Genomic DNA, 57,671 nt, shown 5'->3' with positions numbered 1-57,671 from the left:
TCCAACGGGTGCTGAAAGTTACTACCAAACAGTTCCCGCTGCATACATGAATGAAAAATACGGGGAAAGCCTGCCTGACTCGGAAAACATCTGGGCGTTTATCGAAGGCTCGGAAAAGCCTGCGGAAATTGTTGTGGTCTCTGCCCACTACGATCACGTCGGCGTTAAAAACGGAAAAGTCTATAATGGTGCCGATGATGATGGCTCTGGAACGGTCGGGTTGATGGAGATTGCGCAGGCTTTCGAGAAAGCTAAAAAAGACGGTCATGGCCCCAAGCGGTCGGTATTAATATTACACGTTACCGGCGAAGAACATGGCCTTCATGGCTCCAGGTATTACTCAGAACATCCTTTGTTTCCGCTAGCGAATACCGTTGCAGATGTCAATATTGACATGATCGGAAGACGTGATGAATTTCACAAAACTACCAATAATTATATCTACCTGATTGGCTCGGATTACCTTTCCACAGACCTTTACAACATTTGCGAAGAGGCAAATAGCCTCGTAAACCTTGAGCTGGACTACAAATACAATAGCCGCAAAGACCCAAATCGATTTTACTACCGCTCGGACCACTATAATTTTGCTAAGAATGGCATCCCATCGGTATTCCTTTTTAACGGGACGCATGCAGACTATCACAAGGATACCGATGAAGTAGATAAAATTGAATTCGATGCACTGGAAAAAAGAACAAAACTTGCGTTCGCAATTGCGTGGGAATTGGCAAACCGCGTAGAACGTATCGTGGTGGACAAAGACGGAAAATAATATGTCATAAATATGAAGAAAATTATCCTATTGCTATTTATTGTTTTTGCGGCAAACGCATCCGCGCAAGAACTTTTTGTGAAAACCTATGGGTCTGAAACAGCAAAACCAGTCCTATTTCTGCACGGTGGGCCCGGCTACAATAGCGTTAATTTTGAATCAACCACGGCTCAAAAACTTGCAGATGAAGGATATTTTGTAATTCTTTATGACCGTCGCGGTGAAGGCCGCTCGACAGATGCCAATGCAAAGTTCACTTTTGAAGAAACTTTTTCAGACATCAATTCCATTCTAACCAAATACAAAATCGGCAAGATCAATTTAATGGGCCACAGTTTTGGCGGGGTAATCGCCACGCTTTATGCCGAAAAATTCGCGGAAAAAGTAAATGCGGTTATTTTAGTGGGTGCACCAATATCACTGCAGGAGTCGTTTACAAATATCATTGCGCGCTGTAGAAAAATCTACACCGATAAAAATGACTCCTCTAGTCTCGGATATATGGATATGCTTGAAAAAATGGATAAAAGCAGCCTGGAATACAGTAGTTATTGTTTCATGTACGCTATGCAGAATGGATTCTACAAACCTAAAAATATCAGTCCGGAAGCCCAGAAAATATATGACGACCTGAGAAAAAGCCCCGATTTCAAATTGGCTACACAAATGACGCAGCAAGGCCCAACAGGATTCTGGAAAAATGAAAAATACACTGCGCTGAACCTTTCCGGCAGTATTGAAAAATTATCGAAAAAAATAAAGGTCATCGCCCTTTATGGTAAAGACGACGGCCTATATGCATCAGCACAGATTGAAGATTTAAGCAAACTGATCGGTACCGATAAGGTTTTTTATCTCGAGAACTGCTCGCATAACGTTTTTATCGATCAGCAAAATGAATTCTTAAGAATTATTAAAAGCCAGATTTAATTATAGATACGATTGCTCGTTCTTTACAATTTGCAGCTTACCAACCGGCACGGCATCGGTTGGATCCTGGAGAATGTTTACCCCCAGCAGGTTGAATGGAATATCAGGGATGCCTTCGCCTGAACTTTTTATTTCATGAACCAATTCCTGAAAATCCTGGGAGCTTACCACGAGAGAGTCCCCGGCATTTAGCGTATGTGTAATGATAAAGTCCCTCAATGAGGGTACGGTGATGCGGTGTCCAATGGAGATAAATGCTGACATAGTTTCTTTTTTACCTAAATTTAAAGATTAACGTCCAGCCATAAAACCATTTTAGGTTTTTATTGGCAATAATCCACAAAAAAAGCCCTGAGTTTCCTCAAGGCTTAAATTCTGGGTGGATGACCGGGTTCGAACCGGCGACCCTCGGCACCACAAACCGATGCTCTAACCAGCTGAGCTACAACCACCGTGTTTTGTGAGCGCAAATATATTGCAAAAAGGTTGATTCGGCAAAGAAAAAAACGAAAAAATTATACCAAATCCTCTAAACTATTGACGGCCAAATATCTTTCTGTCGTAAAACCTTCTGCGTAATCTCTGCCAATAAGCCTTCCCAGATCCTGAGCCCTATAGTGGATGCTTTCCAGGAAATTCTTCGTAGCGATCGGTGTAATCGGTTCTGTGCTGCCAGGTTTGTAAAACTGGGAATCATAAGCCAGGATCGCGGCGGTCTTGTGTTCGATAAAATCAGAGATGTCCACGACAAAATCAGGTTCCAGGTTTTTCCATTGTATGTAGTGATAAACCACTTTCGGACGCCATGCTTCCTGCACCAAACCGTCCAGCGATGTTTCCACTTTTATCAATCCCGAAAGAAAACAGGCGTCAGACACCAATTTACTTCCCTTGCCATGGTCAACATGACGGTCTTCAATGGCATTGCAGATCACAATCTCCGGTTTGTATTTCCGAATCATTTTAATCACTTCCAGCTGGTGTTTTTCATCATTGACAAAAAATCCATCGCGCATATTCAAGTTTTCTCTAACAGTGATTCCCAGCGCCTTCGCTCCGGCAATGGCTTCCCGATCACGGATTTCAGCAGAGCCGCGTGTGCCGAGCTCTCCGCGGGTAAGATCTACAATGCCTACCATCCTGCCATTAGCCACTTCTTTGGCCAACGTGCCGCCACATCCGAGTTCCACATCATCGGGGTGCGCTCCAAACGCTAAAATATCAAGTTTCATATTGCTCATTTAGATAATATTTTTTTCATTGTTTCAGATTTATTGACAGTCTCCTGCCATTCCATTTCAGGGTTGCTGTCTTTGGTAATGCCGCCGCCCACATAAATCCCGGCTGTTTTTTTTACCGAATCGACTTCCATGCAGCGCAGGTTGACAAACAAGTCCGTTTGGGCGTTTCCATTCAGGAAATCCTTATTAAGTTCTCCATGGAACCCCGAATAATAACGCCTGTCGTAATTTTCATTTGCCATGATAAAGTCAAGCGCTTCATTTTTGGGCAACCCACAAACCGCGGGCGTCGGGTGCAGTGATTCAATAATATCCCTCAGACGCGTACCCTGATGTAGTGAAGCTGTGATATCCGTCTTAATGTGTGCCAACGTACCTGCTTTCAGGTTGTAGGGCGCACTGATATCAACAGAAACAGCATATTTCCCCAATTCGCCCGCGATAAAATCGGTAACAAATTGCTGCTCTTCCCGTTCTTTTGGCTGCCAATTCAACTCGGGCTTCCACTTTTGTGTTCCCGCCACAGCCATCGTATACAGTGTGTTTCCGCTAACCTTCAAAAGCTGTTCTGAAAATGCGCCGAACCAAAAGCCCGTTGTGGGATGAAACCAGCAATACACGTACGCTTCCGGATAATTCACCAACATTTTCTTCAACGTTGGGATACAATCGAAAATAGATAAATCGAAGGCCTCCCTTCGTGACAGTACCACTTTTCTGAAACGACCCTGCTGGATCGCATCAATCCCCTTATTCACCAAACCGATGTGTGAATCCCTGTCTTCCTGTGTTGTATCCGGCAGATTTAACGGTGCTGTTTCCTCAACTTCAATCGCATCGCGCGAGCACAAAAAATCTGACTCTTGTTCCGGGATCAGCAATGTTGTTTTTCCGGAAAAAGGTGCAAATACATATCCGGTTTCCATAAATGTATCCGTGGTGAATTCCCGGCTGTCTTTCTGGAATAAACCGCTGAGGGTAGAAGAGCCTGGCTTTCTGTAGAGTACAAAAGGAAAACCGTTGTCAGCGTTGTCTGCCGCCTTTGAAAAAAGTGAGTCAAGTGACACTGTTGCCTGTTTCATTGTTCTTTTGGCAGTATAATATTGGTCAATTTACAAAGGCATACCAATTTATCATCCTCATCAGTAATCCTTATTTCCCAAAGATGTATCGTCTTGCCTTTGTGGATAATACGTGCTGTAGCCGTAACTAGTCCTTCGCGTTTACTCCGCAAGTGGTTCGCTGAAATTTCGATGCCCCTCACCTCTTCCTTCTCGTGATTCGCATACAACATCGACGCCGCGCTCCCAACGCTTTCCGCTAACGCGACACTGGCACCTCCATGCAGCAGGCCCATGGGTTGATGCACGCTTGGATTCACAGGCATCGTTGCGGTTAGGAAATCTTCTCCGGCATCGACATACCGGATATTGAGGGTTTGCATTAGGGTATTTTCGGAAAATGCATTGCAAAGCGCAAGCACCTTTTCTTTGTCAAAAGCCATCGTTCAAAATTTGTTGCAAAATTACGCTTTTACTGTTTATAAAGCGTAAAGAATAATATTTGGTTTTTGGCGTTTGGTTACAGACTGGGCTAACCAAATTTTATTATTTTTACCAAAATTAACAACCTCATGCGCAAAACTGCTCTGGCACTTTTCATCATCGCCCTCATTTCACTCGCTTCCTGCCGTACCGATTTTGACTTCCAGCCGAGCGTTGGCCAACTTGCGTTTTCGAAAGATACCGTTTACCTCGATACCGTTTTTACCGACATCGGTTCCAGCACTTACACGTTAAAAGTCTACAATAAAAGCAACGACAACATCTCAATCCCGACGATCCAGCTGGCAAAAGGGCAGGCATCGAAGTACCGCATGACGGTGGACGGCATGACAGGCGATAATGGAAAGATATTCAGTAATGTCGAGCTGCTGGCAAAAGACAGCCTTTACATCTTTATTGAAACCACCGCAAATATTGCCGATGCCAATCCCACGGATTTTCTGTATACCGACCAAATTCAGTTTGGAAATGGCACAAACTTCCAGAAGGTGGAGCTTGTGACGCTGATCCAGGATGCTGTTTTCCTATACCCGCAAAAGTTTGAAGATGGCACTACTGAAACACTGACGCTGGGTTCCGGGGAAAATGCACAGGAAATATACGGTTTCTTCCTGGATGAAAATGACCATGGCAATGAATATGAGCTGACCAATGAAAAACCTTATGTCATCTACGGTTACGCCGCCGTGGCCAATGGAAAGACGCTTAACGTCCATCCCGGCGCCCGACTGCATTTCCACGCCGATTCGGGGATTATTGTTGCGGGCGGCGGTACCATCAATATCAACGGTGGCGTTTCGACGACGGAAGCGCTCGAAAATGAAGTGATTTTTGAAGGCGACAGGCTCGAGCCCGACTTCGCAGAAGTTCCGGGACAATGGGGTACCATCTGGTTAACCTCGGGAAGCCTTGGAGGGAATATCAATCACCTGACGCTAAAGAATGCCGTCGCTGGCTTGCTGGTCGAAAATAATGCGGCTGTGCTGAACATCAGAAATACCCAGATTTATAACCAATCGGTGGCGGGAATACTCGGAAGAAACGGAAATATCACGGGCGAAAATGTGGTCATTAACAATTGTGGGCAAGCTTGTTTCGCCGGGACTTATGGTGGAAAATACAATTTCACCCATTGTACATTCAACAACGACTGGCCAAGTTCTACGCAATATGCGGTGTTGTTGGACAATTATATTACCGGCGCAGACCCTGAATCCAACCCTTTAGTGGAAGCAAATTTTACCAATTCTATTTTCTATGGCTCCAACCAGATCGAGTTAAAACTCAATAAACACAATTCCGACACCGCGTTTAATTACAAGTTTACGAACTGCCTGATCAAGTTCAATAACATCAGCAACCAATATACCGATGATCCGCTGTATGATTTTGACAACGGCGCGTTGTTTAGCGAGTGCCTGATTGCTAAAAACAGCGTTGACCTCAACCCGAAGTTTTTCAATCCGAATGCCAATAAACTAAACATCGAACCCGAATCCCCAGCGGCAGGAAAAGGTGATGCCTCGGTTATTGTTCCCGTTGACGTGTTGGGTAATCCGCGTACTTCCACCCCACCGGACCTTGGAGCATACCAAAGTGCGGTATTCCCGGAAGAAAATTAATCTCCTGACAATTAGATGGGTAAAGTTTTTTTTCTTAATTTTAAGATATAACCAAAAATCTTAGATTTATGAAAAAATCCTGTACTTACCTCGCAGCGTTGCTTATTACGGTGACAGCCTGCAAAAAAGAGGACGTGAAAAACGAATCTGCAACTACCGATTCCACGACAGTTGCCACAGAAAAGACGGCCACCGAACCTGCAAAACCAATGGATTCTGTCGCGATGATGGAAGCATGGAAAGCCTATGCCACTCCAGGTGACATGCAGAAACTGCTCGCAGAGGAAAGCGGCAATTGGTCAGGCGAAAGCAAGATGTGGATGGATCCCACGAAAGCGCCTGAAGTAACCACTATGAAAGGAGAACTTAAGATGGTTTTGGGAGGACGCTATCAGGAAGGTAAATATACCGGAACAGCTATGGGTGCGCCGTTCGAAGGAAAGGGACTTGTTGCATACAACAACGCGACGGGTAAATTCGAGCAAACCTGGACGGATAATATGGGAACAGGAATTATGTTCATGACCGGAACATACGATAGCGCTGCCAAAACCATAACCTATAGCGGAGAATGCGTTGATCCGGCGACCAAGCAACCTAAGAAAATCAAACAGATCTATCAAATAGTTGATGCAAATACCCGCAAGCTCGAAGGATTTGACACGGGTCCGGATGGGAAGGAATATAAAACCATGGAAATCACGATGCTTAGAAAATAGTATTGTTGATAACCCAATATAAAAGCCGGCAACCTGTCGGCTTTTTTTTTGCGTATAACACTTTTAACACTTAAATTTGCACCACACAACACCACTAAAATACTTACAATGATTCATTTCTTCGGAAACGAAAGCGGTACTGTTTTTGCTGTCCAGACACAGGGTACGCTTTCGGCAGAAAACATCTCAAAATTAAACTGGCTTTTTGGCGACGCTCATAAAATTGAAAAATCCGTGCTTACGGATTTTTTTGTTGGTCCACGTGCCGCTATGGTGACGCCCTGGAGTACCAATGCTGTTGAGATTACCCAGAACATGGGTATTGAAGGCATCATCCGTATCGAAGAATTCCATAAGGCCAGCAGCGATTTTACAGCCTTTGACCCGATGCTTTCGCAGAAATTTGATGCGCTAAGCCAGGACATTTTCACGATTAACATCCAACCGGAACCTATTCTGGAGATTGACGATATTGCCGCTTACAACAAATCTGAAGGGCTGGCCTTAAGCGACGAGGAAGTAGATTACCTGAACAACCTCTCCATTAGGATTGACAGGAAGCTGACCGACTCTGAAGTGTTTGGGTTTTCGCAAGTCAATTCCGAGCATTGCCGCCATAAGATCTTCAATGGAAGTTTTGTCATCGATGGTAAGGAACAACCATCTTCGTTGTTTAAACTGATTAAGAAGACGTCTGCTGAAAACCCTAATGATATCGTTTCGGCATATAAAGACAACGTCGCTTTCATCAAAGGCCCACGTGTACAGCAGTTCGCGCCCAAATCAGGTGACAAACCCGACTATTACGAAACAAAGGATTTTGATTCGGTGATTTCACTGAAAGCAGAAACCCATAATTTCCCTACCACCGTGGAGCCCTTTAACGGTGCGGCTACGGGTTCGGGTGGCGAAATCCGCGACAGGCTGGCTGGCGGCCAGGGTTCATTGCCGCTCGCAGGTACCGCTGTATACATGACGGCCTATTCCCGACTCGAAAGCACACGCGAGTGGGAAAATGATATGCCGGAACGGAAATGGCTTTACCAGACCCCCATCGATATTTTAATAAAAGCGTCGAATGGCGCTTCCGATTTTGGAAATAAATTCGGGCAGCCGTTAATTACCGGCTCTGTGCTGACATTCGAACATGATGAGGCAAACCGCAGGCTCGGTTACGATAAAGTGATTATGCAGGCCGGCGGAATCGGATATGGCAAGGCCAGTCAAGCGATTAAGAAAAAACCTGTTGCCGGTGATAAAATCGTGATCCTCGGCGGTGAAAACTATCGGATCGGAATGGGCGGCGCGGCCGTATCCTCAGCAGATACCGGCGCATTTAGTTCGGGCATCGAGCTGAATGCGATCCAACGTTCGAATCCGGAAATGCAAAAGCGCGCAGCGAACGCGATCCGTGCTTTTGTGGAAAGCGACAACAATCCGATTATCTCAATACACGACCATGGCGCAGGTGGACATTTAAACTGCCTTTCCGAATTGGTAGAAGAAACCGGCGGACATATCAATCTCGATCAATTGCCGGTAGGCGATCCAACACTTTCGGCGAAAGAAATCATCGGGAATGAATCGCAGGAAAGAATGGGGCTTGTCATCGGGCAGGACGATATTGAAATGCTGGAGCGCGTAGCCGAACGCGAACGCTCCCCAATGTACCAGGTAGGTGACGTCACCGGAAACCACCGGTTTACATTTGAATCAGAAAAAACGGGTGCCAAGCCCATGGACCTGGCGCTAAGTGACATGTTCGGAAGTTCGCCTAAAGTGGTGATGAATGACAAAAAAATCGAACGGAATTACCAGGAGTTGCATTACGACATCAGCCACATGCATACCTATCTCGACAATGTACTTCAACTTGAGGCCGTAGCCTGTAAAGACTGGCTTACGAACAAAGTCGATCGCTGTGTGGGCGGGAAAGTCGCAAAGCAGCAATGTGCGGGTCCGCTGCAGTTGCCGTTGAACAACGTGGGTGTGATGGCTTTGGATTATCTCGGAAAAGAAGGAATTGCAACGTCAATTGGCCATGCTCCTATTGCGGCATTGATCGATCCGGCCGCAGGAAGCCGCAATGCGATTGCAGAAGCAATGTCGAATATCATATGGGCACCGATGAAAGATGGCTTGCAAAGCGTTTCACTTTCCGCGAACTGGATGTGGCCGTGTAAAAATGAAGGCGAAGATGCGCGTTTGTATGCGGCGGTTCAGGCCTGCTCCGACTTTGCGATTGAACTCGGCATCAACATTCCGACCGGTAAGGATTCGCTTTCGATGAAACAGAAATATCCCGATGGCGATGTGATTGCGCCCGGAACGGTCATCATTTCTGCTGCCGGGAACTGCAATGACATCACTGCGGTCGTGGAGCCAGTCCTAAAGAAACATGGCGGAAATATCTATTATGTAAACCTTTCCAACGATATGCCTAAGCTCGGCGGTTCGTCGTTTGCACAAACGCTCAATAAAATAGGTACAGAAACGCCTACGATCAATGATGCGAAGGCTTTTAAAACGGCTTTCAACCTGGTACAGCAATTGATCCGCGACGGAAAAATCCAGGCGGGGCATGACATCGGCAGTGGCGGACTGATTACGACGCTGCTCGAAATGTGTTTCGCGGATGTCAATCTTGGTGCCAATCTGGACCTAAGTAGCATTGGTGAAAATGATACCGTTAAGTTGCTTTTCTCAGAGAACATCGGAATCGTGTTCCAGGCTGATGAAGATATCGAACGTAGTTTCGAACAAGAAAATGTAACGATTTACCGTATTGGCAAGGCCACGGAAAGCAATACAATGAACCTGAAAAACGGCGACGACGCCTTGTCATTTAATATTGCAGAGACCAGGGACACCTGGTACAAAACCTCTTATTTGCTAGACCAGAAGCAATCCGGTGCCAAGAAAGCGGCGGAGCGTTTTGACAATTATAAAAAGCAACCGCTGCAATTCGTTTTCCCAACACATTTCGACGGTAAAAAGCCGGTGATCGATTCCTCCAAACCACGCCCGAAAGCAGCCATCATCCGTGAAAAAGGAAGCAACTCCGAGCGCGAAATGGCCAATGCGATGTATCTGGCCGGTTTCGATGTGAAAGACGTGCACATGACCGATTTAATTTCGGGACGTGAGACCTTGGAAGACATTCAGTTCATTGGCGCCGTCGGTGGATTCTCCAATTCAGACGTATTGGGCTCTGCTAAAGGATGGGCCGGTGCGTTTTTATACAATGAGAAAGCGAAAACCGCTTTGGATAATTTCTTTAAACGCGAGGACACCTTGTCTGTCGGTATTTGCAATGGCTGCCAGCTGTTCATCGAATTGGGATTGATTAACCCGACGCATGAGCAGAAACCAAAAATGAAACACAATGATTCCCATAAGCACGAGAGCGGCTTTACTTCGGTGACCATACAGCAGAACAATTCCGTGATGCTGTCGTCACTCGCAGGAAGCACTTTGGGCGTGTGGATTTCGCATGGCGAAGGAAAGTTTGAGCTTCCGTACAGTGAGGATCAATACGACGTCGTTGCCAAATACGCTTACGAAGGTTATCCTGCAAATCCGAATGGCTCGCATTTCGATATTGCGATGATGGCCAGCAATGACGGCCGCCATCTGGTCATGATGCCACACATCGAGCGGTCTACGTTCCAATGGAACTGGGCACATTATCCGGATGGGCGCCGCGATGAAGTATCGCCGTGGCATGAGGCGTTTGTGAACGCAAGGCTTTGGCTGGAAAATAAATAATATCAAAAGGCTTTCGGTTATGAAAGCCTTTTTTTCTATTTTTAGTGCTGTCAAAAACAACCCAGCCATGAATCCCCATCACTGCCTGAACTGCGACGAACCTGTGCACCAAAATTTTTGTCCGATTTGCGGGCAGCGTACCGATACGCACCGCATCGTCCTGAAGCATTTTATCCTGCATGATATGCTGCACGGCGTATGGCACCTTGACCGTGGCATCCTGTTTACAATCAGGGAAACATTTGTGAGGCCCGGACAGGCGGCGCTGGATTATGTCTCCGGAAAACGGATCCGGTATTACAATGTGTTTTATTTGTGCCTGCTTGTCATCGGTTTTAACCTGCTGCTGAAGCACTATTTCGAGGGTTTCTTACCGCCTGAAGAAGAACGGGTGATTGAAAAGGGATCGGTCAATGGCACGGAATTTTTCGCAAAAAACATCAAATTCATTTTGTTGGGAATTGTCCCGATTTTAGGCTTGTGCGGATTAATCGTATTTAGGCGGTTGAAGTTAAACCTCGCGGAACACTTTATCCTCGGCGGCATTTGCCTGTTAGGAGAATTGCTGATTGCGATTGCCATTTTCACCACCGTTTTCATCACTAAAATGGGTTGGTTGCCTGATTTTTCCGATTATTTGGTGCTTATTGTACTGTTATTGATGGTATTATATCCCGCCTGGGTATATCAAAATGCGGTTAGGGGAAAATACACCTGGATCGGGTTCACCTGGCGGATGCTGTTGTTTTATGTGTTGCTGTTTGTGATGATGATGGTTGTCCTTACGGTCATCGTGATCATCCTCTCCGGTGGTAAAGGAACGGTGACCTTTTAGTGAATGGGCAATTGGCGCATTTGATTTAATCGGTTAAAAGCTTCAGCAATTACGTCGATTTATCTATTTTTAGGCCACCAAAACAATTTTTATCATGACTGGTTCCCACTGCCTGAACTGTAATGCCACGGTACACAGCCGTTTTTGTCCGGATTGCGGGCAGAAGAGCGACACCCACCGCATAGTCCTAAAGCATTTTGTGATGCATGACCTGTTGCACGGCGTGTGGCACATCGAGCGTGGGATCCTATTTACTATCAAGGAAGCGTTGGTGCGGCCGGGTCAGGCGGCGATGGACTACATTTCCGGAAAGCGCATCCGGTATTACAATGTGTTTTACCTGTGTTTGCTACTGATTGGATTTACCGTGTTGTTAAGCCATTTTTACGAAAGTTTTGAAACAACACATGCTACCAAATCGAATGCACAGTCAGAACACATTAAGAATTTCTTCAAAGACAACCTGAAGTTTATTGTGCTCAGTATCGTCCCGATGCTTGCCATCTGTGGTTATCTGATTTTCCGGCGGCTGAAACTCAACCTCGCCGAGCATTTCATCATTGCCGGTATTGCACTTTTAGGAAAGATTTTCATTACGATGGTCGGGATCTCCATCAACTTCGCAGACCGCTGGCTACCTGATTTTATGGGCTATGTTGAAGCGGTTTTTCCTTTCCTCATTTTGCTTTGGCCTGTTTGGGTGTATACGAATGCTTCTAAGGGACGTTACCGATTTGGCGGACTGCTGTGGCGGTTCATTGTGTTCTACCTGTTGTTCCTGTTCCTGATGCTTGTTGCGTTGATTGCGGTTTTGTTTGTGCTGACAGGTGGCGAGGATATCAATTTCAAATAGATAAAGCCAACACGCTGTAGCCCAAGATTTATTTAGGATTATACTTACCAGCCTTTTTGTCACATTAACGCAAAAGGTTTCCAGACAACTTAATGGACCTAAATGACGCTGAGCTACTTCACCATTGTTTCTTCACCAAAGTTATGGGTTGACTTGGCTTCGTTGTATAGTTTATTAGAAACATAGGTAATCAACAGCACGTTAGTATAAAACAAATAGAAGCCGAATTTGATTTGAGATAAATCCTCTATCGCTCCATCATGAAAAGCTGCTGCGAATGGGAAAAGCGATAAGACCGCGTTGCAGCATCCGGTAATAAAGACCCACTTGTATCGTCCTGTGAATGACATAAATAGTTGACAAACACACAATATCAATACGATCGTGAAAGCGAACATAATATTAAATTCCCAGCTGAAATCGTTGACGGCCAAAAGTCCCAATTGGTATCCACTCAAGGTCGCTTTAGCCTTTCCGTCGATAAACCTCTGAATTGCCAGAACCTTCTTCTGCTTTAGCTCATCATAAGTAAGGTGAAATTCTTTCGCATCTGCAGCACCCACTGTTTCGTCATGCAAGGAATCCGTTACTGGCTCCGCTTCGCGAAGCGGGCTGTTTTTAGACCAGTTGCTGTTGATGATTGCGTCATCTGAACAAGTCTGAAAGAAAGGTAAAAACAACAATGAAAAACTGATTACCGTTAGCCTTTTAAGCAGATTATTCATTCGTGAGATTTAAGTGTTTTCTGCGTTAAATATACCAAAACTTATAAGGGTGTAATCATAAACACCTATTTCCTTGTCTCCCCACCCAGCTTCTTATCAATCACGCGTTCCATATAATCCTGGATAAAAGCCTGGCAGCGGCGTTCGAGCGCGTCCATTGCGGCGTTGCGTTTCGAAATCAGGTTGTGTTCCATCCCTTTGTCGGCTTTGGCGTAAAAGCCCACCGCCTTTTTCCCGTCAAAGGTACAAATGTAATCCCCTGACATGAATTGGTACAGGTTTGCGGAGTACTTCACAACAAATGGCGGTTCATCGGAATCCCCTATTAAACTGCGCCCCCAGCTCCTGAACGGTTTTTGATATCCGATCATGTCCAGTATCGTCGGGTAGAGGTCGATCTGCTGTGCATAATCGCGGTTCACACCGGCATATTTCCCGTCGGGACGGTAAATCATCATGGCCACTGCATTCCTGTTGAATTCTTTTTTGTATTCGTCGTAGAAGACGGTGTTGCCATGATCGCCTACCAATACGAATATCGTATTTTTAAACCATGGCTGCGATTTAGCCTTGGCAAAGAACTGCTTCAGCGCATAGTCTGTGTAACCTATGCATTGGTGGATGTTCACGTCGCCTTTTGGAAACTTGCCTTCATATTTTGCGGGAACCTTATAGGGTTCATGCGACGACACTGAAAATAGCGTGGCCAGGAAAGGCTGCTGCTGTTTGCCGAGTTCGCGGTTGAAATACTGGAAGAAAGGCTCATCCCAAATTCCCCAGACGCCATCAAAGTCGGCATCGTTATTGTATTCGGTTTTCCCGAAATAGCGGTCGGTACCGAGGATGTTCGCATATCCGAGAAAACCCATCGAACCATTTGGCGCGCCATGGAAAAAAGAAGTGTGGTATCCGATGCTTTCCAAAGTCGATACCAACGATTCGGTGGGCTGCTTTGGATAAGGCGACGAGGTGAAAGCGTCCTTAAATGAAGGGATGCCGGCCAATACCGACGATACGGCGTGTATGGACTTGTGACCGTTGGAATAGGCATTGGTGAAAATCAGGCTGTGCTGTGCCAATGAATCGACAAATGGCGTGTATCCCTTATAATTGGGTATGTTGAATTCCTTGTTAAAACTGCCAAAATATTCGCGCGCGTTGCTTTCAAGGATGAAAATCACGACGTTGGGTTTTGTGGGTGGATTGTTATGGTATTGCTTTACCGGAACGATCAGCGAGTCGATCGTTCCCTGCGACACCAGGTTTACTTTTTGGAAGCTGTTGCTGAACATGGTACGGATGATGGCGAACGGCGTGTTCAGCACCACATCCGCCTGGCTGATTTCCTTCACGTAACGGTTTGCATCGATCAGGTTGATTGGGCGGGTGCTTTTCTTAAAGTCCCCACGCATGCCGCCGACGCACAGCACCAATATCGCGACGAAGCTCAATGTCGAGTAGATGAAGTAACGGCCCATGAACAGTACGCGGTCTTCCTTCACCTTTACTTTTTTGTACAGGTAAATCCATAGGCAGGCCGATCCGAAGAACAACAGGAACACATGCCAGTAATTGATCAGGAAATTCCAGAACAGCAGCGCCTTGTTTGATTCGTGTGCCACTGAATCGGTGATGGTGATCGTGGAGCGTCCGAAATTGAACCGGTAGTAGATAAAGTCGATGAAATTGGTCGCGTAGGCAATCAGGTTGGTGATGAAATACAGGTAAAATAAGAAGGTTTGGTATCCCTTTCGGGTGTTGTAGAGCACCGGCAATATGGAAAATACGATAAACAGTGCGTTGACATACAGAATAGCGGTGGTGTCAAAGGCTAGCCCATGGTAATACAGGGTTAGGAATTCCCATACAGAGTGTACCTTAATAAGGTTGGAATTGTAGCACAAAAACAATATCCTTGCGAGCAGGTAAAAGACATATGCTAAAAATATCCGGTAAAATAAAGCCTTATATTCCTGGGACCTTGGAAATCTTGACATGGCAACGCTTTTGTATTTGGGAAGCAAAAATACGTATTTTTCGTATCATTTTATAGCTACCGTTTCTGTAGTGTTTATCTGCCGGTGTACTGCCCCGATGCCTTTCTCCAATGGTTTCCAATACGGCTGTCACGTTGCAAGTGCCTCTTACACGCTTTCATACGCGTCTTCACGGGTTGTAAGCGTGTCTGCGGAGGCTGCATGCATGTCTGCGGAGGTTGAAACGCCGCTTACACGCCTGTATGCGTTGCTTCAGAGGCTGCATGCATGTCTGCGGAGATTGAAACGCCGCTTACACGCCTGTATGCGTTGCTTACACGGCTGTATGCATTGCTTCAGGGGTTGCATTCGCCGCTTACACGCCTGTATGCGTTGCTTACACGGCTGTATGCGTTGCTTCAGGGGTTGCATTCGTCGCTTACACGGCTGCATTCGTCGCTTACACGGCTGTATGCGTCGCTTACATGGCTGTATGCGTTGCTTCAGCGGTTGCAAATAGTTCTTACAGTGCCTGATAGCGGTCTGCGCAAAGGCTGGCGGCATCCCGTTTTACGATCTGGTGGCAATTCATTTGTTGATGTGGACGACATTTACGAACTTGCGGTGGCCAATTGCAACTGTCGAACGCAAAACTAAGATTTTATGGAAGTTACAACACAAATCCGTGCGCACATTTCGCAACTGCCGGAACCGAAGCGCGGCGCCATGCAGGCGTTGCACGAATCCATGCTGCTGTGGCTGCCGGGTACCCGATTGTGGTTTGACGATGGAAAAAACGAGCACGGCAAGGTGGTCGCTAACCCGACGATTGGCTATGGCCTGCAGACGCTGACCTATGCCAATGGCAGCACTAAGCCGTTTTTTCAGGTGGGCATCAGCGGGAACACGACGGGCATCTCCGTGTATATCCTGGGCATTAAAGACAAGACGTACCTGCCGCAAACGTATGGCAAAACGATTGGCAAAGCGAGTGTGACGGGATACTGCATTAAGTTTAAAGCGTTGGCGGACATCCATCTGGACGTGCTGGGCGAAGCGGTGCTGGATGGGGTTAGGATGACGGCAGTTTTTTAAGGGTGCATTTCTGGCTTCCACGATTGGCGTTTGCCTAAATTATACTGACTGTTCTCAAATCGGCTTACTTCTCTATAAACCCATTTTGTTTTGCTTAATTCATTGATTATATAAAAAGACACTTATGCATTCCAGAAGAAAATTTATCAAACAGTCCGGTTTGGGATTGGGCTTCATGGCCCTTCCCTCGCCTTTTCAGCTTTTTGCCGCAAATGAATTCATTTCGCGCCGCCCCGACGTTTCGAAGCGGAATTTTGTTTCTGTCGCCGTCGAGAACAAGATCAGGAGGGTAAAGCAATCCATCGGTGATCAGGAGCTTGCATGGATGTTTGAAAATTGTTTCCCAAATACTTTAGACACGACAGTTCATTATTACCATAAAAGCAATAAGCCCTACACTTACATCATTACCGGCGACATTGACGCGATGTGGCTGCGCGATTCGGCGGCACAGGTATTTCCGTATCTCGCTTTGGCCAATGAGGATGACAAACTGAAAAATCTTTTGAAAGGCGTGATCAACAAGCAGGTCGAATTTGTGCTGTTGGACCCTTATGCCAATGCCTTTTATGACGACCCGGCAAAAGTCAGCGACTGGAAAGACGATGCAACGCTGATGAAGCCCGGCGTCCATGAGCGAAAATGGGAAGTCGATTCATTGTGTTATGTTGCCCGATTGTCCTACCATTATTGGAAAGCCACCGGCGATGCGAGCGTTTTCGACATCGATTGGAAGAGCGCCATGCAATTGATTGTACAAACATTTAAAGAACAGCAAAGGAAGGTGGACAAAGGCCCTTACCGATTCCAGCGCGGCAATGGGAATCCGCTGGACACGCAGTTTGGCGGCGGCTATGGCAATCCCACCCATAAAAACGGCCTGATCCATTCGATGTTTCGCCCGTCAGACGATGCCACATTTTATCCGTACCTGATCTCTTCGAATATGTTCGCTGTGGTGTCGCTGCGGCAAATGGCTGAAATCAGCGCTGCCGTCCATCATGATCCCGACTTTGAAAACCAATGTAAAACGCTGGCCGACGAAGTTGATGCCGCGATCGAGGCGCACGCTGTTTTTACGCGCGAGGGCTACGGCAAAATCTACGCGCTCGAAATTGACGGCTTCGGGAATGCGTTGTTTATGGATGATGCGAATGTCCCGAACCTGTTGTCGATTCCGTACCTGGGTTACCGGACACGAGAGGACGGCATTTATAAAAACACGCGGCGTTTTTCCCTGGGCCATGACAATCCATGGTTTAACGAGGGACGTTATGCTAAGGGAATTGGCGGGCCGCACGTAGGCGAAAATAAGATCTGGCCGCTTGGGTTGATTATGCAGGCTTTGACTACCGATGACGAGGCAGAAATCGTGTACTGCCTGAAAACGCTAAAAAGCACCCATGCCGGCACCGGCTTTATCCATGAGTCGTTTGATGTGAACAATCCAAAGGACTTTTCGAGGAGCTGGTTTGCGTGGGCCAATACGCTGTTCGGCGAATTAATCGTACATTTGTACGATACGAAGCCGGACATCTTAAAGCGGTTTTCGTGAATCCGTTTTGCCTCATTTGGCGGCTATTGGATTTTAATCACGAATACCCCGCAATGATTTTTCTTGTCCCAGTTCAATGTTTTTCATTTTCGATTGGCGGAACTTTGTCCTGTAATTAAATGCATATACTATGAACACAACAGCAAACATCATTTTACACAAAGCCAATACCCGCGGTTATGCAAACCACGGTTGGCTTGAATCATACCATACGTTTAGTTTTGCAGGATACCAGAATCCGGAGCGCACGCATTTTGGCGTACTGCGCGTACTCAACGATGACCGTGTGAGCGGCGGCATGGGTTTTGGCAACCATCCACACGACAATATGGAAATCATCTCGATTCCGCTTGAAGGCGATTTACAGCACCAGGACAGTATGGGCAACACGGCCGTGATCCGCAAAGGTGACATCCAGATTATGAGTGCCGGTACCGGAATCTCGCATTCGGAATACAACAAGAACAAGGACGAGCTCGCCAAATTCCTGCAAATCTGGATTTTCCCGAACAAAAGGAACGTTGACCCACGCTATGATCAGCTTACGCTGAACCTCGAAGACCGCCACAACAGGCTGCAACAGGTATTGTCTCCGAACGCTGATGATGAAGGCGTTTGGATCCACCAGGACGCGTGGTTTCACCTGGGAACGTTTGACCAGGATTTCGGTACTACTTACTCACTGAAAAAAGAAGGCAACGGCGTTTACGCTTTTGTGTTAAAAGGAAGCTTCCAAATCGGTGAAACGACACTCGATACCAGAGATGGCCTTGGTATTACGGGCGCTGACAGCATCTCTATCAAGGCATTGACAGAAGGCGCCGAAATCCTGCTGATGGAAGTACCGATGCAACTCCCCAGAATCTAATTAACTCGTAATTCATAATTCATAATTTTAATACCATGTCAACAACAAAATGGGTCCTCGACCCTACCCACTCAGAAATCGGCTTTAAAGTAAAACACATGATGTTTACCAATGTATCCGGAAAATTCGATACGTTCGAAGCCAATATTGAAACCGAAGGCGATCACTTCGAAAATGCCAAAGTACATTTCACCGGCCAAACCGCTTCCATCAACACCGGGAACGCTGACCGTGACACGCACCTCCGCAGCGCAGATTTCTTTGATGCAGAACAATACCCGGAACTGAAATTCGAGGCTACGGCTTTCACAAAAATCAACGAAGGTGACTACGAGCTGCACGGCGACCTGTCGCTGCACGGAGAAACCAAACCGGTGCGTCTTGCTGTTGAATTTGGCGGGTTGATGAAAGATCCATGGGGCAACACCAAGGCCGGCTTTTCAATAACGGGAAAACTCAACCGTAAGGATTTTGGGCTCACCTGGAATGCAGCATTGGAAACAGGCGGCGTTTTGGTTAGTGAAGAAGTTAAATTGGCTATCGAGTTGCAGTTTATCAAACAATAATTTTGGTTTTCAGGAGCTGATCCGGCTTTCGCTGTATTCCCGATTAACAAAAACCACGGCAGAAGCCTTGCTTTTTTAAATCGGGAGATGCCGCTTATCCCGAAATTTCGGGACCCGCCAGGGCCACATCATATCATGCCGTTTCGCTGTTCCGGGGAAGTTAACCCAAAGCAGCCGAACGGCATTTTTATTTTCCCGTTGGTGAGAACCCAGAAATGGATTTATATTTACACATGGAAAAAACCTACGGCCGCTCGAACTTTCACAAGCATACTTTCTGCGTATTCGACGAAAGGCCATTGCAGGATGTGGCTGGTACCGTACCCCAATACAAAAGCCAGTCCGGCAGCAGTTACTTCTTCAGGGACAATGGCGTATACCGGCTGTCAGACCATTGGGGACGCGCTGCAAACTGCAAGTGGCGTCTGCAATCTGACTCAGCCGACAAATCGCGGGGGATGCGTCTGGGTTTTGCGCTTTGGACTTCTTTTCATCCGGACAACGACACCGAAAAATTGTATTACATCGATGTGGATACGCAGGGCCAGGCGCATTACCAACACAAAGGCCATGCTGATTTCAGTGCGGCAAAAGCCCTTTTCACTGCCGCTGAGGTAACGAAAAGGATTCGGGAAATCCGCAGCATTCTTTATTCTGATGCCTGGTCAAGGCACTACGATGGCGATCCGGAAAGCCTCCGGACACAGCTGATCCACAGCATCACGGTAGTTGGCATGACGCTGCAGGAAGCCCGGATTCGGTTATTAAAATAATAACCCTATCTTTGCGCGCTGTTTTGCCACAATAAAGTGGCGGTACATGATTTTATGAAATTCGAAGACTTACATTTATCCAACAATATACAACACGCTGTCGCTGATCTCGGCTACACTGAACCTACCCCGATACAACAGCAGGCGATTCCGATCGTACTGGAAGGGCGCGACCTGATTGGCTGCGCACAGACCGGTACCGGAAAAACCGCCGCGTTTGCGATTCCTATTATCCACCACCTGCACCGCCTTGTCGGCTCAGGCGGCAAGTTAAAACACATCCGTACGCTCGTGGTCACGCCAACGCGTGAGCTCGCCGTGCAGATTGGACAGAACTTCGATGATTACGGAAAGTATACGAACCTGCGCCATCTGACGATTTTCGGTGGTGTTTCGCAGATCCCGCAGGTCGAAAGGCTGCGCAGCGGCATCGATATCCTCGTTGCTACGCCGGGTCGTTTGCTGGATTTGCACAAGCAGGGATTCATCAACCTCGATCATTTGCATACGCTCGTGCTTGATGAAGCCGACCAGATGCTGGACATGGGTTTCATCAATGACGTGAAAAAGATTGTAAAGCTGACACCGAACAACCGCCAGACGTTGTTGTTCTCTGCGACCATGCCGATTGCGATACGGGAATTGGCCGAAATGTTCCTGAGGGATCCGGCGACCGTTTCTGTAACGCCTGTTTCTTCTACAGCGGAAAAGGTAGACCAAAAAGTGTATTTTGTGGAGAAGGCTGAAAAGCGCAACCTGTTGTATCACCTGATCCGCAATGAAAACCTAAAGGATGTACTTGTTTTTTCGAGGACGAAGCACGGTGCAGATAATGTCGTGAAAGCACTGCGAAAAAAAGGGGTCGCTGCTGAAGCCATTCACGGTGACAAGTCACAAAACGCCCGTCAGCGCGTACTTGATGCGTTTAAAAACAAAGAAGTGGGTGTGCTTGTGGCCACCGATATTGCGGCGCGCGGTATTGATATCGACCACCTGCCTTATGTGATAAACTTTGACCTGCCGAATATCCCTGAAACCTACGTACACCGCATTGGGCGTACCGGAAGGGCCGGAAATGCCGGAGAGGCGATTTCGTTTTGCAGTAAAGATGAACACGGATACTGGAAAGACATTATAAAATTGATTAAGGTAGACGTAAAAACCATATCCGACCATCCTTATCCATGGCATGCCGGCGCTCCTGAAGAAATGGAGGCCAAACCGGCAGCCAATTCAAACCGCGGCGGGGAACGAAACAAGAACTCAAGAAAATCGGCGGGCTCCAAGCAGAATAAAAAACGCTGGTACTAAGCGCTAATATTTGAACCTGATGCGAATCAGTTTATCCTTTCCAGCAGCAAATGCTGTAGAATCGTTTTGAAACCGTATCGTAAACAGCCCTTTGTCTTTTAACAATTGGGTCCAGTGCACTCCCGAATCTGAGGAGTATAGCAGGCCTGAAGCACCCACACAGACCAGCTGTTTTGCCAAGCTGTTGGGGACATATTGCACACAGGACGCATAGCCGAAACCACTGTTTTCAGCGACCAGTTTCCAGGTGCGGCCGCCATCGGAAGTAATGGCCTTGTTACCCCTATTCAGTGAGGGTTTTTCGTAATCGCCGCCGGCAATGAAACCATTTTTGCTATCATAAAAATCTGCGGTGAAAATTCCGGTCATCGCACTTCCCTGAACGATCGGGGTATCGAATGCGGACCATTTCTTTCCGTGGTCTGCAGAATAGAATACCCTCGCTTTTTTTCCACCGGACACCATCCAAACCCCGTTGCCGTGAACGATGAGGTTGCTGTTGCTTGCGGCGAACGCAGCTTCTCCGATAGCCACTTTTGGCAGGCCGTCACAGGAATGTTTTTGCCAGGTTTCGCCGCCATCGACTGTGGTGATGACGGAAAGGCATGTGCTGGTCGGATCGCCCATGGCAATCCCTTCGTTATCATTAAGGAACTGCATGCTGTCGTAAAATGCTCTGGCACCTGTTTCCTTGTACACGAGCCGGACCTGCTTTCCGTCTTTCGATATTTTGTAAAGCAGTGCCGGACTTCCCGCGTTCAGGATAAAAACATGATCCTTTGTTTTGGCAATGCTTCGGAATTCCGGCTGCAGCGTGTCAAACGCGACGTGGCCGCTGAATATTTTCTCGTTTTCGAGATCGTAAAAGCCGTATTTTCCATTGTTTGCTGCATACCATACCTTTCTGGCATCAATTACTATTCCGCGGATTGAGATGCTGTCGGTCAGTATGGAATCTACCACGGCGTTTTTAAAAGTCTTTGGTTGTATTGCCGATTCCGTGCTAACGCCTATTGGATCATTTTTGCAGGAAATTAAAAATGAGATACTTACGACTGCAATTAAATATTTTTTCATAGCATTAAAAATAACGAGCTCTAAATTTACGGCATTTAGCTTTGTGATGGTGTAGAAACAACCCCGTAAAATGTTGGGATACATAAAAAATAGTTAATTTTGTACCTTTAAATTCTATTTATGAGCTCACATAAAAGCCACCTCAATAAACTAACGTTGGGTGGATTATTGATCACTTTAGGTATCATTTACGGTGATATCGGAACCTCTCCCCTTTATGTAATGAAAGCGATTGTCGGTGATGACCCCATTGCTGCCGATGTCGTACTGGGAGGTATTTCGTGTATTTTCTGGACATTGACGCTGCAGACGACGATAAAATATGTTATCATCACACTGAACGCGGATAATAACGGTGAAGGAGGAATCTTTGCATTGTATGCGCTTGTAAAACGAACGAAAGTCAAGTGGCTGATTGTGCCCGCGGTGATTGGGGGAAGTGCATTGCTCGCGGATGGAATCATTACCCCGCCAATCTCGGTTTCTTCCGCGGTGGAAGGTTTGCGGACGTTTTACCCCGGGCTGGATACCGTTCCATACGTTATTGCCATATTAATCGTGTTGTTTTCCATTCAACAGTTTGGAACCAATCTCGTGGGTAAGTTTTTTGCTCCATTGATGTTGGTTTGGTTTTCAATGCTTGCAGTTTTGGGTATTTCCCAGATTTATGGCCATATTGAGATCTTTCGCGCGCTGAATCCTTATTATGCTTATGAGCTGCTGGTAGAACATCCGAGCGGAATCTTTCTGCTTGGCGCGGTTTTCCTTTGTACCACGGGAGCCGAAGCACTGTATTCGGATATGGGGCATTGTGGACGAAAAAACATACGTGTCAGCTGGATTTTTGTAAAAACGACATTGGTATTAAACTATTTCGGGCAGGCCGCTTACCTGATGGGACATCAGGGTGAGAAACTGGAAAATCTGGGCCGTGGAAACAACGGTAATCCATTTTATCTTGTGATGCCGGATTGGTTCCAGCCGTTTGGGATCACCATTGCTACACTCGCTGCGGTTATTGCCTCGCAGGCCTTGATCAGTGGATCGTTTACTTTGATTAATGAAGCGATGCGATTGAGCTTCTGGCCTAAAGTACGTATCAAGTACCCGAGTGAGCACAAAGGTCAAATTTATATTCCTTCGATAAACTGGTTGTTGCTTGGCGGATGTATTATGGTGGTTTGGCATTTCCAGGAATCCAGTCGTATGGAGGCTGCTTATGGGCTTTCTATTGTGCTTTGTATGATCATGACCACGGTGCTACTTAATTATTTCATGATCATGAAGCGGATCAAATGGTATTTCATTGGCGCAATTGTAACGCTTTACCTCGCTATAGAGTTTGCCTTTCTTTTCGCTAACATCCAAAAATTCCGCGAAGGCGGTTACGTCACGGTTTTCATTGCTTTGGCGCTTATCGGTGTTATGGCTACATGGTATCGTGCTAAGAAGATTAGTAAGAATTACACCAAGATGGTCAAAATTGACAATTATAAGAAGGTTCTCAATGAATTGAGTTCCGATTTGACCATACCAAAATACGCAACGCATCTTGTTTATATGACGAACTCGGCCCGAACAGATGAAATCGAAGAAAAAGTACTTTATTCAATTTTGCAGAAGCGTCCAAAACGCGCCGACCTGTATTGGTTTATCCATGTGAATATTCTGAATGAACCGTATAAAACAGAATATAAGGTTACTGAGATTATCAAAGACGACCTTATCCGTATTGATTTTAACCTCGGTTTCAGGGAACCTACCAAAATCAATATCATGTTTAAAGAAGTTGTTAAAGACCTCGTTAAAAATGGCGAAGTGGATATCACCAGCCGTTACGAATCATTAAACAGAAATAACATTATCGGTGACTTCAAATTTGTATTGTCTGAAAAGTTCCTTTCAAACGATAGTGAAATGCGCTGGGATGAAAAGATTATCATGAATACTTACTTCTTCTTCAAAAAGCTCAGTTTGTCGGAAGAGAAGGCATTTGGTCTTGACAGCAGTTCCGTGAAGATTGAAAAATTCCCGATGGTACTGCATCCACCAGAACGTATTTGCATGAAACGTATTGATAATCAATAGTTTGTTTAGGTTTTAAAAGTTTGGTATAGTTAAATATATATTAAATGTACTATTTTCAATAAACATTTATGGAGATTTATCGTCTTAGTGTTAAAGAACACTTTTATTAAAACAAAATTTCCAAATTATGAAAACAAAAACATTATTACTAATGATTGTCGCCCTCATGGTCAACCTGAGCAGGGCGCAGGATGTGACCACGGTCAACGCGAAAAACAGTGACATCAGTGATAACCTTGACCTTCGTGCAGTAGCGTCTCTTTTTGGAGAGTCTGCTAATCTGGAAGAATTTGAGCAAAAGCTGAACGATCCTAAAGAACAAATTTCGAATCTTGACTTAAACAACGATGGCAAGGTGGATTACCTCCGGGTCGTAGAATCTACAGAATCAAATACGCATGTCATCATCATCCAGTCGGTATTGGCCAAAGACGTTTTCCAGGACATTGCGACTGTGGAAGTTGAAAAAGATGCAAACAACAATGTTCAGGTTCAGGTTGTTGGCGATGTATATATGTATGGCTCCAACTATATTTATGAACCCGTCTATGTGACCCGTCCTGTAATTTACAGCGTGTTCTGGACAGATTACTACAGGCCATATTATTCACCTTGGTATTGGAACTACTACCCTACTTACTATTACACATGGGAACCATATCCTGTATTTCGTTACAGAAGAGACATTGACCGTCACATTAACGTGCACAACCATTATAATTACGTGAATGTGAGGAGAAGCGATCGCGCTGTTGCGATACACAACAACAGAAGGGCAAATGGTTATGAAACCATACAACCCAACCGTTCATTTTCTCAAAGAAACAACAATGTCTCTAACCGTTACGAGCTTGATAAGACAAGAGAAAAAGCGGTTTCGGGCAGGTTAAACGGCGCTGATTCAAGAGGTAATAGTACTTCCACACGTGGAAACGAGTCGGTAAGAAACAGTTCAACTTCGGTAAAAACTGCTGCACCGGTAAGAAGCAATACCTCAGTAAGGACGAGTGCTCCGGTGAGAAGCAATTCAGAAACCGCTGTGCGTTCAAATTCATCTACGAGAGCCGTTGCCCCCGTGAAAAGCGAGAATACTGTCAGGACAAACACTCCTCAAAGATCGGTAAGCACTCGCTCTAACGATAACGTCGTCCGAACAAAGTCCCAGACTGCAACCCCAGCGCAAACGACTCCAGTTCGCATTGAGACCAGGCAGAACACTCCGACCAGGACTGAGACGCAGACAAGGACCGTACAACCTGCGAGATCAAGCAATCCCCCTGCAAGAACGCAAAATTCTGAAAGTGGTGCTAAAAGAACAAACGGAAGAGGATAATTTCCTGATAAAAAAAACCAAGCCTGAATGTGAATTCAGGCTTTTTTTATGGAAATTTGCAGCCTAATTTATTTGACCGAAAAATAAAAACACGTGAACGCATTTCTAAAACTAATCCGATTCAAGAATCTTTTGATGATTGTCGCGCTGCAATTGATCATTAAATACTGTTCTCTCGATATGCAGCATATCCCTACTGCATTGAATGACATTCAATACCTTTTGCTAGTGTTGTCCACGGTCTGTATCGCTGCCGGAGGTTATATCATTAACAATATCATCGACCAGGGTACGGACTTCTTAAATAAGCCCGCTGATGTAATAGCAGGTAAGGCCATTTCGGAAAGTATGGCTTATAATTTTTATGCAGGATTCAATATACTCGGCGTAGGAATTGGTTTTTACCTGTCCAACATTATAGGTAAGCCTGGCTTCGCAATGATTTTTATCGCAATTTCGGCCACGTTATATTTGTATGCGACCAGTTACAAGAAGACGTTTCTCATTGGAAACATTCTGGTTGCTGCGATTACATCGATGTGTATCATCATTGTCGGGATTTACGAGTTGTATCCAATTCTGACCGAAGAAAATCATATCCAACTTGGCGGCGTTTTTGAGATTTTCCTTGACTACGCGTTGTTTAGTTTTATATTAAATTTAATTCGGGAAATCACAAAAGACGCTGAAGATATTAAGGGTGACACTGCCTACGGTATGAATACGCTGCCTATCGTACTGGGCATTGGAAAAACAAAAAAGATCCTGCTTGGATTGGGGATTTTAACCATCCTTGGACTGTTATACTATATCAATACGTATTATATCAACAACGAACTTTATTATGTGGCTGGATTCATGCTATTATTCGTTGTAGGCCCATTGCTGTATTTTGTTATAAATATCCTTTCAGTTGCTGATAAAACAGCATTTAAAAAACTGAGTACCGTATTAAAATTGGTGATTTTATCCGGAATTATTTCGATTTTGGTTCTCGCACTTAACATCCAGGCTAATGCTTAAAGAAAAACTCAAAGACTTCAATATTATCCTGGCCTCCGGCTCGCCCCGCAGGCAGCAGTTCCTCCGAGATTTAGATATTGATTTCGAAATACGGCTTAACGAAGTGGATGAAATTTATCCCGATCATCTTCGGGAAAACGAAATCACCGAACACCTTTCAGTATTAAAAAGCGATGCTTTCGAAGGTACTTTAGAGCCTAATGACATCCTGATCACCAGCGATACCATCGTTTGGTTTGAGGGTAAGGCGTTAGGAAAACCGAAGCATTTCGACGATGCGTTCCAGATGCTTACCTCACTATCCGGCGAAACGCATACCGTAATTACCTCCGTTACCTTTCGTACCCATAACACTACTCACACACTATCAGAAGTTACCCATGTGACTTTCAATACGCTTACGGAAGAAGCCATTCAATATTACCTGGACGTCTATAGACCGTTTGACAAAGCCGGATCGTATGGGATACAGGAATGGATCGGGTTCGTCGGCGTGTCGAAAATTGAAGGATCTTATGCAAATGTAATGGGGCTTCCTGTAGACAAAGTGTACCAATATTTGCTAAATCTTGTATCATAGCTGTAGCTTTAAATTATATAACTTATAAAGTATTTTCTGTAATCGATATTTACTGAATTAGGTCCAATTTTGTTTCTCTATTATTAAGAAAAGTTGTGCAAGCCAACTGCCTTAACATTATTGATGACAAACATGGGCGAAACATTAAAATTTCCTTTTTACGCTAGAATCACACTGATCTTATTGGGCTTAATTTCAGTGTTTTATATCTTTTATATCAGCCAGGACATTCTTGTTCCGGTGGTTTTCGCATTTCTATTTGCTATCCTGCTTCGTCCAGTGATGCTTTTTTTCAAGCGCACGCTCCATTTTCCTCATGTATTGGCAGTTATCTTCACCGTACTGAGTTTTGTTATCGTAGTGGTCGGAATTGTTATTTTCCTATCTGTACAGATTAGTGATTTTACGGAGGACTGGGGAATGATACAGAAGAATTTTGCGATACATGTCTCCCATTTGCAGGACTACGTCCGGCAGCATTTTGACATCAGCAAAAGGGAACAACAGCAATATATTAATGATGCTACCAAAGACACAATGAAAACCGGCAAACAAATCCTCGGAAGCACGTTGCTTAGTTTTACAGATACGCTGGTCAACCTGATTCTTGTCCCCATTTATTTGTTCCTGATGCTTTTGTACCGTACACACTTCATGAAATTTTTGTGCAAGCTGATTAAGCCTGAACATCACGGCAAACTTGAGGAAATAATTTTTGAAGTGAAGAATGCGGTTAAAGGTTATATCAACGGGCTGATCATTGAAATGATCATCGTATCTGTGCTGACGACGGTTGGTTTTATGATTATCGGCGTAAAGTATGCTGTACTCCTGGGCTTATTGACCGGACTGTTGAACCTTATTCCGTATATAGGAATTCTTGTGGCGGGATTACTCAGTATTGTCGCGTCGCTTTCAGGCTCTCCGGAACTTTCTATCATTATCGGTGTGGTTGTCGTGAACCTTGTTGTACAATTCATCGACAACAATATTCTCGTCCCAATGATTGTGAGCTCGAAAGTGCAAATTAATGCATTTATCTCAATACTCGGGATCATTATAGGTGGCGCCATCGCGGGTATTCCAGGCATGTTTCTGGCTATTCCACTCATTGCTATCATGAAAGTAATCTGTGACCGCATCGATTTTCTGGAGCCGTGGGGATACCTTGTTGGTGATGACCTGCCCAAAACCTATCAATGGAAAAAAATGAAGTTTCCTTTATACAACTACGAGAACAATGCTACCGGACACGTGGATGCAGAAATCAAAAAACCGTTATTTACAGGGACAACAACTGCTGTAGCTCCTACTCTACCCTCCGACGATAATAACAAAACTAACCCTGGAACTGAAATATCATGAGCAAAATCATCCCCATAAAAAGGATTAGTAGTTACGCGCGAAAAAAAACAGTGGATGTTACTGAGGAAACCATCAACCGCAAAAACAAACTGCGCGAATTTGCATTGAATACCACTGATGCTGTATTGTTTATTATCAACGTCGTTAAAAATACATTCTCCAGAAACTTTGAATTCCGTGAATTCACCAAACAATGTTTCGAGATCGGTAATAAGTCCCTGCCCCTGATTTCAATCACAGGTGTGATTATCGGATTGGTCCTTACGATACAGTCGAGGCCGGTTTTAGTTGATTTTGGTGCTGAAACCATGCTGCCCGGAATGGTAGCGATTTCCATCATCAGGGAAATGGGACCGGTTATTACCGCGTTGATATGTGCCGGAAAAATTGGGTCCGGGATGGGCGCTGAAATTGGATCGATGCGCGTTACTGAACAGATTGACGCCATGGAAGTATCGTCAACAAATCCCGTGCGGTTTCTTGTCGTTCCACGTGTGCTGGCCGCTACGCTGATGTTGCCGTTGTTGGTACTCTATGCTGATGCGCTGGGAATTGTCGGAAGCTGGGCCGGAGCCAATATAAAGGGAGATGTCAGTTTCGTACTTTTTATCACGCAGGCGTTTGGTGATGTCGAGTTTGTGGATCTCATTCCCGCATTTATGAAAACATTTTTCTTCGGTGCCGTGATCGGCCTGACCGGTTGTTACAAGGGCTATAACGCGGGACGCGGAACGGAAAGCGTCGGAATTGCCGCAAATTCTGCCGTCGTGATGTCGTCACTGCTGGTGATTGTGGTTGACTTAATTGCGGTACAAATAACTGATATGCTATGAAAGAAAGCACTACCACCGAAAATATTATCGAAGTCAGGAACCTTTCGAAAGGCTTTGGAGACATGAAAGTCCTTGACGATTTATCTTTTGAATTGCGGAAAGGCGAAAACCTTGTAATACTCGGAAAATCCGGAACGGGAAAATCCGTTACGATTAAATGCATCGTGAGACTTCTCGACGCTGATTCCGGCGTTATTGATGTGTTGGGTAACGATGTGAACCAGATGAATACCAAAGCACTTAACGAAATACGCCAGAAGATCGGCTTCTTGTTTCAGAGTGGCGCGTTGTATGATTCTATGACGGTTCGCCAAAATCTTGAGTTTCCGCTGCGCAGGATAAAGAAGGAGCTGTCTGATGCTGAGATCGATGCGAAGGTCAAAGAAGCGTTGGAAAATGTTGGCCTTCCGGATGCGATTGATAAAATGCCCTCGGAGCTTTCAGGCGGAATGCGCAAGCGGATCAGCCTCGCAAGAACCATTATCGTCGATCCTGAGATCATGTTGTATGATGAGCCTACGACAGGCCTAGACCCGGTCACCTCTCACGAAATCAGTATATTAATCAACGATATCCAGAAAAAATATAAAACGTCGTCCATCATTATTACCCATGATATCGAATGTGCCAAAATGGTCGCAAACAGGGTCATCATGCTCAAAGAGGGGAAAGTATATAAAGAAGGTAAAATCAGTGAATTTGAAACCACCGATGACGAGTTAATCAGCGCCTATTTCCAAAGTCAAAATATCAGAAATCTAACAACAAATTAAAAATGGAAGCAACGAACAATACATACAAAGTACGTCTCGGAATATTTATCATCGTGGGAATCATTCTTTTTTTCCTGGCCATATTCATTATCGGCAAACAGAAAAACCTGTTTGATCCGGTTTTTACGCTGAAATCCAATTTCAGGAATGTCAGCGGCCTTCAGGTGGGTAACACCGTGCGGTTTTCCGGAATTAATGTAGGTACCGTGGATAACATCAGTATTATCAACGATTCTACGGTGCGGGTGAGCATGCTGATAAAAAAGGATGTCCAGAAATTCATCAAAGCCGACAGTGAAGCGGGAATCGGTTCCGAAGGTATTATCGGGGATAAAGTCATGGTGCTTTCCCAAGGCAGTTACAACTCGCCTATGGTGAAGGAAAACCAAATGATTGCGTCGTCCGAGCCTGTTGAGACAGACGCAATTATGCAAAGTCTTGCGGTCACTGCGGACAATGCCGCGATCGCTACTGAGGAAATATCGGATATCTTAATTAAAATAAACAAAGGCGAAGGTACACTCGGCCGATTGATACAAGACAAACAAATGGCGGAAAACATCGACGCCACGCTTAGCAACCTCAAACGAAGCAGTAAAGGTCTTGAAGAAAATATGGAAGCCGCCAAACACAATTTCCTGCTGAGGGGCTATTTCCGTAAAAAGGAAAAAGCCAAAAAAGAAGCTGAAGAAAAGCAAAAAGAAGCGGTTGAAAAAGCCAATAAGAAAGCGAAAGCATCTGCGGAGAAATCTAAAACGAAATCTTCCAAATGATTACAAAACTGCATCCCAACCCGATGCAGTTTTTTTTTGTTATCCCCGCTAAAGCATTACCAATACTGACAATTCACGTGACTATGCAAATATTGTAAACTATAAAAAAAGTTGTATAACACATTATTATTCTTACAGAACCATCTTTGTAATGTTAATTAAAACCAATAACCTAATGAAAAACTCCATCATGTTCCCCGCGGTTATAGCCTTAGCATTTACCGTTTCCATTTTTTCCTGCAAGAACAATGAAGAGAAGTTGAAAGACGCCCAAAAAGACGTTCTTCAGGCACAGAAAAAATTAATCAAAGCAGAGAGCGAATCTGTCCGCGATTATGAAACGTTCCGGATGAAGGTCAGTAAAAAAGTAACGGATAACGAACTTGCCATCGCCGACCTTAAAATCAAGGCTATTGATGGCACAATAAGGCAGAAGGAACAATATAACAAACAAGTTGCTGCATTAGAAGCCAAAAATACCGAACTTAAAAAGACCTTAGATGCCTACGGAACTTACAACGCCGAAACCTGGGAAGCCTTCAAGCAGGATATTAATCTGCGAACCGCAGCACTCGAACAGGATTTTAAAGTCATCAATGCCCGAAAAAATTAAATCCATAATAAACCATAAAAAAAGTAACCATGAAAAAGAACGCATTTATTTTATTCGCCCTTACCAATTTTGCAATGATTACAGGGATGTCAGCGCAGGACGCCACAACAACTGTAATTGATGACAACCGTGAAACGCTTCGCTTTGGGGTGAAAGCAGGTATCAACCTGTCCAATGTTTATAACGAAGAAAACAATGATTATGTAGCCGATAATAAAGTCGGATTCGCTGCCGGAGCCTTTGTTGCAATTCCATTCGGAAAACTACTTGGATTTCAGCCGGAAGTGATGTATTCAGAGAAAGGTTTTAAAGTAAGCGGATCCATTCTCGGAAATGACTATGAGTACAAAAGGACCAACACCTATATTGATATTCCATTACAGTTGCAGATTAAAGCTAGCCCTGTGTTCACGATTTTGGCTGGACCTCAGTTTTCTTATCTTATCCAGACGAAGAATAACTTCAACAATGGAGATTTCACAAATGAGCAGGAACAAGATATCAACGGGGAAAATTACAAGAAAAATATATTCGGATTTGTAGTGGGCGCTGATTTGAACTTTTCCAGTCTGGTGATTTCAGGCCGTGCAGGCTGGGACATCAGTAAAACAGATACGGAAGGCAACTCTTCAGATGTGAATTATAAGAACCAGAATTTACAGCTGACCGTCGGATACGTATTCTAGATGGGAAATATTGCTAAAGAAAAAATAATCGATACATTAATTTAATAACAACTAAGATGAGTACAGGTAAAGTAGTTTTAGGCGCGCTGGCAGGATTAGCTGCCGGAGCAGTTTTGGGAATCTTATTCGCACCGGATAAAGGTTCAGACACACGTAAAAAAATAGCCAACAAAGGAAAAGATTCTATTGACGGGCTGAAACAGAAATATCAGGATGCTATCGATCAGATTTCATCAAGATTTGAGTCGGTAAAGGAAAAAGCATCCGATTTTTACGATGACGGAAAAGACCTTGCCGCAGAAGCTAAAAGAACTGCTTCAGATGCAGCCAGTGCTGTAAAATAACTATTCAAAATAGGTAATTATGAAAGATAAAGTAATACTGATTGAGGTACTTTTCGATAAGATAGAGCAATTGGGTAAAACCAATATCGAACTCTACAAATTGAAAGCAATAGATAAAGTGACTGATGTTTTTGCATCCGTCACCTCAAGAATCATTATCGCAGCCAGTATTGCTTTATTTTTCTTTCTACTGACGATTGGCCTGTCGCTTTACATCGGTGATCTGTTGGGGAAATCCTATTACGGCTTTTTTGTGATGGCTGCATTTTATATTGTGGTCACACTAATTTTGGTTTTTGTCAGAAGAAAACACATTGAGCTTCGTTTAAATAATTACATCATCAACCAAATCTTTAAAGAAAAAAAACGCGATGCAACCAATTAAAGATGATCACTCGCTGGGATTGGCAATACAAGCATTGGAATTCCAAAGGCAAACGGAACTCACTGCGCTCAAACAGCATTTTGACTATACATTAGACAGCCTCAATCCGAAAAACATTATCCGGGAAAAAATTCAGGACATTGCCGGCGGTTCTACATTGAAAAGCAACCTGATAAAATATGGTATTGGGATTCTCGGCGGTTTCGTGGTTAAAAAAGCTGTAGTCGGCGGATCGCATAATTTCTTCAAAAAAATGCTTGGAACAGCAGCACAGGCCGCTTTTTCTGGACTGATCCTGAAAGCACCACTTTCTGAAAAGCGCAACTTACTGAAGTAACGGAAACATTCAATACACCTGTTAAACATGCTGTCTCTAAATCAGCAAAGTTTTCTTACATTGTTCTTCCAATTCATGCCGATGCTTCAAAAATCCATAACTTCCCTATTTTTCGTGCTGTTTTTTTGCTTCAGTGGATTTTCCCAGGTGAATCCTAAACCTGTAAAAAAAGATTCGGCAGCGATGTACCGCAAAATTGAAAAGTACTCGAAGCGAAGTAAGTTCATGAAAACCATGCACAAGTTCGTATTTGAACCCATAGAAAAGAAAAAATCCAATCCGATACGAAAACCAAAAAAACTGAAGTATAAGAGCTTTGAAGGAAAGATCGTACGAAAGATCGAAGTGCAGACATTGGATCCCTTCGGATACTCAATTAACGACGTCAACAGAAAACCAAAAAACTGGGCAGAAAGAACCGGAAACCGCATCCATATCAAATCCAGCCAGCTGGCCATCCGGAATTTGCTCTTAATAAAGAAAAACCGGCCCCTGGACACACTTCTTGTGCGGGAATCGGAACGTTTGGTGCGCTCCCAGCGCTACGTCAACAGTGTGATTATTGACGCAGAACCTACGAATAGCCCAGACTCTGTCGATGTCTATGTACGTGTGCTGGATTCATGGAGTCTAATCCCGCGCGGATCAATTTCCAGCAGCCGTACCTCGATTGAACTAGAGGAACGCAATTTCCTCGGATCAGGACACCAATTTGAGAACAAGTTTACGAATCGTATCGAAGATGGAAAAAATGCCTACCGGATGAAATATACAATTCCGAACATTTTGAACTCCTTTGTAAAAACGACCGTTATTTACCAAATTGACCTTGATGATTTCTACAGTAAAAGCGTAAATATTGAAAGGCCGTTCTATTCTCCCTATGCAAAATGGGCAGGGGGAATTTACCTCGATGAGCAGTTCCGGCAGGACTCCCTGCAGGACAAAGACATGAACTATTCGAAACAAAATCTTAAATATTTCTCACAGGATGCCTGGGGGGCACACGCGGTACGAATTTTTAACGGGAATACTGAGGATGAGCGGACTACAAACCTCATATTATCAGGTCGGGCCTTAAGGATTCAGTACTCGGAAAGCCCCGATGTAGCATATGATTCGATTAATTTTTTTACCGGTGAAAAGTTCTATATGGCTGGAATTGGTATTTCGTCCCGACAGTTCGTCGAAGATAGATATATATTCAATTACGGCATCGTGGAAGATGTTCCAGTTGGAAAAATCTATAGCATCACCGCGGGATACCAATATAAAAATGAGCAGGAGCGATTTTATGTCGGTGGTCGGGCTTCGTTCGGAAACTATTTCATATGGGGATATCTTGCCACAAATTTTGAATATGGCACGTTTTTCAGGGATGGGGCGCCGGAACAAACTGCATTTTCTTTCCAGGCAACTTATTTTACCAATCTTCTGGAGAGCGGAAAGTGGAAATTCAGGCAATTTATTAAGCCGCAACTGATATTGGGAACCAACAGACTGAATTCTATTGGCGACAGGCTTACGATTAATGAAAGTAGCGGCTTCCAGGGAAATTACGGAGCGGGTTTCCAAGGAAATAACAGCGCCGGGATTCGCGGGTTCAACAGTGCAATATACGGCACTAAAAAATTGGTTTTGGCGCTGCAAACGCAGGCTTATTCTCCGTGGAATCTTTGGGGTTTCCGACTCAATCCATATTTAAATTATACCGCAGCAGTTATTGGTAATGACCGTGCCGGAATAACAAAAAGTAAAGTATATTCCAGCATCGGCATCGGATTGATTATCAATAATGATTATTTGGTCTTCAGCTCTTTTCAGCTGTCCCTCGCCTACTACCCTACCATTCCGGGCGAAGGATCGAACCTGACTAAAACGAACACATTTGAAACAACTGATTTCGGACTACAGGATTTCGAGTTGGGAAAACCTAGAACAATCATCTACAAGTAGCTGCATTTAATCAATTTATGCGGCCTAATTCATCGGTACGTATAGCCCCGATGGTCCCGAAACGTCCGAAAGCATCTCCCGATCTAGAAAAACAAGGCGTTTTGCCGTAGTTTTTTGTTAATTGGGAAACAGACTACATCGCGATAAAGCCCCATCAAAAGCGCGTGTGAATTATAGAAGCATTCTTAGTAATTACGTAAGGATTTTCGCTTAAAAGAGTTCGTAATTTACCGATAACATTAGTTGAACCTAAACCCAGAAAAAATGAAAAAATCAATGTACTGCCTTGTTGTAATGTTGCTGTTGCTCACATTTGTTCCTGTAAATGCTTTTGCCGCCGAACCTGTAACCACCGCAATCACTGCCGATCCCAAGGCTGAGGTACCTGCAGAAGTAAAAGTAATGCTTGACCGATTGAACGAAATAAAGGCAATGGATAAATCCGATTTATCCCGTACTGAGAAAAGGGCGCTCCGCAAAGAAGTCCGTACCATCAAGGCTGACCTTAAAAAAGCCGGCGGAGGCGTTTATCTGTCAGTCGGGGCGATCATCATCATCATCCTGCTGCTTATCCTGCTGTTGTAATAGTTGCTAAATACTGGCTATTACATTTAAAATGCTAAATTATCCTTAATCCTAAACAAGACCATTATGAAACCCGTACAATTAATATTAGCATTTTTGATGCTGGGTATTGCTGCAAATGCACAGATCACTGTAAACATCAATAAAACCGAAGTTGCACCGGTTCCTGCTGCAAAACCAACAGTGGTCAGGTATTACTATTTACCCGATTATGCATCGTATTATGATGTCACTACGAGGAATTATATTTATAGCAGTAACGGTAATTGGATCTATGCGAAGAAAATGCCGGCACGTTATAAAAATTACTCTTTTGACAAATGCCGCAAAGTAAAAATCAAAAATTACCGTGGGTCCACGCCATATGTCTATTACACCAAACATGCCGCATTGTATCGTCCCGGTAAGCCCGTACATGCAGGACGTCCTGCCAAATTTCATACAACAGGACATCATGGACGCGGTAAGGGACATGCAAAAGACCATCACAGGCATTAGAAAATACTTTATGACGAAAAGCCCTGTTAAACGGGCTTTTTGTGTTAAACAAAATTCCGAAGCGAAGGGTTTAAGAATATTCGGTATATTTGAAACCGTCACAATCAAACCCCGAAAATGCAAAAAATCAGTTTATTCCTGCTGCTTATCGTTTTGTCTCCCCTTACGTTTTATTGCCAGCAACCTACAAAACCAAATGTTGCCGAAATATACAGCCAAATCCAAAAGCTGAATGTTCTGGGCACGGTCCTATACATCGCGGCACACCCCGATGATGAAAACACCCGACTTATTTCGTATTTCGCCAATGAAAAAAAGTACCATACGGGCTATTTATCATTGACGCGCGGCGATGGCGGTCAAAACCTTATCGGGCCGGAATTGCGGGAATTGTTGGGTACCATCAGGACACAGGAATTGCTTGAAGCAAGAAAAATCGATGGTGGTGAACAGTTTTTTTCCCGGGCGAATGATTTTGGTTATTCAAAAAATCCGGATGAAACACTGATCATCTGGGATAAGGAACAAGTGTTGAGCGATATTATCTGGCAGATCCGTGAATTCCAACCTGACGTAATTATAAACCGTTTTGACCACAGAACGCCGGGAACCACGCACGGACACCATACTGCTTCAGCCATGTTAAGCTTTGAAAGTTTTGAAAAAGCTGGAAATCCCGAAATATTCCCAGACCAGCTTAAGTTTGTCGGGACATGGCAGCCAAAGCGTTTGTTCTTTAACACATCGTGGTGGTTTTATGGAAGCAAAGAAAAGTTCGATGCCGCCGATAAAACGAACATGTTCAGCATCCAGAATGGTACTTATTTCCCGCTTCTTGGAAAATCAAATCAGGAAATTGCGGCGCTGAGCCGAAGCAGGCACCAATCTCAGGGTTTTGGCAGCACGGGCGCACGCGGTGAGGAAACGGAATACCTTGAGTTTATCAAAGGGGAAAAAACGGACGACAAAGCGGATATTTTCAAAGGGATCGACACTTCCTGGAACCGCGTTGCGGGCGGCGCAGCGATTGGCGTGTTACTGGGAGAGGTTCAGAAAGACTTTGACTTTAAAAATCCGTCTGCGAGCATCCCGAATCTCATCAAGGCCTATCAAATGATACAAGCATTAAATGAGAACCATTGGAAGCCTATAAAATCAGAGGAAATTAAAAAGATCATTGCGGCCTGCGCGGGCCTGTACCTTGAGTCGGTTACTGCCGTCCAGGAAGCGACCGCTGGTAGTAAGATCAAAGTCAAAATAGAGGCTACCAATCGCAGCAATACTGAAATGCAATTGGAATCAATTGATTTTCTAACGAATAAATTGACGGTAAAACAAAATAATTCGCTAAAAAACAACATTCCGTTCACGCTGGAATCTGAAATAGAAATTGGTGATCTTGCCTACACGCAGCCCTATTGGCTCAGTGAAAAAGGAACAACAGGCATGTACCGCGTCAATGAGCAACGCAACATCGGTAAACCAGATATTATCCGCGAATTGAAAGCCGTGTTTAACATTGTGATCAATGGCGTGACGATTCCATTCGAAAGGAATATCGTATACAAATACAATGACGATGTTAAAGGAGAGATTTTCAGGCCGTTCGACATAGTGCCTGAAGTATCGGTAGCTATATTGAATAAGGTAACCATTTTTAATACCAAAAAGTCAAAACCAGTTGAAGTACGGGTTAAGGCAGGAAGGGATAACGCAAACGGAACAATACAATTAGAGCTGCCCGATGGCTGGAAAGCGGTTCCTGAAAAATCGTCTTTTTCGCTTGCACTTAAAGGTGCTGAACAAAATTTCACATTTGAGGTGACGCCCCCGGGTAACGAAAATGAGGCTGTTGTAAAAGCCATCGCAACAGTAGGCGGTAAGCGTTTTGACAAAGAGCAAATCAACATTACGTATGACCATATTCCAAGGCAGCAGGTACTAAAGCCTGCAGAGGCGCGCCTGATACGTACCGATATTAGAACCGGAACCGAACGAATTGCCTATGTTATGGGCGTTGGGGACGAAATCCCAAAAAGCCTGGCCCAAATGGGATATGCTGTTACGATAATCAAACCGGATGATATCACCAAGGAAAACCTAATGCGTTTTGATGTGGTAATTACCGGAATCCGTGCTTATAATGTGGTTCAGGCACTGTCATTGAAACAGGATGTGCTGTTCGATTTTGTAAAAGAAGGCAAGACAATGATCGTACAGTACAACACCACCGACGATTTAGTGACAAGTAAAATCGCACCATTCCCAATCAAACTCTCCAGAGACCGCGTGACTGAAGAAAATGCCGAAGTGCGTTTCCTGAAACCTGAAGCGTCAGTTTTAAACAGGCCAAATAAAATAAGCGCCCGCGATTTTGAAGGCTGGAAACAGGAACAGGGATTATATTACCCTAATGAATGGGATAGCGCGTTTACACCGGTGATTTCTTCCAACGATAAAGGAGAAACGGCAAAAAACGGGGCGCTGCTTGTGGCCCATTATGGCAAAGGGCACTACATCTATACCGGGCTCAGCTTCTTCAGGGAATTGCCCGAGGGTGTGGCTGGTGCCTACAGGCTGATGGCAAATCTCATTTCCATAAAAAATTAACTCATGGAGGAAAACAAAAAGGGCTGGAAGAAAAATTATACGGCAGTGCTGGTTTTAAATTCAGTCTATGTCGTGGTTTTTTATTTACTAATGCGTTATTCTTCTTAAATGCAGCCGATTGATTGGATTGTATTGGTAGCCACGATTTGCTTTATCGTTTTCTACGGTGTCTGGAAAACGACGGGCAGTAAGAACGTAGAAGAATATATCCTCGGCAATCATGAAACACCCTGGTATACGGTCGGGATTTCCGTCATGGCAACGCAGGCGAGCGCCATTACCTTTTTATCTACTCCGGGCCAGGCCTATGAGGACGGCATGGGATTTGTCCAGTTTTATTTCGGTTTACCGCTGGCCATGGTCATTATCTGCTATACTTTCATCCCCATTTACCACAAGTTAAAAGTATATACCGCTTACGAATTCCTGGAGAAAAGATTTGATCAGAAAACCCGTTCGCTCGCTGCGATTCTGTTTTTGGTGCAAAGAGGACTCGGAACAGGGATTACGATATATGCACCCGCAATCATCCTTTCGACGATCCTTGGATGGGATTTAAATAAAATGATCATCGCTATTGGTGCCTTGGTCATCATATACACCTTTTCGGGTGGTACAAAAGCGGTCAACGTGACCCACAAACAACAAATGTTTATCATTCTTTGCGGCATGGGTGTGGCTTTTTATCTCATTTTACACTCACTCCCGGAAGATATTACTTTCGGTAAAGCACTGAAAATTGCCGGAGCAAGCGGAAAAATGAATATTCTTGACTTTACACTGGACACCAAAAGCCGTTATACTTTTTGGAGTGGTATTACGGGCGGACTTTTCCTGATGCTTTCTTATTTCGGGACTGATCAGTCACAGGTGCAGCGCTATCTGTCCGGAAAATCCATCCGTGAAAGCCAGTTGGGGTTAATCATGAACGGGATTTTAAAGGTGCCCATGCAATTTTTTATCCTGCTTACCGGCGTCATGGTGTTTGTATTTTTCCAGTTTGAGCCCATTCCACTAAATTTTAACCCCAATAGTAAAAATATTATTGCGCATTCAAGCTACGCCAACGATTACAAAATACTTGAAAAACAACTCGCTGCGATTGACAACGAAAAGCGAACGGCTGCACTACGCCTGGCAACTGATAGCGACAATAAGTCGTTGGCTGAAACGGTCAAAACCTTAACCTTACAGGAAAAGGAAGTCCGCGAGAAAGGAAAAGAATTAATCAGCAAAGCTTCCCAAAAAGATAAGACAAGTGACGCTGATTATGTGTTCATACACTTCATCGTCCATTACCTGCCCAGGGGCTTTATTGGGCTGCTGCTGGCGGTGATCCTATGTGCCGCCATGTCCTCAACCGCTTCGGGGCTAAACGCATTGGCATCGACCACAGTGATGGATATTTACCGACGAAACCTAAAAACAGAAAAACCGGAAATACATTTTGTCAATGCCGGTAAACTTTTTACTATCCTATGGGGCGTTGTCGCGATCGCATTTGCCTGCCTTGGAAGCCTTTTTACCAACCTGATTCAATTGGTAAATATTGTGGGATCAGTATTCTATGGAACGGTTCTCGGCATTTTTCTGGTTGGTTTTTACATTAAATATGTAAAATCAGCTGCCATTTTCTGGAGCGCAGTAATCAGCCAGTGCATTGTTTTTTACATCTATTATGAAGCCATTCACATCTATGCGCCAGGCAAAGAAAAACTTGGATATTTGTGGCTGAATTTCATCGGAGCGGCGCTGACAATCCTTTTTTCAATAATCATACAGTTGTTTTCAACAAAAAAACGCGACCCCATAAACGCATAAAAAAAGCCCTGAATTTCAGGGCTCTTATTTGATTATGAATTGGAATTATTTTTTACTCCACTCAGAAATACTGTCTCTATTCATTTTAACATAGTCCATGTTTTTTGCGGCTTCTGCGGAAGCCATTGAAAGCTTAGCCGTTTCAATCGCTCCTTTCTTATCTCCTAATTTAGCCTGGATAAGTGACTTTAATCTGTTGTACCAAAATGGTTTGTCATGATTTAACTCAAGTGCTTTATTAACATAGTCCAAAGCCACTTTCAAATCATCACCCGATTGGTAGTAATATTGTGCTGAAGAAAAATAGTCATCTGAAGTCGGTCCAGCCAAAGCCTTTTTAATACTCTCTGTCGCCGTCTTCCTCGTTGGCACTTCGAATTTCACAGGAACGATGGTTTTTTCCCACGACAATTCTAAAACGCCGAAGTTATTATCAAGATTATTTACGCCAATCGTAAAATTTTCTACCAGCCTGTTTAGCATTTCTGGTCTGGCATTCGCTTTTAAAGCTACTTTCGATTCATCCCAGGTGTCAGGGGTTCCCCAGTTATCAGTTGCCGTGTAAAAGATTACTTCCCAGTTGTCAGCTTTCGGTGTTGTATAGAGGGCATACTTTCCCTTTTTCAAAGTTTTACCGTCGATAACCACATCTTCGCTAAATGAAACTGTAGTGTTCGCATTGGCACCGGTCCTCCAAAGTTTTCCAAATGGAACCAAGTCGCCAAATATCGTTCTCCCTTTAATTCCGGGTCTTGAATAATCTACAGTTACATCGGTAAGGCCTACGACCTGTTCCAAATGGGCTTTAGGACTAGGCGCTGGGGTTTTAACCTGCGCATTCATCCCTAGCGTTACCAACGCCATAACTGCTGCAATAATCGATTTTTTCATATGTAAGGTTTTTATGTTTTGCCAAAATTAGTCATTCAGAAATCGTTTAAATGTTAATATTATATTAATTTCGGTTGAGTGTTGTTTATTAATACCTTCGAAACGTTAAACATTATATACCTTTACAAAAACAAAAAAAACAATGTACACCAAAAAAAGTATTCAGACTCTACCTATTTCTATTGACGAGGCTTGGGACTTTCTTTCAAATCCTGCCAATCTCGAAACCATTACCCCATCCTTTTTAGGGTTTGAAATTGTTTCAGGAGCCGACAAAAAAATGTACGCCGGACAAATCATTCAATATACTGTGAAGCCGCTGCTGGGTCTTAAAATGGAATGGGTTACTGAAATCTCCCATGTAAATGAAAAAACCTTTTTTGTTGACGAACAGCGTTTTGGTCCATATAAATTCTGGCACCACAAGCATTTTCTAAGGGAGATTCCGGGCGGCGTCGAAATGGAAGATATTGTGAATTACAAACTTCCTTTTGGCTTTTTGGGAAATTTGGTTCACCCGATTATCGTGAAACCAAAACTCGATCAGATTTTTGAACACCGGACCAAAAAACTAATTGAGCTTTTTGGAGAATTCAAAGGAAATAAAAACTGAACTGATTGATGGAAAAAGAGAAAATCAATATTTTCTGGTTCCGGAGGGACTTGAGGCTGGCTGACAATCATGGTTTACACGAGGCATTGAAGGATGCGCATAAAGTGTTACCGATTTTTATTTTTGACGAAAACATTCTTGAAGAACTTCCAAAAGATGATGCGCGGGTTACCTTTATCAGCGCGCTATTAACCCAGATCAATGCCGGCCTCAACAAAGAAAAAAAATCGCTCGCGGTTTTTTACGGAAAGCCTTCTTCAGTTTTTGAGATTTTGTCAGAAAACCACCAAATTGATACGGTGTATACCAATCATGACTACGAGCCTTATGCCCGTAAAAGGGACAAAGATGTTTTCCAGGTTTTCAAGAAAAATAGCATTTCGTTTAAAACCTACAAAGACCAGGTGATCTTTGAAAAAGGCGATGTTGTTAAAGACGATGGTACACCCTATGTGGTTTATACGCCCTACTCCAAAAAATGGCTTGAGCGTTACAAGGAACTTCCGATGCCGAACTACGGCTCAGAAAAGTTACTCGATAATATTATGCACCATTCCTATCCTTTTCTGGGTTTAGATGATATCGGATTCAAAAAATCAAAAATCACTGTTCCTGACTTTGACGTTTCTAAATCACTCCTACACGATTATGAAAGTACCCGCAATTTTCCAAGTCTTGACAAAACGTCTAAGTTAAGCCCTCATTTGCGTTTCGGGGCTGTCTCCATCAGAAGCATGGTACAAAAAGCCGAGGCTGAAGATAACAAGACATTTTTAAAGGAATTAATCTGGAGAGAGTTTTTTATGCAGATTTTATGGCATTTTCCGCACACTGTGAACAAAAGTTTCCGGCCAAAGTACGACGAAATCAAATGGAGTGACGACGAAGCCAAATTTAAAAAATGGTGTCAGGGAGAAACCGGTTATCCCATCGTTGATGCAGGCATGCGCGAACTCAATGAAACCGGCCACATGCACAATCGTGTAAGGATGGTTGTTGCAAGTTTTTTATGCAAGCACTTATTGATCGACTGGCGGTGGGGCGAGGCTTATTTCGCGGAAAAACTGCTTGATTATGAGCAGTCAAGCAATGTCGGCAATTGGCAATGGGCTGCCGGAAGTGGTGTGGATGCTGCACCGTACTTCAGGATATTCAATCCGGCCGAGCAATCTAAGAAATTTGACAAAGACGGCCGATATGTGAAAAAATGGGTTTCGGAAATCGGAACTGCACGTTACCCTGAACCCATTGTCGACCATAAGGAAGCGCGGGAGAAATGCCTTAAAGTTTATAAAGACGCGGTGGCCTAAGCGAGATTTCTGATCAATTCACAATTGAGCTCATCGAAGTGCGTAATAATCCTGTCTGCAAGGCCCAAATCCTGTAATTTAGAGTTGGGGCTTAAATACCCAACGCAGTAAATTCCGGCTGATTTGGCCGCTTTCACGCCATTCGTACTATCTTCAATCACAATACACTCCTCAATTGACGTACCGGAAAGCCTCGCTGCTTCGATAAAAATGGCGGGATGGGGTTTCGATTGCGGAAAGTCCTCACCGGACACAACGTGAGAAAAATACTTGTGCAATCCAAAACGGTTAAAAATCCGCTCAATCGTTACCTTAGCGGAAGAGGACGCCAATACCAATTGGACGCCACAGGCATGGAGATTTGCAATCAGGTTTTCTACACCGTCGAGTAGAAATAAATCCTGCTTTTGGTCAAAAGCATTATTGAACAATTCGCGCTTCCTGTTGATAAGCGCTCCTACATCGTGCGGAATGTCAAAATTTTCCTTTAGCTTTTCATAAGTGTTTTTCGTTGAAAATCCTGTGAATGAAGCATACATTTCGTCGGAAACGCTAATGTTGAGATCCTCAAAATGTTGGTTGTAGGCAAAATGGTGTACGGGTTCCGTATCAACAATTACGCCGTCCATATCGAATATGACTGTCTTTATCATGGTGTTAATTTGAACCCGAATTTACGAAGTTTTTTCATTGGATTACCATTCGCCAGCCCGGATGGAAGCGACATCCTTTTTCTTTCTTCTTTAGAAAGGAAAAGATACAGCGGACAGCCGGAATATGCTTCTGAATATAATAAATAGGTCCTTGGTTAAACTTTTTAAACTAACTTTAGTCAGAACACAAAAATTGAGCTTTGACGGAAGAAGAAGAGTTTATCAGGCGGCTGCTAGACCCAAAAACGCAAAATGCTGCGTTTGAGGTACTTTTACAGCAATACCAACGCCCTTTATATGCCCACATCCGGAGTATCGTGTTAAACCATGATGACGCTGATGATGTGTTGCAGAATACTTTCGTTAAGGTCTTTCGCCACCTGCAGAATTTCAAAGGCGAAAGCAAACTTTTTTCGTGGATGTACCGCATTGCTACAAACGAATCGATTACATTCATCAATAACAAAGCAAAAAAACACAGGCAAACCAGCGAGGAATTCCAACAGCGCCAAATCGAGCGCATCAAGGCTGACGATTATTTTGATGGCGATGAAATTCAGATAAAACTCCAAAAAGCGGTAGCATTACTTCCTGAAAAGCAACAACTTGTGTTTAAAATGAAATATTATCAGGATCTGAAATATGAAGAAATATCAGGAATTCTTGGTACCTCCGTCGGCGCATTAAAAGCCTCCTATTTCCATGCGGTGAAAAAGATTGAAGAATACATGAGTAAGGATTAAACCATTAAAAATTTAAAAAGTCAGAGCACCATGAAAAATTTCAAATTGGATGATTATCCCAAAATAGCTGACGGGTTTAAAGTGCCGGAGGGATATTTCGAGCAACTGCCCACGTCAGTGTTCGAGCGGATTAACCAGGCCGAAGTCAGCGTTATTCCGCTTTACAAACGCACTAAATTCCTCTGGACTGCGGCTGCTGCGCTCATTGTCGCAGCGTTGATGATTCCGTTTTTGAATCATACACCACAATCGGTACCGCCTGATCATGTTGCTATTGAAAACTATCTTGCCTATCAGTCAAATTTTTCCGAATATGAAATTGCCAGTCTCTTAGATGACAAAGATTTAGAAAACATGGATGCCGATATCAGGCTGGAAGACAAAACCATTGAAGAAGTACTGCTGTCTGATAATGACATCGAAAACCTAATAAACTAAACTATGAAAGCAACTAAAATCATCACGCTATTCCTTTGCCTGATTTGTACGACCGCTTTTGCCCAGGGCGCCAAAGACAAGATAAAAACACTGAAAGTCGCTTTTATTACCAAAGAGCTGGCGTTGACAACGGCGGAAGCTGAAAAATTCTGGCCGGTTTTTAATACCTACGAAGACAAACAATTTGAGATTAGGTTCAGGAAAATGCGGGATATTAAAAAAAGAATGGAAAAGCCCGGAATTGATAAACTAAGCGACAAAGAAGCGACTTTACTGTTAACACAACTCGAAGAGGCAGAGCAGGAGTTATCGGATAACCGTAAAAAGCTGATAGTAGCACTTAAATCGGTGATAAGTCCTGTCAAAATATTAAAACTTAAAAAAGCAGAAGACGATTTTAAAAGCAAACTACTTAAGCAATACCGCGAAAACGGAGATAAAGAATGAAATTTCGTTGATTTGGTAAAAAACGATAGCTTTGTATCTTAAAATGATACAATGATAAATCCTTCAACACCAGGTTGGATTGAAAAATTCTTTGCCGGGCAGCGCCCTTTGAAGCTGCCTGTAATAAATGATGATGTCTCATTTTACAAAGCGGTTCGTAACACCGGATTCATTTACGGTCATATTGTTTCCTTCGATACTCAAAAAGCAATTACAGCGAAAAATAAAACTCCTGAGGAGATTTCAAAAATTGCACTTTTAAGTATTTTATATAATGTTTTTGCAAGAATTACCGCCGAAACAAAACATGAGAAATTTATAGCTTCCGCAGTGGCATTTTACAAGGAAATGAGCCCTGAAGGTTTCAATCCGTTGAAGAAGGTTTTACCCGATAACAGCTTAACTGGTGAACTGGAAAAAATTCTTGGCGACCGGGTCCAGACGAATGACAATATTATCAGCAAGAGTTTCTCGCACATTCTTACCAACGCCTTGTTATTTGAAGATATACTGGCGTTCAGGCAATATCTGGTAAATGACGAAATTCCCCTCAATTATCTTAAGAAACTTGAAGAAACCATTGTTAGTGTTGTATCGTTGGCGTTAAACGCAAAACAGAACAAGTCAAATTATGATGATCTTTTGGTAAAACTTTTCGAATCTTCAGTACGGTATACTAAATTTTCAAAAGTTCAACTACAGAACCCTGAAACGCTTGAACTGGACTATTTCACTTATGCGCCGGAAAAGTGTTACATTATAGACATGGCGGGATTGGCGATGTGGAGCGATAGTATTATCGAAAATAGCGAGAAGCAGTTTCTTTTAAGTCTCGCTTCAATTATGAACGTCAGCCCTGAATTCGTGTCAGAAAGCATTCTTCAGACGGACCAATTCATCAAAAAAAATAAAGCGCAGATTCCGTATTTCAATTATTCAAATCCTGTCAAACACTTCTACGACCATACCACGCAGTATGTGATGATGTTAATTAGCCGCAATAAAAAAAGGCTTTTAAAAGAACTCTCAAACAATGGCGAACTGATGTTGCTGCTAAGCCATTCAACACACAGGTCGCTGGACGGAAAAGAAAAAAAGAAAGTCAAAAAACAATTGCTTGAGATTTGTAAAACCGTGCCATCACTAACTATTTTCCTATTGCCCGGCGGCAGCCTGCTGTTGCCGTTGCTTGTAAAATTCATTCCGAAAATGCTTCCCTCCGCTTTTAACGAAAATCTGGAAGAATAAAAAAAGCTGCCCGAAAGCAGCTTTTTTAAAGTTTTTAGAATTTCAATCGGTACACACTGTCGAGATCTTCTGTACCCGTGAGGTCTACATTAAGGTCTGTTACAAAACCTGAATTGAGTCCATAAGCCCATCCATGCAATGTCAGCTCCTGTCCTGCCCGCCACGCGGATTGCACGATAGACGTTTTGGCAAGGTCGAAAACCTGCTCTTTCACGTTGAGTTCGACGAATGCGTTAAAACGATCATCCTCATTGATAATCGAATCCAAATACACGTGGTGCAAACGATACACATCTTTAATATGCCGGATCCAATTGTCTATAATTCCTATAGATTGATTGCCCATGGCTGCTTTGATACCGCCACAGCCGTAGTGCCCGCAGACAATTACATGTTTTACTTTTAGTACATTCACCGCATAATCCAATACACTAAGCATATTCATATCGCTGTGAACGACCATGTTGGCTATGTTCCGATGCACGAACACTTCGCCAGGTTTCGCGCCTATGATTTCATTGGCAGGAACACGACTATCCGAACATCCAATCCACAATAAAGGCGGCGTTTGTCCTTTTGCCAAATCTTTAAAATAATTTGGGTCTTTTTCAAGTGTCGTTTCTACCCAGATTTTATTATTGTCTAATATCTTTTTATAAAAGTCTTCCATTGTTTTTTAGTTTTGATGACGCCTACGCAATTCCCGGTTAAAAATAACGAAATTGAAACTTAGAATACTGCGTTGTGAGTGTTAATTTAAAATTGTTTATCGGTTTTTGGTTGCTTATTTGCGCTATCCTTCTGTGCATCATCGTGGTGCACTATAGAGACGTGGTTTTGGATTTCTTCGCTATTTTCAAGCTTATACGCTTTCTTAAACCCTTTAAGTTTCACTTTAATGTTTTCATCTACGGCACGTGTCGCCTTAAATTCTCTGATTAAATCCAGTACGTCGTGTGCGATGTAGACAGTATCAGCGGCATTGATTACCACCTTGGAATTCTCAGGAATTTCACTAAGGGTGGACTTAATTGCTGCCTTATTAAGGAACGAAACCTCCTGGGCAAGGTCAATGTGGATCACATCGCCATCAGCGTATTCCTTTTTATGGAAACGATAAGCTCTCTGTAAATTTCCTTTTAAAACAAAAATAATGCTAATAGCGATCCCTAAAGCAACACCTTTCAATAAATCGGTAAAGACCACAAAAACCAGTGTAGCAATAAACGGCACGAACTGATACTTCCCTTTCTGCCAGAAGTGCACAACAATGGAAGGCTTTGCCAATTTATAGCCAACCAAAAGCAGTACTGCAGCTAAAGTAGCAAAAGGAATCCGATTTAGTAAAACCGGCATGGAAAGCACACAGACCAACAGCAGTACACCATGAATAATGGTTGACATTTTTGATTTTGCGCCAGCGTTGTTGTTCGCCGACGTCCGCACCACAACTGAAGTCATCGGAAGTCCTCCCAGAAAACCACTGATCAGGTTTCCGATTCCCTGCGCCTTCAATTCGGCGTTAGTATCCGTATACCTTTTCTGCACGTCCATTCGGTCCGCAGCTTCTATGCAAAGTAACGTCTCAATCGAAGCGACCACCGCGATTGTCGCGCCTGTAAGCCATACCTTATAATTACCAAGCGCATTGAAGTCGGGCGATACAATTATATTTTTAAAATCATCAAACGAATTGGGTACCGGCAGCTTCACCAAATGTTCTGCAGCTACTGCCAACGAGCTTCCGTTCGCAAGAAACATCTCATTTAAAATAACGCTGACTATTACTGCAACAAGCGCACCGGGGATTAATTTTACTTTTTTCAGAAAGGGTACTTTATCCCAGGCAATCAAAATGGAAAGTGAAATTGCTGTAATCAGGATGGCACCTAAGTGCAGGTGATTGAAAATCCCAAAAATCTCGGAGAAGGAATTTTTACCGTCAAACTGCAGGAATGCTTCATCTCCCTCGAAATCACCGTCGTAGCCCAATGCATGCGGAATCTGCTTCAATATGATGATGACACCGATTCCGGCGAGCATACCCTCAATGACGTTGGTCGGAATATAATTTGAAATACTGCCCGCCTTGATAAATCCAAGCAACAATTGGATAAATCCTGCAATGATTACTGCCGTCAAAAAGATGTCAAACGCTTTAAAATCCGTAATTGCAGTCAATACAATTGCTGTGAGCCCGGCAGCAGGGCCCGAAACGCTTAAATGTGACGTACTCATTGAACCCACAACGATCCCTCCAATAATGCCAGCGATAATTCCTGATAATGGAGGCGCCCCAGACGCAAGGGCTATGCCCAGGCAAAGCGGCAGCGCCACTAAAAATACCACCAAACCAGAGGCAAAATCGGATTTGAGATTCGCGAAAATATTTATTTTTTTTGTCATGATACCTTACTAAGTTTAATACAAAACGTTACATTCCCGCGACGCAGGAAAGTGAAACAACGAAAAACGAAAATTGTATTAAGCGTTCGGCGGAGGAGCGAAAATAGAAGGCGTCACCTTATTGTGACGGGACTGGTTTTCTGAAACGATCGGCCCTGAAGTTTTACATTCAAAGTTGAAAAAATCGAAATGAAAAACGTTAAACTCCGCCTTTATTTCCTTAATTTCTTTATGTAAAAGTTCTTCCTCAGACATGCCGTAAAAAATCGAAGTGTCTGAATTCTTCTCAATCAGGCTCACAATTGTAGGTGTGGCCAGAAAGGTCAGGAATACTACAATCATAATTTTCACAGCAAATTTCATTGTGCCAAATGTATTACTCAGGAAATTCCTGTAAAAGTTTTGGTAAGCGATTTAATTCAAATTTAACATTTTTTGCTTTCGTGCAAAAGCTTTCAAAGTTGAAAAATAAAAAAACAAAATAATTTAGTATAAGATAAATCGATAGTTTTTATATTTGCATCACAAATTACTATATATGACAATCACACAATTACAATATGTCCTCGCAGTGGCCGAGTATAAAAACTTTACGTTAGCAGCTGAAAAGTGTTTCGTTACGCAGCCTACGCTCAGTATGCAGATACAGAAAATTGAGGATGAGTTAAATATATTGATCTTTGACCGAAGTAAAAAGCCTATCCAGCTCACTGATATCGGTCAGAAAATTGTAAACCAGGCCAAAAACATTGTCAATGAGGCGGATCGGATTAAAGATATCGTCGAGCAGCAGAAAGGATTTATTGGGGGTGAATTCCGTTTGGGTATAATTCCCACTGTGATGCCCACGTTGTTGCCCATGTTCCTAAACAACTTCATTAAAAAATATCCTAAGGTAAAGTTAATCATTGAAGAGCTGAATACTGCTGAAATTGTTCACCGTCTCAAGAATGGCCATCTTGATGCCGCCATCGCTGCCACACCGCTGGAAGAAGAGCGGCTGAAGGAAATCGTCTTGTATTTCGAGCCGTTTGTGGCTTACCTGCCAGACAACCACGCGCTATCTCAAAAAAGCGAAATTGAGGTCAATGATCTCAACGTAGACGAGATGTTGATGCTTCAGGATGGGCACTGCTTCCGTGACGGCGTATTGAATCTGTGTAGGAGTAACGGTGGCGTCAGCAGCAATGGAAACTTCCGGCTTGAGAGTGGCAGTTTTGAAACCCTGGTGAAGCTCGCTGACGAAGGTTTGGGTACCACACTCCTGCCTTATCTGCATACACTTAACTTAAACGAAACCGATAAAAGGAAATTGCACCAATTCAAAGAGCCAAAGCCGGCGCGTGAAGTCAGTCTTGTGTTTCCGAAAACAGAGCTGAAAATACACATCATAGATGCCTTACGCAGTACCATTGCAGGTGTCATTAAGGGCGCAATCGTCTTCCAGAATGTGCAGATCGTAAGTCCACTAAGCAAAAAATAAACATAAAAAAAGGAGCCGTTTAAGCTCCTTTAGTTTTATGAATTTAGATAAATCTGGCAATGTTTCAGCTCTGGTTTTTCCTTTACAAACTGCAACAGCCATTCTGACAACTGCTCGATTTCGTAAGGCAGCAATACTTTCAACGCCTTCTGGACTTCTTTGCAAAAAAGGACAGGATCAAAACTGACTCTTTCCAGTATGCCTTTGGTATAGTTGAACATAGTTTTTTCCATAAATGAAATTGCTTCTTTTAGTTAAAAACCTATTGAATTAATGTTATCAAATTTAAAAAAATAAATATTACAAACCGATTTGCCCGTGTTAATTTTATTTTTTTAACGAATCAGTTGCTACGACCTATTTTTCGATGCCATACGCAAGCCATTACTGCTGTTTAAAGTTATTTTGGAAAATGGTGGCGCAAGGAAAATCCGTTTAAGGAAGTGTCACTTCAATATTTCCATAAATAGGATCTGCAGGCGTGTACGGCATAGGACCTGGGCCGCCTGGAGCATTAATTCCGGATGGCAATCCGCAAAAATCAATAATCATCTTATTGGTTGTATTGTTTTTATGGATGTAAACCGTTCCAGACAATGCTCTCCTGTAAACGCTTGCCACAAACAAACTAATATTGACATCCTCCCCTATTTCATATGATCCGGGGATCGTCGAATCAGCAGTCATCCCCGAACTACTCAAAAAAGTAATCGATCCATAATTCCAAAAATTCGAACCGTAAGGATCAAACGGGCCGCTAAAATATATCTGTGTTCCGCTGGGGCTTAAACCAGTAATCGGACAACCATTTATCGAATGCTGAGCCGCACATAAAACTGCAGCTTCAACGGAGCCTTCGTTTATACACGTTCCATTTGTGATGGTCACGGTATAGGCGCCCCACTTATCTACCGTAAAATTATCGACTATCGGATTTCTCAACTCGGAATCAAACCCCATCGGTCCTGTCCAATGATACGTGTATCCATTCAATTCCTGAACGTCCAACTGTAAAGTGCTTCCGACAACCACCGCTGAAGGGACTGGCTCCACACATAACGCATTGTTAGCGATAATAAAGCTACAAATGCAATTGTAAGTGTTTTTTTAGTTTTATATCATTCATCTTGCAGCAAATATATACTTTAAAAGAAATCATCACCAATCATGAACCCAGGTATTGTCGACTATGACACCGAAAAGCCTGTTTGAATTTAAAAAAACAAAAGCCTACAAAAAACTTTCCGGCTCCATCCGCAATGATTATATTTGCAACCGAATAAAATCTCTCTGATGAAAATATCTTACAACTGGTTAAAACAGTTCATCAAAATCGACTGGAAATCTGAAGAAACTGCTGCCCTGCTTACGGATCTGGGACTTGAAGTGGAAGCGGTCGAACCCTATCAATCCGTAAAAGGCGGGCTAGAAGGCATTGTTGTTGGGCATGTATTGACCTGTGTCCAGCATCCAAACGCAGACCGATTAAAAATTACGACTGTGGATCTGGGCAATGGTACCCCGGTACAGATTGTTTGTGGTGCAGCGAATGTAGCCGTCGGACAAAAAGTTCCCGTTGCTACAATCGGGACGACATTATACGATAAAGACGGGAATGCTTTTCAGATTAAGAAAGGAAAAATACGCGAACAGGAAAGCCACGGAATGATTTGCGCCGAAGATGAAATCGGGTTGGGAGAAAGTCATGAAGGCATTATGATATTGGACGCATCGCTGGTTGCAGGAACGCCCGTAGCAAAAGTATTCAACATAGAAAACGACGAGGTTTTTGAAATCGGACTGACGCCAAACCGCGCCGATGCGATGAGCCATATGGGAGTCGCCAGGGACTTGCGCGCCGGATTAATCCAAAAAAACATCAGTACCGAACTCAAGACACCGTCCATCAGCAATTTCAGGATTGACAAACGGACGTTGAAAATCGATGTCAAAGTTGAGAATGCGAAACTTGCTCCTCGGTATTGCGGCGTAACGATTTCGGGGGTTACTGTAAAGCCTTCACCAGAATGGCTGCAAAATCGCTTAAAATCCATAGGCTTGACCCCAAAAAATAACATTGTTGACGTGACCAATTATGTGCTTCATGAATTGGGACAACCGTTGCATGCGTTCGATGCAGCTAAAATAAATGGCAACAAGATTATTGTTAAAACACTTGAAGCAGGAACAAAGTTTGTAACGCTTGATGATGTTGAAAGGACTTTACACGAAGATGACCTGATGATCTGTGATGAAAAAGGACCGTTGTGTTTTGCAGGTGTTTTTGGCGGGAAGCATTCCGGTGTAAGTGAAAACACAAGCAATATCTTTTTGGAAAGTGCGTATTTCAATCCGGTCAGTGTGCGTAAGACTGCAAAGAGACAAGCCTTAAATACCGATGCTTCCTTCCGCTTTGAACGCGGGATTGATCCTACGATTACGGAATATGCCTTGAAAAGGGCTGCGATTTTAATCCAGGAAGTAGCAGGTGGCGAAATCACCTCTGACGTTATCGATGTGTATCCAAAGAAAATCGAAGATTTTCCGGTATTCCTGAATTTTGAGAAATCCGCTAAGATTATTGGGCAGGATTTGCCTAAGGAAACCATTAAAAAAATATTGGTTTCGCTCGACATCAAAGTAAACAGTGTCTCCGACGCAGGACTTGGTTTAATTATTCCTGCCTACCGCGTGGATGTACAGCGGGAAATTGACGTCATTGAAGAAATCCTGCGGGTATATGGATACAACAACATCAATTTTACCAAAAAACTGAATGCTACAGTTTCCAATTCACCGAGGACTGAAGACTATAAAATCCAGAATATCATTGCATCCCAATTGGTTTCACTTGGTTTTAATGAAATGATGGCCAATTCGCTAACCACACCGGATTATGCGTCGTTGTCAGCTACATTAAACGAGGATGAAAACGTAATTGTTCTGAATCCTTTAAGTAAAGACCTGTCCGCAATGAGGCAGTCTTTGCTGTTTTCCGGATTGGAAGCGGTGTCCTATAATATCAACAGGAGAAATGCTGATTTAAAGTTATTTGAATTCGGGAAAAGCTACCATAAGATTGGTGACGGTTTTGACGAACGGAAACACTTAACACTATTCGTAAGCGGAAATCGAAATTCCGAAAGCTGGACAGCGGCCTCACAAGTGTCTGATTTCTTCTATTTCAAGGGCTATGTGATGAGTGTCTTATCCCGACTTGGTATCAATAAGATCAATATCCAGCCCGCGTCATCCGATGTATTCGCTGAGGGCATCGCCATCGCCTCAGGTACCGATATTTTGGTCGAAATGGGCAGCGTGAAAAAATCGGTAGCAAAGCATTTTGACATTAAACAGGAAGTTCTTTTCGCTGATTTTAATTGGGAACTGGTGTTAAAGTCCATCAACAATAAGATACGCTATGCCGATATTCCAAAATATCCTGAGGTAAGACGTGACCTTGCCTTGTTGGTTGACGACACTGTGCAGTTCGATACCATTTATGATTTGGCAAGACAATCGGAAAAAGCGCTGCTCAAGGAAATCGATCTGTTTGACGTCTACACCGGGAAAAATCTGCCGGAGGGCAAGAAGTCCTACGCCATTAGCTTTACCATACAGGACAATTCAAAAACACTCACCGATACCCAGATTGACAAGATTATGGGGAAACTGCAGCAGAAATTCGAAGCTGAACTCGGTGCTGTTCTGAGGTAAGTCATTCTATTACAAATAAAAAATCCCGTTCTAGACGGGATTTTTTGTTTTTTATAAGATTTCTATTTGTGCATGACTACCGAGTCAACTACATGAATCACGCCGTTCGACTGGTATACGTCAGCAATTGTTACGGTAGACTTACCACCTTTTTCATCAGTAAGTACCAGTTTACTGCCGCTCATGGTAGCAGTCAGTTTGCCGCCCTGAACGGTCGTCAGTACCGCTTTACCGCCTCCGGCCTTGATTGCAGCAGCGATGGCTTTGCTGTCCATTTTACCGGCAACAACATGGTATGTAAGTACACCTTGCAGCATTGCCTTGTTTTCTGGTTTAAGCAATGTTTCCACAGTTCCTGCTGGCAATTTGTCAAACGCCGCATTCGTCGGTGCAAATACCGTAAATGGCCCTTTTCCCTGTAACGTCTCGACCAGGCCTGCTGCTTTTACAGCGGCTACGAGTGTAGTATGGTCTTTCGAATTCACCGCATTTTCTACGATATTCTTAGCCGGATACATCGCTGCACCGCCTACCATTGGATTTTTCTGTGCAAAAGACAGGGTTGTAAAAAACACTGCAGCCATTACCACCGCTGAAGACAAAAATTTTGAAGTTTTCATAAATTTAAAGTTATTTGTTAATACCCTAATCTACGCCGATGCATCGGTTTTGGTTTTACGGTATTCCCATTTTAACAGGAAATTAGTAAATGCAGGAAATGGATGCGGCAGGGGCTATTTTATAATGGTGGGGTATTGCTGAAGATTATTGCCCATTTACTGGTTGCGCCCTCCCAACGCTTGATTACTCCCTTGCACCGCCTGCTTGCTTCCTTACGCTGCCTGGTTACTCCACTGCACCGCCTGGTTACTCCACTACGCCGCTTGTTTGGTCCTTTCCACGAACGCAAAAGATGCTATCCCCTTGCAAAACGCGCGGGCATCGTAGTAAAAGATTGTAAATGGTATTCGCTGCCTTTTAACCCGAAGGAATTATTTCTTAATGAAGCCTGAAGATGAAGTACCTTTATCAGAATTGATCCTGATAAAGTAACTTCCCGAAGGCAGCGATTCAATTTGAATGCTTTCTGAGGGGTTTGTAGCAGTTAAAAGGACTTGCCCCAAAGTATTGTAGACTGAAAGTGAATTTATCGTTGTGTTGTCTTTTGATTTGACATTCAATACATCGGTCGCGGGATTGGGATATATAGTGAATAATTTGTCCACTTCCACTTCATCTGTTTTTAACACGCAAGCCGAGTCCACACTACAGTTGTTATATGCGTATGATGCAGCCAGGGTCTGTAATTCACTGACTTGGTTTGAATCTTCACATATCTGTAACAAATTTGGATTGCCGCTGAAATTTATAGGACTTTCCAGCCTTCCATTAATCAGGAGCATGGTCTCGAGATTATTGTTAGAGCAATCCATCGCAATCGGCCAATATGCGCTCGAAGCCGGAATTTCGATTGTCGTTAGGAAGTTATTTTGACAATACAGCGCGGAAAGACGAGGGTTCACCGTCAGGCTCGTTAGTTCATTATCATGACAAAACAAATATGATCCATCAAAATGAGTTGCATCAAGCGTTGTGAGGTTGTTGTGCGAGCAATTGAGCTGCACTATATGCATCCCTTCATCGATAATTAACGTAGTCAATTCATTGAAGCTACAATCAAGACTTCGGCCACTATACGAATATGAATTAGGCAATATCAGGGAAGTAAGGTTATTGTGACTACAATAGAGACCATAGAACCCACCACTGACGTCTAACGTTGTTAGGTTATTATACCTGCATTGGAGCGTTTCCAGATGAACACCGGTAAGGTTAAGTTGCGTAAGATTATTGTAATCGCAGCTAAAACTCATGTGGTTACCTGGTAACCCGAAAATTACAGAGCTTATTGCATTGTGGTCGCAGGCGACTGACGTCAAATGCGATAAACCTGAAAGATTTATAGTTGTAAGATTGTTGTAAGTACACTCAAGATGGTTTAAATTGCTTAAAGTAAGGACATCAAGTTCGGTAAGATTATTATTATTACAAACTACTGTGTCCAAACTGCCTAAATTATTCAGATTCATGGAAGTCAATAAATTTTCTGAACAATAAAGAATTCTGAGGACATGAAGTGTGCTTAAATCCAAAGTGGTAAGCGCATTATCGTTACAATACAATGTATCCATATTTATCAATCCTGTAATGGGATCCAGATCGGAAATACTGTTGTGGTTACAATCGAACCGCCTCAGGTTGGTAAAATATTGGAGACCGTCAATATTTGTAATATTTCTATTCGCTATCCTAAGATCATAAACCTGCAAAGCCTCTTCTACTTCAATTTCCCCATTTCCGTTTGTATCAACATTTATGGCGGTGGTGTATGTATCAAAAGCTGTACCAGTTGACAGAAGTGCGTTCTTTAAATTTAAATCCTGAAAACTAATTGTTTGTCCGTTGCTCGCGAGCGCTACAATTAAAGCAACTAAAAGATATGTTTTTTTCAAAATTGATTGTTATAAAATTAAGGTTTTAGTCGAAAACCAAGCGGCCTTCGGGAAGGCCAACTAAAAATTATTTTTTTACGAATCTCGCATTTGCAATTCCTTTATTCGAAGTAATTTTGATGAAATAATTTCCCGAAAGCAATTCAGAAACATCGATTGTTTGTTGCGGATTGGTGACGGTAATAATCAATTGCCCTAAAGTATTATAAACTGAAAGCGACGTGATGGATGTATTTTCTTTTGACTTGACATGCAATACATCGGTCGCGGGATTGGGATATATAGTGAATAATTTGTACACTTCCACTTCATCTGTTTTCAACACGCAAGCCGAGTCCACACTACAGTTGTT

Annotated in this window: 57 protein-coding genes and 1 tRNA gene (1 of these 58 only partly in view); 40 read left to right on the top strand and 18 right to left on the bottom strand. The window is 43.5% G+C overall.

What is annotated here, in order from left to right; genetic code table 11:
• Together CFE23_RS05505 and CFE23_RS05500 are read left to right on the top strand one after the other, a co-directional pair.
• Positions 1-775, top strand: partial view of a M28 family metallopeptidase gene (locus CFE23_RS05505; RefSeq protein WP_291085240.1) — the 3' portion only. 230 nt of this gene lie to the left of the window's left edge; only the last 775 of its 1,005 coding nucleotides appear in the window; its start codon lies beyond the left edge, outside the window; its stop codon occupies positions 773-775.
• Between the two features lie 12 nt (positions 776-787).
• Positions 788-1,705 (top strand): alpha/beta hydrolase, encoded by a 918-nt coding sequence (locus CFE23_RS05500; protein ID WP_291085238.1) that lies wholly within the window; start codon positions 788-790, stop codon positions 1,703-1,705.
• Here the strand turns inward: CFE23_RS05500 and CFE23_RS05495 are convergent, their stop codons facing one another.
• The 5 genes from CFE23_RS05495 to CFE23_RS05475 all read right to left on the bottom strand — a co-directional run bounded on the left by CFE23_RS05495 (position 1,706) and on the right by CFE23_RS05475 (position 4,450).
• On the bottom strand, positions 1,706-1,969 hold the full coding sequence (locus tag CFE23_RS05495) for a hypothetical protein (RefSeq protein WP_291085236.1): 264 nt from the start codon (positions 1,967-1,969) through the stop codon (positions 1,706-1,708).
• Between the two features lie 114 nt (positions 1,970-2,083).
• A tRNA-His gene (locus CFE23_RS05490) sits at positions 2,084-2,157 on the bottom strand.
• Between the two features lie 63 nt (positions 2,158-2,220).
• On the bottom strand, positions 2,221-2,937 hold the full coding sequence (bshB1, locus tag CFE23_RS05485; protein ID WP_291085452.1) for a bacillithiol biosynthesis deacetylase BshB1: 717 nt from the start codon (positions 2,935-2,937) through the stop codon (positions 2,221-2,223).
• 5 nt (positions 2,938-2,942) lie between these two features.
• Positions 2,943-4,028 (bottom strand): chorismate-binding protein, encoded by a 1,086-nt coding sequence (locus tag CFE23_RS05480; protein WP_291085234.1) that lies wholly within the window; start codon positions 4,026-4,028, stop codon positions 2,943-2,945.
• On the bottom strand, positions 4,025-4,450 hold the full coding sequence (locus CFE23_RS05475; protein WP_291085230.1) for a PaaI family thioesterase: 426 nt from the start codon (positions 4,448-4,450) through the stop codon (positions 4,025-4,027). Before CFE23_RS05475 ends, CFE23_RS05480 begins: the two co-directional genes overlap by 4 nt.
• 129 nt (positions 4,451-4,579) lie before the next feature.
• On the opposite strand from CFE23_RS05475, the gene CFE23_RS05470 reads away from it, so the two are divergent.
• The 5 genes from CFE23_RS05470 to CFE23_RS05450 all read left to right on the top strand — a co-directional run bounded on the left by CFE23_RS05470 (position 4,580) and on the right by CFE23_RS05450 (position 12,308).
• Positions 4,580-6,133 (top strand): hypothetical protein, encoded by a 1,554-nt coding sequence (locus CFE23_RS05470; RefSeq protein ID WP_291085227.1) that lies wholly within the window; start codon positions 4,580-4,582, stop codon positions 6,131-6,133.
• 68 nt (positions 6,134-6,201) lie between these two features.
• Entirely contained in the window at positions 6,202-6,852 is a 651-nt protein-coding gene (locus tag CFE23_RS05465) for a DUF1579 domain-containing protein (protein WP_291085224.1), read from the top strand.
• 108 nt (positions 6,853-6,960) lie between these two features.
• Positions 6,961-10,620, top strand: a complete 3,660-nt coding sequence (purL, locus tag CFE23_RS05460; RefSeq protein ID WP_291085221.1) for a phosphoribosylformylglycinamidine synthase — start codon at positions 6,961-6,963, stop codon at positions 10,618-10,620.
• Positions 10,621-10,687: 67 nt separating this feature from the next.
• Entirely contained in the window at positions 10,688-11,455 is a 768-nt protein-coding gene (locus CFE23_RS05455; RefSeq protein WP_291085218.1) for a DUF3667 domain-containing protein, read from the top strand.
• Positions 11,456-11,549: 94 nt separating this feature from the next.
• Positions 11,550-12,308 (top strand): DUF3667 domain-containing protein, encoded by a 759-nt coding sequence (locus tag CFE23_RS05450; RefSeq protein ID WP_291085215.1) that lies wholly within the window; start codon positions 11,550-11,552, stop codon positions 12,306-12,308.
• Positions 12,309-12,421: 113 nt separating this feature from the next.
• Here CFE23_RS05450 and CFE23_RS05445 read toward each other — a convergent pair whose 3' ends face one another.
• On the bottom strand, positions 12,422-13,033 hold the full coding sequence (locus CFE23_RS05445) for a hypothetical protein (protein ID WP_291085212.1): 612 nt from the start codon (positions 13,031-13,033) through the stop codon (positions 12,422-12,424).
• Positions 13,034-13,098: 65 nt separating this feature from the next.
• On the bottom strand, positions 13,099-15,030 hold the full coding sequence (locus tag CFE23_RS05440) for an alkaline phosphatase family protein (protein ID WP_291085209.1): 1,932 nt from the start codon (positions 15,028-15,030) through the stop codon (positions 13,099-13,101).
• A 267-nt stretch (positions 15,031-15,297) separates the two neighbouring features.
• On the opposite strand from CFE23_RS05440, the gene CFE23_RS05435 reads away from it, so the two are divergent.
• The 7 genes from CFE23_RS05435 (at position 15,298) to CFE23_RS05405 (ending at position 21,177) form a co-directional block, all read left to right on the top strand.
• A complete protein-coding gene (locus CFE23_RS05435) occupies positions 15,298-15,666 on the top strand; it encodes a hypothetical protein (RefSeq protein WP_291085206.1) in 369 nt (122 codons plus the stop codon).
• Between the two features lie 6 nt (positions 15,667-15,672).
• On the top strand, positions 15,673-16,104 hold the full coding sequence (locus tag CFE23_RS05430) for a DUF1801 domain-containing protein (protein ID WP_291085203.1): 432 nt from the start codon (positions 15,673-15,675) through the stop codon (positions 16,102-16,104).
• A 124-nt stretch (positions 16,105-16,228) separates the two neighbouring features.
• On the top strand, positions 16,229-17,659 hold the full coding sequence (locus tag CFE23_RS05425; RefSeq protein WP_291085200.1) for a glycoside hydrolase family 125 protein: 1,431 nt from the start codon (positions 16,229-16,231) through the stop codon (positions 17,657-17,659).
• Between the two features lie 130 nt (positions 17,660-17,789).
• Complete coding sequence (locus CFE23_RS05420; RefSeq protein ID WP_291085198.1) at positions 17,790-18,527, top strand: pirin family protein; 738 nt, start codon at positions 17,790-17,792, stop codon at positions 18,525-18,527.
• Positions 18,528-18,562: 35 nt separating this feature from the next.
• Positions 18,563-19,093: a YceI family protein gene (locus CFE23_RS05415; protein WP_291085195.1), complete on the top strand. Its 531-nt coding sequence runs from the start codon at positions 18,563-18,565 to the stop codon at positions 19,091-19,093.
• A gap of 233 nt (positions 19,094-19,326) precedes the next feature.
• Complete coding sequence (locus tag CFE23_RS05410) at positions 19,327-19,866, top strand: hypothetical protein (RefSeq protein WP_291085192.1); 540 nt, start codon at positions 19,327-19,329, stop codon at positions 19,864-19,866.
• A 54-nt stretch (positions 19,867-19,920) separates the two neighbouring features.
• Positions 19,921-21,177: a DEAD/DEAH box helicase gene (locus CFE23_RS05405; RefSeq protein ID WP_291085189.1), complete on the top strand. Its 1,257-nt coding sequence runs from the start codon at positions 19,921-19,923 to the stop codon at positions 21,175-21,177.
• Positions 21,178-21,180: 3 nt separating this feature from the next.
• Here CFE23_RS05405 and CFE23_RS05400 read toward each other — a convergent pair whose 3' ends face one another.
• Positions 21,181-22,254, bottom strand: a complete 1,074-nt coding sequence (locus CFE23_RS05400) for an oxidoreductase (RefSeq protein WP_291085187.1) — start codon at positions 22,252-22,254, stop codon at positions 21,181-21,183.
• Between the two features lie 120 nt (positions 22,255-22,374).
• On the opposite strand from CFE23_RS05400, the gene CFE23_RS05395 reads away from it, so the two are divergent.
• The 18 genes from CFE23_RS05395 (at position 22,375) to CFE23_RS05310 (ending at position 40,857) form a co-directional block, all read left to right on the top strand.
• Positions 22,375-24,342 (top strand): KUP/HAK/KT family potassium transporter, encoded by a 1,968-nt coding sequence (locus CFE23_RS05395; RefSeq protein WP_291085184.1) that lies wholly within the window; start codon positions 22,375-22,377, stop codon positions 24,340-24,342.
• A 127-nt stretch (positions 24,343-24,469) separates the two neighbouring features.
• Entirely contained in the window at positions 24,470-25,675 is a 1,206-nt protein-coding gene (locus CFE23_RS05390) for a hypothetical protein (protein ID WP_291085181.1), read from the top strand.
• Positions 25,676-25,768: 93 nt separating this feature from the next.
• Entirely contained in the window at positions 25,769-26,698 is a 930-nt protein-coding gene (locus CFE23_RS05385) for a geranylgeranylglycerol-phosphate geranylgeranyltransferase (RefSeq protein WP_291085178.1), read from the top strand.
• On the top strand, positions 26,691-27,278 hold the full coding sequence (locus CFE23_RS05380) for a Maf family nucleotide pyrophosphatase (protein ID WP_291085176.1): 588 nt from the start codon (positions 26,691-26,693) through the stop codon (positions 27,276-27,278). Before CFE23_RS05385 ends, CFE23_RS05380 begins: the two co-directional genes overlap by 8 nt.
• Positions 27,279-27,410: 132 nt before the next feature.
• Entirely contained in the window at positions 27,411-28,643 is a 1,233-nt protein-coding gene (locus tag CFE23_RS05375; RefSeq protein ID WP_291085174.1) for an AI-2E family transporter, read from the top strand.
• Positions 28,640-29,476 (top strand): ABC transporter permease, encoded by an 837-nt coding sequence (locus CFE23_RS05370; protein ID WP_291085172.1) that lies wholly within the window; start codon positions 28,640-28,642, stop codon positions 29,474-29,476. Before CFE23_RS05375 ends, CFE23_RS05370 begins: the two co-directional genes overlap by 4 nt.
• Positions 29,473-30,249 (top strand): ATP-binding cassette domain-containing protein, encoded by a 777-nt coding sequence (locus tag CFE23_RS05365; RefSeq protein ID WP_291085170.1) that lies wholly within the window; start codon positions 29,473-29,475, stop codon positions 30,247-30,249. The genes CFE23_RS05370 and CFE23_RS05365 overlap by 4 nt, the downstream gene beginning before the upstream one ends.
• A gap of 2 nt (positions 30,250-30,251) precedes the next feature.
• Entirely contained in the window at positions 30,252-31,022 is a 771-nt protein-coding gene (locus CFE23_RS05360; RefSeq protein ID WP_291085168.1) for an MlaD family protein, read from the top strand.
• 175 nt (positions 31,023-31,197) lie between these two features.
• Positions 31,198-31,635, top strand: coding sequence for a hypothetical protein (locus CFE23_RS05355; protein ID WP_291085166.1), 438 nt, complete (start codon positions 31,198-31,200; stop codon positions 31,633-31,635).
• Positions 31,636-31,664: 29 nt separating this feature from the next.
• Positions 31,665-32,321, top strand: a complete 657-nt coding sequence (locus CFE23_RS05350; protein ID WP_291085164.1) for a porin family protein — start codon at positions 31,665-31,667, stop codon at positions 32,319-32,321.
• A 56-nt stretch (positions 32,322-32,377) separates the two neighbouring features.
• Positions 32,378-32,665 carry a YtxH domain-containing protein gene (locus CFE23_RS05345; RefSeq protein WP_291085162.1) on the top strand — a complete coding sequence of 96 codons (288 nt, stop codon included), beginning with the start codon at positions 32,378-32,380 and terminating at the stop codon, positions 32,663-32,665.
• A gap of 19 nt (positions 32,666-32,684) precedes the next feature.
• Entirely contained in the window at positions 32,685-33,050 is a 366-nt protein-coding gene (locus CFE23_RS05340) for a hypothetical protein (protein WP_291085160.1), read from the top strand.
• Positions 33,037-33,387 (top strand): hypothetical protein, encoded by a 351-nt coding sequence (locus CFE23_RS05335; protein WP_291085157.1) that lies wholly within the window; start codon positions 33,037-33,039, stop codon positions 33,385-33,387. Before CFE23_RS05340 ends, CFE23_RS05335 begins: the two co-directional genes overlap by 14 nt.
• Positions 33,388-33,414: 27 nt before the next feature.
• Positions 33,415-35,343 (top strand): hypothetical protein, encoded by a 1,929-nt coding sequence (locus CFE23_RS05330; RefSeq protein WP_291085154.1) that lies wholly within the window; start codon positions 33,415-33,417, stop codon positions 35,341-35,343.
• 264 nt (positions 35,344-35,607) lie between these two features.
• Positions 35,608-35,928 (top strand): hypothetical protein, encoded by a 321-nt coding sequence (locus CFE23_RS05325; protein ID WP_291085152.1) that lies wholly within the window; start codon positions 35,608-35,610, stop codon positions 35,926-35,928.
• A gap of 66 nt (positions 35,929-35,994) precedes the next feature.
• Positions 35,995-36,426, top strand: coding sequence for a hypothetical protein (locus tag CFE23_RS05320; RefSeq protein WP_291085149.1), 432 nt, complete (start codon positions 35,995-35,997; stop codon positions 36,424-36,426).
• 117 nt (positions 36,427-36,543) lie between these two features.
• On the top strand, positions 36,544-39,036 hold the full coding sequence (locus tag CFE23_RS05315; RefSeq protein WP_291085146.1) for a PIG-L family deacetylase: 2,493 nt from the start codon (positions 36,544-36,546) through the stop codon (positions 39,034-39,036).
• A 108-nt stretch (positions 39,037-39,144) separates the two neighbouring features.
• On the top strand, positions 39,145-40,857 hold the full coding sequence (locus CFE23_RS05310) for a sodium:solute symporter (RefSeq protein WP_291085143.1): 1,713 nt from the start codon (positions 39,145-39,147) through the stop codon (positions 40,855-40,857).
• Between the two features lie 45 nt (positions 40,858-40,902).
• Here the strand turns inward: CFE23_RS05310 and CFE23_RS05305 are convergent, their stop codons facing one another.
• Positions 40,903-41,748 carry a DUF2911 domain-containing protein gene (locus tag CFE23_RS05305; RefSeq protein WP_291085140.1) on the bottom strand — a complete coding sequence of 282 codons (846 nt, stop codon included), beginning with the start codon at positions 41,746-41,748 and terminating at the stop codon, positions 40,903-40,905.
• A gap of 142 nt (positions 41,749-41,890) precedes the next feature.
• On the opposite strand from CFE23_RS05305, the gene CFE23_RS05300 reads away from it, so the two are divergent.
• Both CFE23_RS05300 and CFE23_RS05295 read left to right on the top strand, forming a co-directional pair.
• Positions 41,891-42,361, top strand: coding sequence for an SRPBCC family protein (locus CFE23_RS05300; RefSeq protein WP_291085137.1), 471 nt, complete (start codon positions 41,891-41,893; stop codon positions 42,359-42,361).
• An 8-nt stretch (positions 42,362-42,369) separates the two neighbouring features.
• Complete coding sequence (locus CFE23_RS05295; RefSeq protein WP_291085134.1) at positions 42,370-43,671, top strand: deoxyribodipyrimidine photo-lyase; 1,302 nt, start codon at positions 42,370-42,372, stop codon at positions 43,669-43,671.
• On the opposite strand, the gene CFE23_RS05290 is transcribed toward CFE23_RS05295, so the two are convergent.
• The gene (locus CFE23_RS05290) at positions 43,668-44,324 is read right to left on the bottom strand and encodes an HAD family hydrolase (RefSeq protein WP_291085131.1); all 657 of its coding nucleotides are present in this window, start codon (positions 44,322-44,324) and stop codon (positions 43,668-43,670) included. The two genes, CFE23_RS05295 and CFE23_RS05290, sit on opposite strands and share 4 nt — an antisense overlap.
• 200 nt (positions 44,325-44,524) lie before the next feature.
• On the opposite strand from CFE23_RS05290, the gene CFE23_RS05285 reads away from it, so the two are divergent.
• Genes CFE23_RS05285 through CFE23_RS05270 form a run of 4 tightly spaced genes read left to right on the top strand, consistent with a single transcriptional unit; the run spans position 44,525 to position 47,200 of the window.
• Entirely contained in the window at positions 44,525-45,067 is a 543-nt protein-coding gene (locus CFE23_RS05285; RefSeq protein WP_291085128.1) for a sigma-70 family RNA polymerase sigma factor, read from the top strand.
• Positions 45,068-45,097: 30 nt separating this feature from the next.
• Positions 45,098-45,505: a hypothetical protein gene (locus CFE23_RS05280; RefSeq protein WP_291085125.1), complete on the top strand. Its 408-nt coding sequence runs from the start codon at positions 45,098-45,100 to the stop codon at positions 45,503-45,505.
• 3 nt (positions 45,506-45,508) lie between these two features.
• Positions 45,509-45,952, top strand: a complete 444-nt coding sequence (locus tag CFE23_RS05275; RefSeq protein ID WP_291085122.1) for a sensor of ECF-type sigma factor — start codon at positions 45,509-45,511, stop codon at positions 45,950-45,952.
• Between the two features lie 51 nt (positions 45,953-46,003).
• Positions 46,004-47,200: an LETM1-related biofilm-associated protein gene (locus tag CFE23_RS05270; RefSeq protein WP_291085119.1), complete on the top strand. Its 1,197-nt coding sequence runs from the start codon at positions 46,004-46,006 to the stop codon at positions 47,198-47,200.
• A gap of 34 nt (positions 47,201-47,234) precedes the next feature.
• On the opposite strand, the gene can is transcribed toward CFE23_RS05270, so the two are convergent.
• From can to CFE23_RS05255, 3 genes are all read right to left on the bottom strand, one after another.
• Positions 47,235-47,870 (bottom strand): carbonate dehydratase, encoded by a 636-nt coding sequence (can, locus tag CFE23_RS05265; protein WP_291085116.1) that lies wholly within the window; start codon positions 47,868-47,870, stop codon positions 47,235-47,237.
• A gap of 86 nt (positions 47,871-47,956) precedes the next feature.
• Positions 47,957-49,606 carry a SulP family inorganic anion transporter gene (locus CFE23_RS05260; RefSeq protein ID WP_291085113.1) on the bottom strand — a complete coding sequence of 550 codons (1,650 nt, stop codon included), beginning with the start codon at positions 49,604-49,606 and terminating at the stop codon, positions 47,957-47,959.
• Positions 49,607-49,684: 78 nt separating this feature from the next.
• Positions 49,685-49,948, bottom strand: coding sequence for a hypothetical protein (locus CFE23_RS05255; RefSeq protein WP_291085110.1), 264 nt, complete (start codon positions 49,946-49,948; stop codon positions 49,685-49,687).
• Between the two features lie 196 nt (positions 49,949-50,144).
• Here CFE23_RS05255 and CFE23_RS05250 point away from each other — a divergent pair, with 196 nt between their 5' ends.
• A complete protein-coding gene (locus CFE23_RS05250; protein WP_291085107.1) occupies positions 50,145-51,089 on the top strand; it encodes a LysR substrate-binding domain-containing protein in 945 nt (314 codons plus the stop codon).
• A 35-nt stretch (positions 51,090-51,124) separates the two neighbouring features.
• On the opposite strand, the gene CFE23_RS05245 is transcribed toward CFE23_RS05250, so the two are convergent.
• Positions 51,125-51,322, bottom strand: coding sequence for a hypothetical protein (locus CFE23_RS05245; RefSeq protein ID WP_291085104.1), 198 nt, complete (start codon positions 51,320-51,322; stop codon positions 51,125-51,127).
• A gap of 202 nt (positions 51,323-51,524) precedes the next feature.
• A complete protein-coding gene (locus CFE23_RS05240; RefSeq protein ID WP_291085101.1) occupies positions 51,525-52,142 on the bottom strand; it encodes a hypothetical protein in 618 nt (205 codons plus the stop codon).
• Positions 52,143-52,382: 240 nt separating this feature from the next.
• Here CFE23_RS05240 and pheT point away from each other — a divergent pair, with 240 nt between their 5' ends.
• Complete coding sequence (gene pheT / locus CFE23_RS05235; protein ID WP_291085098.1) at positions 52,383-54,806, top strand: phenylalanine--tRNA ligase subunit beta; 2,424 nt, start codon at positions 52,383-52,385, stop codon at positions 54,804-54,806.
• Positions 54,807-54,868: 62 nt separating this feature from the next.
• Here pheT and CFE23_RS05230 read toward each other — a convergent pair whose 3' ends face one another.
• From CFE23_RS05230 to CFE23_RS05220, 3 genes are all read right to left on the bottom strand, one after another.
• Complete coding sequence (locus CFE23_RS05230; protein ID WP_291085095.1) at positions 54,869-55,426, bottom strand: fasciclin domain-containing protein; 558 nt, start codon at positions 55,424-55,426, stop codon at positions 54,869-54,871.
• Positions 55,427-55,798: 372 nt separating this feature from the next.
• Positions 55,799-57,319: a T9SS type A sorting domain-containing protein gene (locus CFE23_RS05225; protein ID WP_291085091.1), complete on the bottom strand. Its 1,521-nt coding sequence runs from the start codon at positions 57,317-57,319 to the stop codon at positions 55,799-55,801.
• Between the two features lie 67 nt (positions 57,320-57,386).
• A partial coding sequence (locus tag CFE23_RS05220) for a T9SS type A sorting domain-containing protein (protein ID WP_291085088.1) occupies positions 57,387-57,671 on the bottom strand: 285 nt, incomplete at its 5' end.

The organism is Flavobacterium sp. BFFFF1 (assembly GCF_002256285.1).
GTDB lineage: Bacteria > Bacteroidota > Bacteroidia > Flavobacteriales > Flavobacteriaceae > Flavobacterium.
The sequence above is the reverse complement of the archived record's forward strand: the minus strand, read 5'-3'. Positions and strand labels throughout refer to the sequence as shown.

What these genes read in the sequence shown, in the direction of transcription:
- CFE23_RS05500 (WP_291085238.1), top strand. Translation starts at nt 788, where the DNA reads ATGAAGAAAATTATCCTATTGCTATTTATTGTTTTTGCGGCAAACGCA.
- CFE23_RS05495 (WP_291085236.1), bottom strand. Translation starts at nt 1,969, where the DNA reads ATGTCAGCATTTATCTCCATTGGACACCGCATCACCGTACCCTCATTG.
- bshB1 (WP_291085452.1), bottom strand. Translation starts at nt 2,937, where the DNA reads ATGAAACTTGATATTTTAGCGTTTGGAGCGCACCCCGATGATGTGGAA.
- CFE23_RS05480 (WP_291085234.1), bottom strand. Translation starts at nt 4,028, where the DNA reads ATGAAACAGGCAACAGTGTCACTTGACTCACTTTTTTCAAAGGCGGCA.
- CFE23_RS05475 (WP_291085230.1), bottom strand. Translation starts at nt 4,450, where the DNA reads ATGGCTTTTGACAAAGAAAAGGTGCTTGCGCTTTGCAATGCATTTTCC.
- CFE23_RS05470 (WP_291085227.1), top strand. Translation starts at nt 4,580, where the DNA reads ATGCGCAAAACTGCTCTGGCACTTTTCATCATCGCCCTCATTTCACTC.
- CFE23_RS05465 (WP_291085224.1), top strand. Translation starts at nt 6,202, where the DNA reads ATGAAAAAATCCTGTACTTACCTCGCAGCGTTGCTTATTACGGTGACA.
- purL (WP_291085221.1), top strand. Translation starts at nt 6,961, where the DNA reads ATGATTCATTTCTTCGGAAACGAAAGCGGTACTGTTTTTGCTGTCCAG.
- CFE23_RS05455 (WP_291085218.1), top strand. Translation starts at nt 10,688, where the DNA reads ATGAATCCCCATCACTGCCTGAACTGCGACGAACCTGTGCACCAAAAT.
- CFE23_RS05450 (WP_291085215.1), top strand. Translation starts at nt 11,550, where the DNA reads ATGACTGGTTCCCACTGCCTGAACTGTAATGCCACGGTACACAGCCGT.
- CFE23_RS05445 (WP_291085212.1), bottom strand. Translation starts at nt 13,033, where the DNA reads ATGAATAATCTGCTTAAAAGGCTAACGGTAATCAGTTTTTCATTGTTG.
- CFE23_RS05440 (WP_291085209.1), bottom strand. Translation starts at nt 15,030, where the DNA reads ATGTCAAGATTTCCAAGGTCCCAGGAATATAAGGCTTTATTTTACCGG.
- CFE23_RS05435 (WP_291085206.1), top strand. Translation starts at nt 15,298, where the DNA reads ATGTCTGCGGAGATTGAAACGCCGCTTACACGCCTGTATGCGTTGCTT.
- CFE23_RS05430 (WP_291085203.1), top strand. Translation starts at nt 15,673, where the DNA reads ATGGAAGTTACAACACAAATCCGTGCGCACATTTCGCAACTGCCGGAA.
- CFE23_RS05425 (WP_291085200.1), top strand. Translation starts at nt 16,229, where the DNA reads ATGCATTCCAGAAGAAAATTTATCAAACAGTCCGGTTTGGGATTGGGC.
- CFE23_RS05420 (WP_291085198.1), top strand. Translation starts at nt 17,790, where the DNA reads ATGAACACAACAGCAAACATCATTTTACACAAAGCCAATACCCGCGGT.
- CFE23_RS05415 (WP_291085195.1), top strand. Translation starts at nt 18,563, where the DNA reads ATGTCAACAACAAAATGGGTCCTCGACCCTACCCACTCAGAAATCGGC.
- CFE23_RS05410 (WP_291085192.1), top strand. Translation starts at nt 19,327, where the DNA reads ATGGAAAAAACCTACGGCCGCTCGAACTTTCACAAGCATACTTTCTGC.
- CFE23_RS05405 (WP_291085189.1), top strand. Translation starts at nt 19,921, where the DNA reads ATGAAATTCGAAGACTTACATTTATCCAACAATATACAACACGCTGTC.
- CFE23_RS05400 (WP_291085187.1), bottom strand. Translation starts at nt 22,254, where the DNA reads ATGAAAAAATATTTAATTGCAGTCGTAAGTATCTCATTTTTAATTTCC.
- CFE23_RS05395 (WP_291085184.1), top strand. Translation starts at nt 22,375, where the DNA reads ATGAGCTCACATAAAAGCCACCTCAATAAACTAACGTTGGGTGGATTA.
- CFE23_RS05390 (WP_291085181.1), top strand. Translation starts at nt 24,470, where the DNA reads ATGAAAACAAAAACATTATTACTAATGATTGTCGCCCTCATGGTCAAC.
- CFE23_RS05380 (WP_291085176.1), top strand. Translation starts at nt 26,691, where the DNA reads ATGCTTAAAGAAAAACTCAAAGACTTCAATATTATCCTGGCCTCCGGC.
- CFE23_RS05375 (WP_291085174.1), top strand. Translation starts at nt 27,411, where the DNA reads ATGGGCGAAACATTAAAATTTCCTTTTTACGCTAGAATCACACTGATC.
- CFE23_RS05370 (WP_291085172.1), top strand. Translation starts at nt 28,640, where the DNA reads ATGAGCAAAATCATCCCCATAAAAAGGATTAGTAGTTACGCGCGAAAA.
- CFE23_RS05365 (WP_291085170.1), top strand. Translation starts at nt 29,473, where the DNA reads ATGAAAGAAAGCACTACCACCGAAAATATTATCGAAGTCAGGAACCTT.
- CFE23_RS05360 (WP_291085168.1), top strand. Translation starts at nt 30,252, where the DNA reads ATGGAAGCAACGAACAATACATACAAAGTACGTCTCGGAATATTTATC.
- CFE23_RS05355 (WP_291085166.1), top strand. Translation starts at nt 31,198, where the DNA reads ATGAAAAACTCCATCATGTTCCCCGCGGTTATAGCCTTAGCATTTACC.
- CFE23_RS05350 (WP_291085164.1), top strand. Translation starts at nt 31,665, where the DNA reads ATGAAAAAGAACGCATTTATTTTATTCGCCCTTACCAATTTTGCAATG.
- CFE23_RS05345 (WP_291085162.1), top strand. Translation starts at nt 32,378, where the DNA reads ATGAGTACAGGTAAAGTAGTTTTAGGCGCGCTGGCAGGATTAGCTGCC.
- CFE23_RS05340 (WP_291085160.1), top strand. Translation starts at nt 32,685, where the DNA reads ATGAAAGATAAAGTAATACTGATTGAGGTACTTTTCGATAAGATAGAG.
- CFE23_RS05335 (WP_291085157.1), top strand. Translation starts at nt 33,037, where the DNA reads ATGCAACCAATTAAAGATGATCACTCGCTGGGATTGGCAATACAAGCA.
- CFE23_RS05330 (WP_291085154.1), top strand. Translation starts at nt 33,415, where the DNA reads ATGCTGTCTCTAAATCAGCAAAGTTTTCTTACATTGTTCTTCCAATTC.
- CFE23_RS05325 (WP_291085152.1), top strand. Translation starts at nt 35,608, where the DNA reads ATGAAAAAATCAATGTACTGCCTTGTTGTAATGTTGCTGTTGCTCACA.
- CFE23_RS05320 (WP_291085149.1), top strand. Translation starts at nt 35,995, where the DNA reads ATGAAACCCGTACAATTAATATTAGCATTTTTGATGCTGGGTATTGCT.
- CFE23_RS05315 (WP_291085146.1), top strand. Translation starts at nt 36,544, where the DNA reads ATGCAAAAAATCAGTTTATTCCTGCTGCTTATCGTTTTGTCTCCCCTT.
- CFE23_RS05310 (WP_291085143.1), top strand. Translation starts at nt 39,145, where the DNA reads ATGCAGCCGATTGATTGGATTGTATTGGTAGCCACGATTTGCTTTATC.
- CFE23_RS05305 (WP_291085140.1), bottom strand. Translation starts at nt 41,748, where the DNA reads ATGAAAAAATCGATTATTGCAGCAGTTATGGCGTTGGTAACGCTAGGG.
- CFE23_RS05300 (WP_291085137.1), top strand. Translation starts at nt 41,891, where the DNA reads ATGTACACCAAAAAAAGTATTCAGACTCTACCTATTTCTATTGACGAG.
- CFE23_RS05295 (WP_291085134.1), top strand. Translation starts at nt 42,370, where the DNA reads ATGGAAAAAGAGAAAATCAATATTTTCTGGTTCCGGAGGGACTTGAGG.
- CFE23_RS05290 (WP_291085131.1), bottom strand. Translation starts at nt 44,324, where the DNA reads ATGATAAAGACAGTCATATTCGATATGGACGGCGTAATTGTTGATACG.
- CFE23_RS05280 (WP_291085125.1), top strand. Translation starts at nt 45,098, where the DNA reads ATGAAAAATTTCAAATTGGATGATTATCCCAAAATAGCTGACGGGTTT.
- CFE23_RS05275 (WP_291085122.1), top strand. Translation starts at nt 45,509, where the DNA reads ATGAAAGCAACTAAAATCATCACGCTATTCCTTTGCCTGATTTGTACG.
- CFE23_RS05270 (WP_291085119.1), top strand. Translation starts at nt 46,004, where the DNA reads ATGATAAATCCTTCAACACCAGGTTGGATTGAAAAATTCTTTGCCGGG.
- can (WP_291085116.1), bottom strand. Translation starts at nt 47,870, where the DNA reads ATGGAAGACTTTTATAAAAAGATATTAGACAATAATAAAATCTGGGTA.
- CFE23_RS05260 (WP_291085113.1), bottom strand. Translation starts at nt 49,606, where the DNA reads ATGACAAAAAAAATAAATATTTTCGCGAATCTCAAATCCGATTTTGCC.
- CFE23_RS05255 (WP_291085110.1), bottom strand. Translation starts at nt 49,948, where the DNA reads ATGATTGTAGTATTCCTGACCTTTCTGGCCACACCTACAATTGTGAGC.
- CFE23_RS05250 (WP_291085107.1), top strand. Translation starts at nt 50,145, where the DNA reads ATGACAATCACACAATTACAATATGTCCTCGCAGTGGCCGAGTATAAA.
- CFE23_RS05245 (WP_291085104.1), bottom strand. Translation starts at nt 51,322, where the DNA reads ATGGAAAAAACTATGTTCAACTATACCAAAGGCATACTGGAAAGAGTC.
- pheT (WP_291085098.1), top strand. Translation starts at nt 52,383, where the DNA reads ATGAAAATATCTTACAACTGGTTAAAACAGTTCATCAAAATCGACTGG.
- CFE23_RS05230 (WP_291085095.1), bottom strand. Translation starts at nt 55,426, where the DNA reads ATGAAAACTTCAAAATTTTTGTCTTCAGCGGTGGTAATGGCTGCAGTG.